55 protein-coding genes and 1 pseudogene (2 of these 56 cut by a window edge) are annotated in these 55589 nt (G+C 61.2%); 24 read left to right on the top strand and 32 right to left on the bottom strand.

Translation table 11 applies throughout. From position 1 onward, the window contains the following. Positions 1 to 651: the 5' portion of a DMT family transporter gene (locus tag C2U40_RS09080; RefSeq protein WP_042006472.1), read on the bottom strand. Its footprint begins 240 nt before the window's first position; 651 of the gene's 891 nt are visible here — the first part of the coding sequence; the start codon lies at positions 649 to 651; the stop codon falls past the left edge of the window. Positions 652 to 876: 225 nt separating this feature from the next. On the opposite strand from C2U40_RS09080, the gene C2U40_RS09085 reads away from it, so the two are divergent. Continuing rightward, positions 877 to 1464, top strand: a complete 588-nt coding sequence (locus C2U40_RS09085; protein ID WP_024945315.1) for an FMN-dependent NADH-azoreductase — start codon at positions 877 to 879, stop codon at positions 1462 to 1464. Between the two features lie 96 nt (positions 1465 to 1560). Here the strand turns inward: C2U40_RS09085 and C2U40_RS09090 are convergent, their stop codons facing one another. The 4 genes from C2U40_RS09090 to C2U40_RS09105 all read right to left on the bottom strand — a co-directional run bounded on the left by C2U40_RS09090 (position 1561) and on the right by C2U40_RS09105 (position 3943). Beyond that, a complete protein-coding gene (locus tag C2U40_RS09090; protein ID WP_017408281.1) occupies positions 1561 to 1740 on the bottom strand; it encodes a hypothetical protein in 180 nt (59 codons plus the stop codon). Positions 1741 to 1903: 163 nt separating this feature from the next. Beyond that, the gene (locus C2U40_RS09095; RefSeq protein WP_016350843.1) at positions 1904 to 2092 is read right to left on the bottom strand and encodes a DUF4250 domain-containing protein; all 189 of its coding nucleotides are present in this window, start codon (positions 2090 to 2092) and stop codon (positions 1904 to 1906) included. Beyond that, complete coding sequence (locus C2U40_RS09100; protein ID WP_016350842.1) at positions 2089 to 2559, bottom strand: MarR family winged helix-turn-helix transcriptional regulator; 471 nt, start codon at positions 2557 to 2559, stop codon at positions 2089 to 2091. The genes C2U40_RS09095 and C2U40_RS09100 overlap by 4 nt, the downstream gene beginning before the upstream one ends. Before the next feature lie 169 nt (positions 2560 to 2728). Continuing rightward, the gene (locus C2U40_RS09105; protein WP_103827508.1) at positions 2729 to 3943 is read right to left on the bottom strand and encodes a UPF0149 family protein; all 1215 of its coding nucleotides are present in this window, start codon (positions 3941 to 3943) and stop codon (positions 2729 to 2731) included. Positions 3944 to 4155: 212 nt separating this feature from the next. Between C2U40_RS09105 and C2U40_RS09110 the strand changes: the two genes are divergently transcribed. Continuing rightward, positions 4156 to 5028, top strand: a complete 873-nt coding sequence (locus C2U40_RS09110) for a CvfB family protein (protein ID WP_039214397.1) — start codon at positions 4156 to 4158, stop codon at positions 5026 to 5028. Next, complete coding sequence (locus C2U40_RS09115; protein ID WP_103827506.1) at positions 5029 to 5340, top strand: DUF1289 domain-containing protein; 312 nt, start codon at positions 5029 to 5031, stop codon at positions 5338 to 5340. 41 nt (positions 5341 to 5381) lie between these two features. Here C2U40_RS09115 and C2U40_RS26500 read toward each other — a convergent pair whose 3' ends face one another. Further along, positions 5382 to 5705, bottom strand: a complete 324-nt coding sequence (locus tag C2U40_RS26500) for an HI1450 family dsDNA-mimic protein (RefSeq protein WP_016350838.1) — start codon at positions 5703 to 5705, stop codon at positions 5382 to 5384. 145 nt (positions 5706 to 5850) lie between these two features. On the opposite strand from C2U40_RS26500, the gene C2U40_RS26505 reads away from it, so the two are divergent. After that, positions 5851 to 5997 carry a hypothetical protein gene (locus tag C2U40_RS26505; protein WP_181014764.1) on the top strand — a complete coding sequence of 49 codons (147 nt, stop codon included), beginning with the start codon at positions 5851 to 5853 and terminating at the stop codon, positions 5995 to 5997. Here C2U40_RS26505 and mtgA read toward each other — a convergent pair. The 5 genes from mtgA to minC form a co-directional block, all read right to left on the bottom strand. Beyond that, entirely contained in the window at positions 5985 to 6692 is a 708-nt protein-coding gene (gene mtgA / locus C2U40_RS09125; RefSeq protein WP_103827505.1) for a monofunctional biosynthetic peptidoglycan transglycosylase, read from the bottom strand. The two genes, C2U40_RS26505 and mtgA, sit on opposite strands and share 13 nt — an antisense overlap. 59 nt (positions 6693 to 6751) lie before the next feature. Further along, the gene (locus C2U40_RS09130) at positions 6752 to 7078 is read right to left on the bottom strand and encodes an HI1450 family dsDNA-mimic protein (RefSeq protein WP_180345345.1); all 327 of its coding nucleotides are present in this window, start codon (positions 7076 to 7078) and stop codon (positions 6752 to 6754) included. Positions 7079 to 7266: 188 nt separating this feature from the next. Beyond that, the gene (gene minE, locus C2U40_RS09135; RefSeq protein ID WP_011705991.1) at positions 7267 to 7533 is read right to left on the bottom strand and encodes a cell division topological specificity factor MinE; all 267 of its coding nucleotides are present in this window, start codon (positions 7531 to 7533) and stop codon (positions 7267 to 7269) included. Positions 7534 to 7535: 2 nt separating this feature from the next. Continuing rightward, positions 7536 to 8348, bottom strand: coding sequence for a septum site-determining protein MinD (gene minD / locus C2U40_RS09140; RefSeq protein ID WP_011705992.1), 813 nt, complete (start codon positions 8346 to 8348; stop codon positions 7536 to 7538). Positions 8349 to 8366: 18 nt separating this feature from the next. Continuing rightward, a complete protein-coding gene (minC, locus tag C2U40_RS09145; RefSeq protein WP_103827504.1) occupies positions 8367 to 9089 on the bottom strand; it encodes a septum site-determining protein MinC in 723 nt (240 codons plus the stop codon). 107 nt (positions 9090 to 9196) lie between these two features. Here minC and C2U40_RS09150 point away from each other — a divergent pair, with 107 nt between their 5' ends. Continuing rightward, entirely contained in the window at positions 9197 to 9478 is a 282-nt protein-coding gene (locus tag C2U40_RS09150; protein ID WP_011705994.1) for a YcgL domain-containing protein, read from the top strand. Continuing rightward, positions 9475 to 10434, top strand: a complete 960-nt coding sequence (locus tag C2U40_RS09155; RefSeq protein ID WP_103827503.1) for a lytic murein transglycosylase — start codon at positions 9475 to 9477, stop codon at positions 10432 to 10434. Before C2U40_RS09150 ends, C2U40_RS09155 begins: the two co-directional genes overlap by 4 nt. A 161-nt stretch (positions 10435 to 10595) precedes the next feature. Here the strand turns inward: C2U40_RS09155 and C2U40_RS09160 are convergent, their stop codons facing one another. The 3 genes from C2U40_RS09160 to ppnP all read right to left on the bottom strand — a co-directional run bounded on the left by C2U40_RS09160 (position 10596) and on the right by ppnP (position 14113). Continuing rightward, positions 10596 to 11966 (bottom strand): L-serine ammonia-lyase, encoded by a 1371-nt coding sequence (locus tag C2U40_RS09160; protein WP_011705996.1) that lies wholly within the window; start codon positions 11964 to 11966, stop codon positions 10596 to 10598. Positions 11967 to 12243: 277 nt separating this feature from the next. After that, positions 12244 to 13626, bottom strand: coding sequence for an L-serine ammonia-lyase (locus tag C2U40_RS09170; RefSeq protein WP_011705997.1), 1383 nt, complete (start codon positions 13624 to 13626; stop codon positions 12244 to 12246). A 202-nt stretch (positions 13627 to 13828) separates the two neighbouring features. Further along, positions 13829 to 14113, bottom strand: coding sequence for a pyrimidine/purine nucleoside phosphorylase (ppnP, locus tag C2U40_RS09175; RefSeq protein ID WP_010633884.1), 285 nt, complete (start codon positions 14111 to 14113; stop codon positions 13829 to 13831). A 269-nt stretch (positions 14114 to 14382) separates the two neighbouring features. Between ppnP and C2U40_RS09180 the strand changes: the two genes are divergently transcribed. Beyond that, positions 14383 to 15621: a dicarboxylate/amino acid:cation symporter gene (locus C2U40_RS09180; protein ID WP_103827502.1), complete on the top strand. Its 1239-nt coding sequence runs from the start codon at positions 14383 to 14385 to the stop codon at positions 15619 to 15621. A gap of 60 nt (positions 15622 to 15681) precedes the next feature. Here C2U40_RS09180 and C2U40_RS09185 read toward each other — a convergent pair whose 3' ends face one another. After that, positions 15682 to 16077: a MerR family transcriptional regulator gene (locus tag C2U40_RS09185; protein WP_016350830.1), complete on the bottom strand. Its 396-nt coding sequence runs from the start codon at positions 16075 to 16077 to the stop codon at positions 15682 to 15684. A 121-nt stretch (positions 16078 to 16198) separates the two neighbouring features. Between C2U40_RS09185 and C2U40_RS09190 the strand changes: the two genes are divergently transcribed. Further along, positions 16199 to 17362, top strand: a complete 1164-nt coding sequence (locus C2U40_RS09190; protein WP_103827501.1) for a thiolase family protein — start codon at positions 16199 to 16201, stop codon at positions 17360 to 17362. Here the strand turns inward: C2U40_RS09190 and C2U40_RS09195 are convergent. The 11 genes from C2U40_RS09195 to C2U40_RS09245 form a co-directional block, all read right to left on the bottom strand. Then, the gene (locus C2U40_RS09195; protein WP_043162471.1) at positions 17359 to 18582 is read right to left on the bottom strand and encodes an EAL and HDOD domain-containing protein; all 1224 of its coding nucleotides are present in this window, start codon (positions 18580 to 18582) and stop codon (positions 17359 to 17361) included. The two genes, C2U40_RS09190 and C2U40_RS09195, sit on opposite strands and share 4 nt — an antisense overlap. Positions 18583 to 18710: 128 nt before the next feature. After that, a complete protein-coding gene (locus C2U40_RS09200) occupies positions 18711 to 19967 on the bottom strand; it encodes an OmpP1/FadL family transporter (RefSeq protein WP_103827500.1) in 1257 nt (418 codons plus the stop codon). A 253-nt stretch (positions 19968 to 20220) separates the two neighbouring features. Beyond that, on the bottom strand, positions 20221 to 21519 hold the full coding sequence (locus tag C2U40_RS09205) for an outer membrane protein transport protein (RefSeq protein ID WP_039214404.1): 1299 nt from the start codon (positions 21517 to 21519) through the stop codon (positions 20221 to 20223). A gap of 410 nt (positions 21520 to 21929) precedes the next feature. Beyond that, a complete protein-coding gene (locus C2U40_RS09210) occupies positions 21930 to 22673 on the bottom strand; it encodes a DUF3379 domain-containing protein (protein WP_103827499.1) in 744 nt (247 codons plus the stop codon). Beyond that, a complete protein-coding gene (locus C2U40_RS09215; protein ID WP_103827498.1) occupies positions 22666 to 23256 on the bottom strand; it encodes a sigma-70 family RNA polymerase sigma factor in 591 nt (196 codons plus the stop codon). Before C2U40_RS09215 ends, C2U40_RS09210 begins: the two co-directional genes overlap by 8 nt. 33 nt (positions 23257 to 23289) lie before the next feature. Then, a complete protein-coding gene (locus C2U40_RS09220; RefSeq protein ID WP_103827533.1) occupies positions 23290 to 24810 on the bottom strand; it encodes a BatD family protein in 1521 nt (506 codons plus the stop codon). Beyond that, on the bottom strand, positions 24807 to 26303 hold the full coding sequence (locus C2U40_RS09225; protein WP_103827497.1) for a tetratricopeptide repeat protein: 1497 nt from the start codon (positions 26301 to 26303) through the stop codon (positions 24807 to 24809). Before C2U40_RS09225 ends, C2U40_RS09220 begins: the two co-directional genes overlap by 4 nt. Beyond that, a complete protein-coding gene (locus C2U40_RS09230) occupies positions 26303 to 27316 on the bottom strand; it encodes a VWA domain-containing protein (RefSeq protein ID WP_103827496.1) in 1014 nt (337 codons plus the stop codon). Before C2U40_RS09230 ends, C2U40_RS09225 begins: the two co-directional genes overlap by 1 nt. Next, on the bottom strand, positions 27313 to 27894 hold the full coding sequence (locus C2U40_RS09235) for a DUF4381 domain-containing protein (RefSeq protein WP_103827495.1): 582 nt from the start codon (positions 27892 to 27894) through the stop codon (positions 27313 to 27315). The genes C2U40_RS09230 and C2U40_RS09235 overlap by 4 nt, the downstream gene beginning before the upstream one ends. Then, positions 27879 to 28769 (bottom strand): DUF58 domain-containing protein, encoded by an 891-nt coding sequence (locus C2U40_RS09240; protein ID WP_181014763.1) that lies wholly within the window; start codon positions 28767 to 28769, stop codon positions 27879 to 27881. The genes C2U40_RS09235 and C2U40_RS09240 overlap by 16 nt, the downstream gene beginning before the upstream one ends. Before the next feature lie 34 nt (positions 28770 to 28803). Further along, the gene (locus tag C2U40_RS09245; protein WP_029302946.1) at positions 28804 to 29754 is read right to left on the bottom strand and encodes an AAA family ATPase; all 951 of its coding nucleotides are present in this window, start codon (positions 29752 to 29754) and stop codon (positions 28804 to 28806) included. Between the two features lie 193 nt (positions 29755 to 29947). Between C2U40_RS09245 and fadI the strand changes: the two genes are divergently transcribed. The 5 genes from fadI (at position 29948) to C2U40_RS09270 (ending at position 35487) form a co-directional block, all read left to right on the top strand. Next, complete coding sequence (fadI, locus tag C2U40_RS09250) at positions 29948 to 31258, top strand: acetyl-CoA C-acyltransferase FadI (protein WP_103827493.1); 1311 nt, start codon at positions 29948 to 29950, stop codon at positions 31256 to 31258. After that, on the top strand, positions 31258 to 33405 hold the full coding sequence (gene fadJ / locus C2U40_RS09255; RefSeq protein ID WP_043162545.1) for a fatty acid oxidation complex subunit alpha FadJ: 2148 nt from the start codon (positions 31258 to 31260) through the stop codon (positions 33403 to 33405). The genes fadI and fadJ overlap by 1 nt, the downstream gene beginning before the upstream one ends. A gap of 295 nt (positions 33406 to 33700) precedes the next feature. Next, a complete protein-coding gene (locus tag C2U40_RS09260; protein WP_005301193.1) occupies positions 33701 to 33841 on the top strand; it encodes a TIGR02808 family protein in 141 nt (46 codons plus the stop codon). A gap of 192 nt (positions 33842 to 34033) precedes the next feature. Continuing rightward, positions 34034 to 34591: a YaeQ family protein gene (locus tag C2U40_RS09265; RefSeq protein WP_016350817.1), complete on the top strand. Its 558-nt coding sequence runs from the start codon at positions 34034 to 34036 to the stop codon at positions 34589 to 34591. An 11-nt stretch (positions 34592 to 34602) separates the two neighbouring features. Then, positions 34603 to 35487 (top strand): AEC family transporter, encoded by an 885-nt coding sequence (locus C2U40_RS09270; RefSeq protein WP_103827492.1) that lies wholly within the window; start codon positions 34603 to 34605, stop codon positions 35485 to 35487. A 560-nt stretch (positions 35488 to 36047) separates the two neighbouring features. Here the strand turns inward: C2U40_RS09270 and C2U40_RS09275 are convergent. Both C2U40_RS09275 and C2U40_RS26510 read right to left on the bottom strand, forming a co-directional pair. After that, entirely contained in the window at positions 36048 to 36710 is a 663-nt protein-coding gene (locus C2U40_RS09275; protein WP_103827491.1) for a hypothetical protein, read from the bottom strand. Between the two features lie 43 nt (positions 36711 to 36753). Beyond that, positions 36754 to 36897: a hypothetical protein gene (locus C2U40_RS26510; protein WP_171280595.1), complete on the bottom strand. Its 144-nt coding sequence runs from the start codon at positions 36895 to 36897 to the stop codon at positions 36754 to 36756. A gap of 173 nt (positions 36898 to 37070) precedes the next feature. Between C2U40_RS26510 and C2U40_RS09280 the strand changes: the two genes are divergently transcribed. Continuing rightward, the gene (locus C2U40_RS09280) at positions 37071 to 37388 is read left to right on the top strand and encodes a phage virion morphogenesis protein (protein WP_103827490.1); all 318 of its coding nucleotides are present in this window, start codon (positions 37071 to 37073) and stop codon (positions 37386 to 37388) included. A 198-nt stretch (positions 37389 to 37586) separates the two neighbouring features. Here C2U40_RS09280 and C2U40_RS09285 read toward each other — a convergent pair whose 3' ends face one another. Both C2U40_RS09285 and C2U40_RS26515 read right to left on the bottom strand, forming a co-directional pair. After that, entirely contained in the window at positions 37587 to 39440 is a 1854-nt protein-coding gene (locus C2U40_RS09285) for an ATP-dependent nuclease (protein ID WP_103827489.1), read from the bottom strand. Between the two features lie 182 nt (positions 39441 to 39622). After that, the gene (locus tag C2U40_RS26515; protein ID WP_181014762.1) at positions 39623 to 39787 is read right to left on the bottom strand and encodes a hypothetical protein; all 165 of its coding nucleotides are present in this window, start codon (positions 39785 to 39787) and stop codon (positions 39623 to 39625) included. 247 nt (positions 39788 to 40034) lie between these two features. Between C2U40_RS26515 and C2U40_RS09295 the strand changes: the two genes are divergently transcribed. The 7 genes from C2U40_RS09295 to C2U40_RS09325 all read left to right on the top strand — a co-directional run bounded on the left by C2U40_RS09295 (position 40035) and on the right by C2U40_RS09325 (position 49927). Continuing rightward, entirely contained in the window at positions 40035 to 41969 is a 1935-nt protein-coding gene (locus tag C2U40_RS09295; RefSeq protein WP_103827488.1) for a sigma 54-interacting transcriptional regulator, read from the top strand. Between the two features lie 428 nt (positions 41970 to 42397). Next, complete coding sequence (gene ygeW / locus C2U40_RS09300; protein ID WP_042067401.1) at positions 42398 to 43585, top strand: knotted carbamoyltransferase YgeW; 1188 nt, start codon at positions 42398 to 42400, stop codon at positions 43583 to 43585. 127 nt (positions 43586 to 43712) lie between these two features. Then, positions 43713 to 44912 (top strand): diaminopropionate ammonia-lyase, encoded by a 1200-nt coding sequence (gene dpaL / locus C2U40_RS09305; RefSeq protein WP_029300813.1) that lies wholly within the window; start codon positions 43713 to 43715, stop codon positions 44910 to 44912. Between the two features lie 123 nt (positions 44913 to 45035). Further along, entirely contained in the window at positions 45036 to 46253 is a 1218-nt protein-coding gene (locus C2U40_RS09310) for a YgeY family selenium metabolism-linked hydrolase (protein ID WP_103827487.1), read from the top strand. A 118-nt stretch (positions 46254 to 46371) separates the two neighbouring features. After that, entirely contained in the window at positions 46372 to 47796 is a 1425-nt protein-coding gene (gene hydA / locus C2U40_RS09315) for a dihydropyrimidinase (RefSeq protein WP_103827486.1), read from the top strand. Positions 47797 to 47891: 95 nt separating this feature from the next. Next, on the top strand, positions 47892 to 48824 hold the full coding sequence (gene arcC / locus C2U40_RS09320; protein WP_103827485.1) for a carbamate kinase: 933 nt from the start codon (positions 47892 to 47894) through the stop codon (positions 48822 to 48824). 179 nt (positions 48825 to 49003) lie between these two features. Then, positions 49004 to 49927 (top strand): DMT family transporter, encoded by a 924-nt coding sequence (locus C2U40_RS09325; protein WP_103827484.1) that lies wholly within the window; start codon positions 49004 to 49006, stop codon positions 49925 to 49927. 68 nt (positions 49928 to 49995) lie between these two features. Here the strand turns inward: C2U40_RS09325 and yqeB are convergent, their stop codons facing one another. Both yqeB and yqeC read right to left on the bottom strand, forming a co-directional pair. Beyond that, entirely contained in the window at positions 49996 to 51588 is a 1593-nt protein-coding gene (gene yqeB, locus C2U40_RS09330) for a selenium-dependent molybdenum cofactor biosynthesis protein YqeB (protein WP_103827483.1), read from the bottom strand. 19 nt (positions 51589 to 51607) lie between these two features. Beyond that, positions 51608 to 52456: a selenium cofactor biosynthesis protein YqeC gene (gene yqeC, locus C2U40_RS09335; RefSeq protein WP_103827482.1), complete on the bottom strand. Its 849-nt coding sequence runs from the start codon at positions 52454 to 52456 to the stop codon at positions 51608 to 51610. 118 nt (positions 52457 to 52574) lie between these two features. Between yqeC and C2U40_RS09340 the strand changes: the two genes are divergently transcribed. The 3 genes and pseudogenes from C2U40_RS09340 to C2U40_RS09350 form a co-directional block, all read left to right on the top strand. Continuing rightward, the gene (locus tag C2U40_RS09340) at positions 52575 to 53090 is read left to right on the top strand and encodes an NTP transferase domain-containing protein (RefSeq protein ID WP_233768833.1); all 516 of its coding nucleotides are present in this window, start codon (positions 52575 to 52577) and stop codon (positions 53088 to 53090) included. 420 nt (positions 53091 to 53510) lie between these two features. Then, positions 53511 to 54809 (top strand): annotated as a pseudogene (locus C2U40_RS09345) (putative selenate reductase subunit YgfK); the annotation flags it as partial. A gap of 264 nt (positions 54810 to 55073) precedes the next feature. After that, positions 55074 to 55589, top strand: partial view of a hypothetical protein gene (locus C2U40_RS09350; RefSeq protein WP_103243984.1) — the 5' portion only. Its footprint extends 57 nt past the window's final position; the window shows 516 of its 573 coding nt (coding positions 1-516); it begins with the start codon at positions 55074 to 55076; its stop codon lies beyond the right edge, outside the window.

Here is a 55589-nt window from a genome sequence, read left to right on the forward strand (position 1 = left end):
TACCAGCAGCCACTGGGTTTCGCTCGGCCACTGCCACTCCGGCAGCGCCAGCATGGCGTTGAACGGGGTGCTGAAGATGAGCAGATAGACGACGATGGTATGGGACGACTCGCTCGCCGCCTGATAGCGCACCAGCAAGGAGTAGCCGGCCCAGAACAGGGCCGCCGCCACCGGCAGCAGGGAGGCCCAGCTGAAATCGTCGGTCCAGGGGGCCAGGATCAGCATGGCGCCGACAAAGCCGGCCAGGGTTGCCAGAATGCGGGCCCGGCTCACCTGCTCTTTGAGAAAGAGGGCGGAGCCCAGGGTGGCAAACAGCGGCGACGTCATCAGCAGCGCGATGCCCTGCCAGATGGGAACGGGCACCGCCAGCGCCCACAGCCAGAACTGGATGCCGACCACCGCCAGGGCGACCCGCAGCAGGTGCAGCCGCAGCTGGTTGGTCATCAGCGACTGGCGCAGACCGTGACGAATGAGCCAGGGCAGCAGGCAGACCAGGGCAATCAGATATTGATGGAAGGCGACCTGGGTCGAAGGGAGGCCGAGCTTGAAGCTGACATACTGGCTCAGGCTGTTGACGGCGGCGAAGCAGAGGCCCGCTACCATCATCCAGACTGCACCGGCAAAGGGAGAGTGCCTGCGCGAGGGTGTCATGGGATCCGGAACGCTGAAAAAAGTGCGGCGGATCATAACGGCAATCGTTTGTTCTGCCAAGCCTTGGCGGGGCGGAGGAGCAGTGGCTGGCGAGAGAGTGAGCTAACATCAAATATTTTGAATAAGTTGAGCATCTATTTTCGCTATCTGTATAGAAGCCCAATGTTTAGAGTGACCTCCATCGACAGCACCGCTGTTCAACCGACAACCAAATGGAGTTTCACCATGGCCAATATCCTCGTACTCAAGTCCAGCATCCTGGGCCAATATTCCCAATCCAACGCCCTGATCGACGGCTTCCTGGCCGACCATGCGTCCGACACCGTCACCGTGCGTGATCTGGCGTCCCTGAACCTGCCGGTGCTGGATGGCGAGCTGGCCATGGGCTTGCGCGGTGGTGAGAACCTCAATGAGCGTCAACTGGCCGTGCTGGCCCAGTCCGACGAGCTGGTTGCCGAATTGAAGGCGAGCGATCTGGTGGTGATTGCCGCCCCCATGTACAACTTCAACATCCCGACCCAGCTGAAGAACTGGATCGATTTGGTGGCCCGCGCCGGCGTCACCTTCCGTTACACCGAAACCGGTCCGGTCGGCCTGGTGGAAAACACCCGCGCCCTGGTGATCAGCCCCCGCGGCGGCATGCACGTCGGCAGCGCCACCGATCTGGTGACTCCCTACATGCGCACCGTGCTGGGTTTCATCGGCATCAAGGACGTGGACTTCATCTACGCCGAAGGCATGGGAATGGGCCCGGATGCCCAGGCCAAGGGCATCGAGCAGGCCAAAGGCCAGCTGGAGACCCTGGCACTCTGATCAAGACGGCACTTTGCCAGACGTCAGAAAGCGACAACGCAGCCCTCGGGCTGCGTTGTCTGTTTTGGGGCCTTGCGGCGAATGGGGCCGGGTAGGTCAATCCCGCAGAAAACGGCGACAGCCGCTGCCGACCATCAGGCAGACCGCCACCAGAGAGCCCAGCAGCAGGGTGGTGAGCCACTGCTCGGCGCTGTCGGGCAGGCGCGGTGAGAAGAGGCTGATCATCAGCAGGGCACAGAGGGTGATCAGGCTGGTCGGGCGGGTCAGGAACATCATGGGTCATCCTTGGCTGCGGCTGGTGAGTAGAAGGCTAACCGCGGTCTGTGACAGCAAGATGTATCCGTACCTCTTGCCGCAGGTCAGTTGACCGGGGTAGCCATCACCATAGCAGCTTTTGCCGCCGGAGCCAGCGGCATGGGCCGGGTTGTGATCCGGATCCCTATCTGAACTGCTTCTGATCTTCCTGATAGTGGAAATCGCCGCTGGCCAGCCTGGCGACCAGCGCCGCCTTGTCGAGATCCTGCGCCTTGCAGAGATCATCGAGATCATCGAAGCGATCACGCAGCTGCATGTTGACCAGGCTCAGCAGCATGTTGACGTCCATGGTGGCAAAGTTGTTCAGGTTCATGAGGGTCGCTCGCTATCCAGCAGGTGAAGTTGTTCGATGGCGTCGCTGACGCTTTGCAGGTGCAGACGAATGGATTGACGCGCCTCGGCCGGCAGGTAGTCGGTGAGGGTGTGCTGCCAGCTGCCAGCTTCGGTCTTGAGCTGCTGGAACAGGGTGAGCCCCGCCTGGGTGAAGGAGACCAGGCTGACCCGCTTGTCGTGTTCGCTGCTCTCGGTGAACAGGATCCCTTTTTCCACCAGCCGGTGAATTTCGCGGGAGATCCGCACCTTGTCCATCCCGCTCGCCTCGACCAGCTCTTTCTGGCTGATGGGGTAGTTGGGGCCGAGCACCATCATCAGGCGCCATTGGGGCACCGTCAGCTGATAGCGCTGCTGGTAAAACTGCTCAAAGGTGTCGCGCACCATCTCGGCGGCGTGAACCAGCTGATAGGGGGGATAGTGGGCAAGCAGCTCTATGATCTTTGACATATGACATCCTGCTGTGACGGCTGCATCGGGTGCAGTTTCTCTTGATACTTTGGCCTTGATGATACGTAACACAAGGCCGTTTGTCTGAACATGCACCAGAGAAATGTGCGGTTGCGCACGTCATCCGCCGCAACCGGGTCTGTTCGAGGCTGGTTTTGTGGCTGCGGGCTCAGCCTTTGCGCAGCCAGATCAAGGCGTTGTGCTTGAGCCAGGCCTCGCGGCTTTGCAGGGTGTAGAGTGCCGCCTCGTCGCGACTGCCCGCCTGCCAGCTGTGGGGCTCCTGTTTGGGCAGCTTGCGCTGGCCCAGCAGACAGGCCGGTACATGGGCGTTGGCCTTGATGGCGGCGCTCAGCAGCGGCTGTGCGGCCTCGGCACCCGCGCAGACGAAGGTCATCAGCGCCTTGTTGTAGAGCAGCCAGCTGGAGGCTTCATCAAAGCGCACCAGCAGGTCCTGCAGCGCCTGCCACTCCCCTTGCAGGGCATAGAGGCTGGAGAGGGGATAGCGGCAACCCAGCTCGTCGGCCACACACAGCTCGAGCAGCGCCAGATATTCGCTGCGCGCCTGTTCCAGCTGGCCGAGACGCAGCAGGCAGTCGGCCCGCCCGGCCCGGGCGGCCAGCAGCGGGCGCGCTTCGTGGGCACTCCAGCCATGGCCGGCAATCTGCTGCCAGAAGGCGGCGTCGAACAGCGGCTCGGCGTCGGCGATCACCTTGTCAAACCAGCCGAGACGGCTGTGCGGATCGCGGCTGGCATCGGCCAGTTCGAACCACTGTTGCCACTGCTCGGCCTGCTCGCTGTCCAGGGTCTGCTCCGTGCTCGGCACGGCCTGATACTCGTCCAGTTGCAGCAGCTGGTTGAGGGCGGTCTTCATGTTCTGGCGCTGGCGCTTGCAAAACTCCATGAAGGGGAGGTCACTGCCGGCTGCCGAGTGCAGCATCTGCGCCATGGGTTTGTCGCGAAACAGGCTCAGCTCGGCGGCCAGGCTGAAACGGTACTGGGTGGTCGGGTCGTTCAGATCCTTGGGCTTGGGCCAGGTGGCAAAGCCCTGGCTGAAGCCGTAGCACCACTGACCGAGCGGGTGACTCTGCTCGAAGACCTGTTCCGGACTCTCGGTGGAGAGGCGGCACTGGCTCGGCAGGGCGAGCTGGGCCTCATCGGCCTGGGCTTCCAGCTCGGCGATCAGATGGTGCAACGCATCGCTGCTCTTCTCATCCAGCTCGGCGTCATGGGGCAACAGACCGGCCAGCGGGGCCTGCCAGTCAGGGGCATCCGGCCCGACCAGGCAGGCGCACAAAAAGCCGTGCAGCGCCGGGTAGGTCATGTCCTGCCCACTGTGGGTCTGGATCCATTGATTGAGATGACGGGTACGAGTGGATGGATTCATCGACAGTTCCTCTGGATTTTGACAGCGGCGAAGTCTACCCAAAAGTGGGGTTATTTGCAGCTAAAGGGCGGCTGACTGGCGATTATATCGCCGTGACGCTGCCAAAAGGCCCTGAAAATCACCCGCGAACAGGGCAAGGGACTAGGCCCTGTTACCGCTCTTGGGGTAACATGCGCGCCCATACGGGCAATGAAAAATTGGCCATCCGGACAATGAAAGAAGAGAACACCATGCTACAGATTGGCAAGATGAACACCCTTACCGTAGTCGAGCTCGAAGAGCGCGGCGCCTGGCTTGCGGCCGACGAATATGGCGAGCTGCTGCTGCCCAAACGCCAACTGCCGGAAGGGGTGGCCGAGGGCAGTGAGGTCAAGGTCTTCCTCTATCTGGATGCCGACTGCGAGCCGGTGATCACCACCGACAAGCCGTTTGCCATGGTGGACGACATCGTTGGCCTCAAGGTGGTCAATGCCAACAAGATTGGCGCCTTCCTCGACTGGGGCATGAAGAAAGATCTGTTCGTGCCGACCCGTGAGCAGAACAAGCCGATGCAGGTGGGCCACGTCTATCTGGTGCGGCTGATGCTCGATCACGAGGGCCGCATGGTAGGCACCAGCCGCCTCGAGCGCTTCCTGCGCACCGACAAGCCCCCCTTCAAGGCGGGTGACGAAGTGACTGCCCTGCCCGGCGAGCGCACGCCGCTCGGCATCAAGGCGATCGTCAACGGCGAATACGCCGGTATGCTGTTCAAGAACGAGGTGTTTGGCCGGGTCACCACGGGCCGGCCGCTGACCGCCTGGGTCAAGCAGGTGCGTGACGACGGCAAGCTGGATCTGACCCTGCAAAAGCCGGGCATGGCGCGGATGGACGATGCCGGCGAGCTGATCCTGGCCCGCCTCAAGAAGCAGGGCGGCAGCCTGGCGGTGGGTGACAAGAGCGAACCCGAGCTCATCTACAAGCTGCTCGGCATGAGCAAGGGCACCTTCAAGAAGGCCATCGGCGGCCTCTACAAGCAAGGCAAGATTGTGCTCGAGGACAACTGCATCACGCTCGTGGCTGCCGATAACGCGCCGGATGGCGAATAAGTGCCGAGCCCCTGCATTGGCCATTGCCAGGCGAAGGACGGCCTCTGCCTCGGCTGTGGCCGTACCCTGACCGAGATAGGTCGCTGGTCCGCCATGGACAGTGAGGCCCAGCTGGCGGTGATGGCGCAGCTGGACGGTTCAACCAGCACCCACCGTTGCCCCGGCTGCGGTGAACCGGCCTTTTGCGCAGTGTCAGCTGGTGCGACCATCGCCGAGTGCTGGTGCAGCCAGTTGCCGGCCCTGCCCATGGGAGAGGCCAGCGCCTGCTGGTGCCGCCGTTGTCTGGTCAAGGCCATTGCGGCCCGCCCCTGAGGGGCTCTGCAGAAAAGAGAAAGGCGCCGAGGGCGCCTTTTTCATGCCTGTTGCTGACGATGCCAGCGCACATGGACATCGTGCTCATTGAGATGGCGGGGCAGCAGGAAGGTGGCAAAAATTACCTCAAACTCCTCCTGATGATCCAGCAAGCCGACCCACACCTCGACCCAGCGCTCCATGTCGACCGGCACACCGAGTTCGGCTGACCAGTCGGCGTTGGGCAGGGTCGCCTCGACGGCGCCACGCTGTTCGAATTCCAGGGTGATGTCGACGATTTGTTCGGGGGCCAGCATGTCTGCGGCCTGCTCAAGAAACTGATCATAGGCCCATTCGACCAGTTGATCCGGGGTACGCTGTTCCATGAAATCACTCCAGATACATCGAGGTTCGCTACTGTAGCAATTATTGGCGGTGGCGGCCAGACCAGTGGCCATGGTGCGCCGGGTCTGGGCAAGGGCGCCGGCAAAGGGGTATGGTTGAAGGGGGCGAGGGCAAGGGAGAGGTGCCATGAAACGACGGACAAGGCGACAGCAGATCAAACGGCGGCGAGAGGCCTGGTGGTGGCACTACCTGCCGCTGCATCGCGGCACCATAGGCGGCCATCTGGGGCCGCCGGCAGTTAAGCCTTGGTGGCCGTCTCGTCAATCGGCCTGATGCACCTTGTTGAGGGTGATCTGACCCAGCTGGCTCATCTGACGGCGGATCCAGGCCGAGCGCTGCTGGACGTAGGGCGAGGGAGGCTTGACCCGATAGCGCCAGGGATTGGGCAGGGCGGCGGCCAGCAGGGAGGCCTCGTAGCGGGTCAGGCGGGCGGCCGGTTTGCCGAAGTAGTGTCTGGCCGCCGCCTCGGCGCCGTAGATGCCGGGCCCGAACTCCACGATATTCAGGTACATCTCGAGGATGCGGGACTTGTCCCAGCCCAGCTCCATCAGCAGGGTGAACCAGGCCTCGATCCCCTTGCGCAGGAAGCTGCGATCGCTCCACATGAAGAGGTTCTTGGCTGTCTGCTGGCTGAGGGTGCTGGCGCCGCGCACCCGCTCGCTGTGCTGATTGTGCTTGAGCGCCGAGCTGATGGCATCCATGTCGAAGCCGTTGTGCTCGGCAAAGCGTTGATCTTCGGCGGCGATCACCGCCAGTTGCAGCTCGCGGGAGATCTGCTCGAGCGGCACCCAGTCGTGTTTGACCTCGGCTACCTTGGCCGGTGGAAACAGCGCCCGCTCGAGGCGCCAGGTCCACATGGGCGGGTCGATGAAGCGCAGCAATGCCACCGAGACGATGGTGCTGAGCAGCGCTGCCAGCAGCAGTTTGCCGAGCCCGCTCAGCAGGCGTCTGGCGAGGGCGGGACGCACGGGGTCGGGCTCCGGTTCTGGCTCCCAGACGTAGTGGCTGGGATCATCGGGATCCGGAATTATTGGGGCAGCCATTCGATGTGGCAGAACTTCTCGTCAACACGGCGGGAGAGCAGCATGCGAGCGAACAGGTGCTCGTACTCTTCCTGTTCGTTGCCCAGCCCGATCCAGACTTCGGCATAGTCGGCGTCGCTGACTTCGAATCCCACGTCCGCTTCCCAGTCATCGGCCGGATCGGTTTCCGCCAGCAGGCCGCGATCGTTGAACTCCTGATTGAAGCGGGCAATCTCCTGCTCCGGCAGGTTGTCGGAGGCCAGCTCCATGAAGAGTTCCAGAGCGGTGTCGAGCAGTTCCTCGACGCTGTGCATTTCGTCATTCGAAGACATAAGCGGTCTGTTCCAGCTGAAAATAAAAGAAAAACCCCGTCGGCAAGGCCGGCCGGTGGCGCGCGGTATTCTAGCTGGCCCCTGCTTGCTTGGCGAGTACGGCTGGCGGCACCGTGGCAATAAAAAACCGGATCCTGGCACAGGATCCGGTCTTCATTGGGGGAAGGGGTCACGCATAGGGTGTCAGCTCATCCCTTCTTGTCATCGGCGAAGGTGATGTTGAGCTCCAGCACGGACAACTCATCACTCTTCTTGTCCAGCTGGACCGTGATCTTGTCAGGGTCGATCTGCACATATTTACGGATCACGTCGAGGATATCCTGCTTGAGCTGGGGCAGGTAATCCGGCCCCCCTCTGGATGAACGCTCGTGAGCCACGATGATCTGCAACCGCTCTTTGGCCAGTTGTGCGGTGCTCTGTTTCTTGTTGGAACGAAAATAATCCAATAATGACATGCTTAACTCCCGAACAGTCGGCTAAAGAAGCCCTTCTTTTCTTCTTCCAGAAAACGAAAATCCTTGGTGTCGCCCAGCAGGCGGGCAACGGCATCCTCATAGGCCTGACCGGCATCGGACTCCTTGTCCAGGATGACGGGTTCCCCCGAGTTGGAGGCACGCAGCACCGCCTGGGACTCCGGGATCACCCCGAGCAGTTTGATGGCCAGGATCTCCTGCACGTCCTGCACGCTCAGCATGTCGCCACGGTTGACGCGAGTCGGGCAGTAGCGGGTGAGCAGCAGGTGTTCCTTTATCGGGTCTTCGCCACGCTCGGCGCGGCGGGACTTGGAGGCCAGGATGCCGAGGATGCGATCCGAGTCGCGCACCGACGAGACTTCCGGGTTGGTGGTGACGATGGCCTCGTCGGCGAAGTAGAGCGCCATCAGGGCACCAGCTTCGATCCCCGCCGGGGAGTCGCAGACGATGTAGTCGAACTTCATCTCGGTCAGCTGATCCAGGATCTTCTCAACCCCTTCACGGGTGAGGGCGTCCTTGTCCCGGGTCTGGGAGGCGGGCAGGATGAACAGGTTTTCGCAGCGCTTGTCCTTGATGAGGGCCTGGTTGAGGTTGGCCTCGCCATTGATGACGTTGACGAAGTCATACACCACGCGCCGTTCGCAGCCCATGATGAGGTCCAGATTTCTCAGACCAATGTCAAAATCGATGACCACGGTCTTGTGGCCACGCTGAGCTAAACCGGTACTCAGGGCCGCGCTGGTTGTGGTCTTGCCAACGCCACCTTTACCCGATGTAACGACTATGATTCGCGCCATTCTCGCTTCCTTGTAACTCTATTTGATACGGTCTATACGGAGTTGTTCGTTATCCAGCCGGACATGAACCGGCTGCTGGATGAGGCCGGCCGGCAATGCATCGCTCAGCTGGAATGTGCCTGCGATGGAGAGCAGCTCGGCCTGCAATTGCTGGCAATAGATCCGTGCCTGGGGGTTGCCCTTGGCACCGGCAATGGCCCTGCCGCGCAGAGTGCCATAAATATGAATACTGTCGTCAGCGATCACTTCGGCGCCCGGACTGACCGAACCCAGCACCACCAGCGAGGTGCCGGCGGCATAGAGCTGCTGACCGGATCGCACCGGGCCCACATGCACCTTGCTCGCTACCTGCGGAGCCGGCACGGCTTTCACCTCGACGATGGGGGCCGGGGCTGGAGCAGGCTCTGGCTGGGGTTGCGGCTCGGCCTTGCGGCTCTTGCCGGAGGCCATCACCGCCAGTCCGGCCGCCTTGGCGGCCGTCTTCATCGCCTCGCTCTGGGCCCCCGTGATCCCGACCAGCACGAAGTCTTCCGATTCCACCAGCTCCTTGAGCTGTTCGAAGTCGGGGATATCGGTGAGCCGTTCCACATTGATGACGAGGGGGGCACAATTAAAAAACTGGGGCGCCTGAGCTACTTTGGCCGCCAGCAACTGGCGGATCCGCTCAGGTTTGCCATCGCTGATATGCAACACAGAAATAGTGAAGGTGGTCCCTTTCAATTCGTTATCGCGCTCAACCATGAATCTTCCCCGAGACAGAGACGGTAATCCGTTATTGTTATTCAATTCCTGATGTTATAGTTTGCCATCCTCAGAGGCAATAAACCGGTTGGATTATATCAATTTCCATGTTGTGTGCAGTCTATAAAAGTCGCAAAAAAGCCGAGACCTATCTTTTTGTTGAAAGAAGAGAGGATTTTTCCCGCGTCCCCGAGGTGCTGATGAGTGCATTCGGCCGTCCCGAACTGGTATTGATGACCAAACTGGACCCAGCCAAGCCCTTGGGGATCGCCTCCACCAGCCGGGTGATGGAGGCGCTGCAGAGCCAGGGCTTCTATCTGCAGGTGCCACCGCCACCGGAAAACCTGCTGGAACAACACAAGGCCCAATTAAAGGCCGAACGGGAATGAAGGGTCGGCTGGCTCTGTTATTGATAAGCGGGATCATCAGTTACCCGCTGCAGGCCAGCCCCGATTTTGAACGTTATGTGACGGGTCTCAAACAAGAGGCCCTGGCCGCCGGGATCTCGCCGGCGACGATCACTGCCGCCTTCGCCGATATTCACCTGATCGAGGTCGCCATTCGGCACGATAAAAATCAGCCGGAATTTAAACAGACCCTCGCCACTTATATTCCTCGGGCCGTGCCGCAATGGAAAGTCAATCAAGCCAAACGGCTATATCGTCAGTATTTGCCGCTGCTCACAAAAATAGGGGCGGAATATGATGTGCAACCTCGTTTTATTGTCGCCCTGTGGGGCATTGAAACCAATTTCGGCAAATTGACCGGCAAATATCCGCTGGTGTCGTCGCTGGCGACCCTGGCCTGGGAGGGGCGCCGTGAAGCCTTCTTCAAGGGGCAGTTGTTTGACGCCCTGCGCATTCTGGAGCAGCAGAAAATGGCGCCAGCCGATCTCAAGGGATCCTGGGCCGGTGCCATGGGGCAGGTGCAGTTCATGCCCTCGTCCTATCTCAAATATGCGGTCGATCAGGACGGGGACGGCAAGCAGGATCTGTGGGGCAATCTGGCGGATGTGTTTGGTTCGGCAGCCAATTATCTGCATCAGAACGGCTGGCACGGGGATGAAACCTGGGGTCGCCTTGTGAGGGTGCCGGCAGGGCTGGATCCTGCGCTGATCGGGCTGGAGGAGACTCGGGCGCTGTCGGCATGGCAGGCCCTCGGAGTGCGCAAAGCGGATGGGGCAGACTTGCCGCGGGCGTCGCTGCAGGCCTCGCTGGTGCAGCCTGATGGGGAGGGCGGGGCAGCCTATCTTGCCTATCCCAATTATCGGGTGCTGCGCGACTGGAATCGCTCCCACTATTTCGTGGTGGCGGTGGGCACCCTGGCCGATCGTATCGTGGAATAATCGATCTCAGTAGCGCCGGATTTGCCACCGAGGGCAAGTTATCAGCGTGGGAATAACGATCGGATGCGGCGGACTCGCCGGGCGAGACGGGGCGGAATATCCAAACGACAGGCAATAAAAACGGCGGGAATTCCCGCCGTTTTTATTGTTGCCACGCCGACTTATTCGCAGGCGACTTGCATCACCTTGATGGCCAGGCCACCGCGGGAAGTTTCACGGTACTTGGAGTCCATGTCCTTGCCGGTGATGTACATGGTCTCGATGACCTTGTCCAGCGAGACGCGCGGCTTGGAGGTGCGACGCAGCGCCATGCGAGAGGCGTTGACCGCCTTCATGGCAGCGATGGCGTTGCGCTCGATGCAGGGTACCTGCACCTGACCGGCGACCGGGTCACAGGTCAGACCCAGGTTGTGTTCCATGCCGATCTCGGCGGCTTCACAGACGTGCTCGGGGCTACCGCCCATCAACTCGGTCAGACCGGCGGCGGCCATGGAGCAGGAGACGCCCACTTCACCCTGACAGCCTACTTCGGCGCCGGAGATGGAGGCATTCATCTTGTAGAGCATGCCAACGGCAGCGGCAGCCAGATAGAAGCGGGTGTAGTCGTCGCGGCCAACCGGCTGGATGAACTTGTCGTAGTAGGCCAGCACGGCCGGGATGATGCCGGCGGCACCGTTGGTCGGCGCGGTCACCACACGGCCACCGGCCGCGTTCTCTTCACTCACCGCCAGGGCGAACATGTTGACCCAGTCCACGATGTTCATCGGATCGTTGGAGAGGTTCTCGTTGGTGGTCAGCTGACGATAGAGCGGCGCGGCGCGGCGCGGTACGCGCAGCGGGCCGGCGAGAACGCCTTCGGTGCGGCAGCCGCGCTCGATCCCTTCACGCATGGTGGTCCAGATCTTGCCAAGCTTCTTGTAGATCTCTTCCGGGGTATTGAAGCACTTCTCGTTTTCCATCATCAGGGCGGAGATGGAGAGGCCGGTCTGGCTGCAGTGGGCGATAAGCTCGGCCGCGCTCTTGAACGGGTAGCTGACGGACATGTCGCCGCTGTCGGCCTTGCCGAAGTTCTCTTCGTCAACGATGAAGCCACCGCCGATGGAGTAGTAGGTCTTGCTGTAGACGGCAGCATCTTCGATGAAGGCGGTCAGCTTCATGCCGTTTTCATGCAGCGGCAGGGCTTCGTCATGGAACACCATGGCATCGCGCGGGAAGCTGACAGTGTGGCAGTGCAGGCCGATGGGCAGACGACCGGTCTGCTCGACGCGGGAGATGAACTCGGGGATGCCGTCGATGTCGACATTTTCCGGCAGGTTGCCCGCCAGACCCATGATGATAGCGGTATCGGTGTGGTGACCTTTGCCGGTCCAGGAGAGTGAGCCGTAGACATCGACCTGGATCCGGGTGATGTCACGGATCTTGCCGCCTGCACGCAGTTCATCCACGAACTGTTTGGCTGCTTTCATCGGGCCGACAGTGTGGGAAGAGGAGGGGCCAACACCGATTTTGAAGATATCAAAAACGCTGATCATGTAACAATTACCTCAGGATAGAAGGGGGCGCCATGCCCACTCGCAGAAACGGGGTGATCCATGGGACGAGGGCGTCGTCGCCGAGGTCAATGAACCAGATAACCACAGTGTAACGGCTCAAAGCCCAAAAAAAGTTGAAATAGATCTATTTTTGTTGAATCAGAGCGGGCGAGTATAAAATTTATTTTGATGCTTATCCATTTTGTTAAGCGTTTGCCCATAAAAATACCCGACAATGTCGGGTATTTAGGAACCAAATGGAGCAAGTTACCGATTTTTAACACTCGGTGATGTTAACCGCCAGGCCGCCGCGGGCGGTTTCCTTGTATTTGGTCTTCATGTCGTTGCCGGTTTCCCACATGGTCTTGATCACCTTGTCCAGCGACACCTTGTGCTCGCCGGTACCGCGCAGGGCCAGGCGCGCTGCGTTGATCGCCTTGACCGCGCCCATGGCGTTGCGCTCGATGCAGGGCACCTGCACCTGGCCACCCACCGGATCGCAGGTGAGCCCAAGGTTGTGCTCCATGCCTATTTCGGCGGCGTTTTCGACAATCGCCGGGCTGCCGCCCAGGATCTCGGTCAGCGCCCCCGCCGCCATGGAGCAGGCGACGCCCACCTCGCCCTGGCAGCCCACCTCGGCGCCGGAGAGCGATGCGTTCTTCTTGTAGAGGATGCCGATGGCGGCGGCGGCGAGGAAGTAGCTCAGCAGCAGCTCGTCATCCACCTTGCGCACGAAGCGATCGTAATAGTGCAGCACGGCGGGAATGATGCCGGCGGCGCCGTTGGTGGGGGCGGTCACCACCCGGCCGCCGGCGGCGTTCTCCTCGTTGACGGCCAGCGCAAACAGATCCACCCACTCCATCACCATCAGCGGATCCTTGTTGAAATTGGTCTCGCAGCTGAGCTGGCGATAGAGCGCCGGGGCCCGCCGTTTCACCTTGAGGCCGCCGGGCAGCACCCCTTCGCTGCGGCAACCACGCTCGACGCAGCCCTGCATGGCCTGCCAGATCTTGCGCAGGCCCGCCTTGATCTCGGCTTCGGTGCGAAACACCTTCTCGTTGGCCAGCATCACCCCGGAGATGGAGAGGCCGCTCTCCTGGCAGTGGGCCAGCAACTGGGCGCCGCTCTCGAACGGGTAGGGAATGGGGTGGGCCGCATCGAAGCGGGCAGCCTCCTCCTTGGCATTGGCGAAGTGGCTCTCCTCGATGATGAAACCGCCGCCGATGGAGTAGTAGGTCTGGCTAAACAGCAGCTGTTCCCCGGCAAAGGCGCGCAGGGTCATGCCGTTGGAGTGGGCGGGCAGGGTCTTGCGCCGGTTGAAGATGATGGCGCCGCTGCGGGCAAACTGGCTCGGTTGTTCACCCGCCAGCAGCAGCGACTGGCTGCGCTCCACCTCGGTCAAAAAGGCGGGGATGGCTTCGATGTCCACCGACTCGGGTTCGAAACCGGCCAGTCCCAGGATGATGGCCTTGCCGGTGCCGTGGCCCTTGCCGGTCTGGCCGAGCGAGCCGTAGCACTCCACTTCTACCCGTTCGGTACTGGGCAGCACTCCCTGCTGCTTGAGCGCGTTGACAAAGGCGTAGGAGGCGCGCATCGGCCCCACGGTATGAGAAGAAGAGGGACCGATCCCGATGGAAAACAGGTCGAAGACACTGATCATGACACCACTCCGATTATGGGTTTCGTCTAAATATTGTAAATTTTTTGTAGTCGATGGAAAGCGGGAAAACCGAGGGGTGTGATGGCGGCACGCAAATGAAAGAGAGGATGGGCTGCAAAGAGGAGGGCGGATTGCGCCAAAAAAGAAGGAGCGGCCCGGGGGCGGCTCCTTTGTGCGTGTTCAGGCAAGGGTTGCCGGCGGTTTAATCGAGAAACTCGCACAGATAGGCGGTGGGGGTTTTCACTTCCAGCTTGAAGGAGGAGTGGCCGGCCACGTCGAAGGATTGACCCTGCTCATAGGTGTGCCATTCGTCTTCGTCGGCCAGCTGGATGGTGAGCGCCCCCTTGACCACCGTCATCCGCTCGGGGGCGGCGGTATTGAACTGGTAGTGACCGGCTTCCATCACACCCACGGTGGCTTTGTCGCCTTTTTGCTCGAAACCGATGGATTTTACATTTCCATCAAAATACTCGTTAACTTTCAGCATGTTTTCATCCCTGTATGCACGTTTGCCCAGCCAAAGTAGCACAATCTTTTGCCAGTTGTCATGAATAAAGCGGGAAAAATCGCCGTGAGCCTTTTGAATCTTTACTTTGTTGCAAACTTATCAATAACTCCCGTTAACGATTTGATGATTTAAAACAGCGAATAAATATGAGATAAAGCGCGCGCTCAGTGGAATGGACAGCTGTTCATCCCCTGTTTGGTTGATTGCACTGGGAAAGTGCGAATATTTGCTACTTAAAGGAACATTCTGTGTTAACAAAAGGACTCATTAAGAACGTTGGCTTCCAGGTCGTGGTCGCCATGGTGCTGGGGGCACTGGTAGGGGCGTTCATGGGTGAACAAGCCACCGTATTTGCGCCGCTCGGTACTCTCTTCATCCAGCTGATCAAGATGCTGGTGATCCCGCTGGTGGCGGTGGCCATCCTGTCGGGGGCGGCCAACCTCGGCGCCAGCCCGGCGGCGGGCAAGATTGGCGTCACCACGCTGGCCTTCTTCCTCGGTACCTCGGCGCTGGCAGTACTGCTGGCCCTGGTGATGGGCCAGATCTTCAAGCCCGGTGTCGGGGTCGAGTTCGGCTCCATGGCCTCCATGTTCTCCGGTGACTATGCCGACAAAGGGGCTCTGCCGGACGCCGTGGCCACCCTGCTCGGGATGATCCCGACCAACGTGTTCAGCGCCCTGAACGAGGCGAACATCCTGCAGATCCTGGTGTTCTGCATGTTCCTCGGCATCGCCCTGGCCAAGCAACCCCGCGAGCGGGCCAAACCGCTGGTGGATGGCCTCAATACCCTGGTGGATGCCTTTGTCTGGATGATCAACAAGGTGATGCTGATCGCGCCGCTCGGCGTGTTCGGCCTGATGGCCGATGCCATCGGCACCTACGGTTTCGACGTGCTGACCCTGGTGCTCAAGCTGTTCGTGGTCTATCTGGCCGCCATCCTGATCTTCGCCTTCGTGGTCTATCCGCTGCTGATCGTGCTGTTCTCCAACACGCCGGTACGCAAATATCTGTCTGCCATGAAGAAGCCGCAGATCGTCGCCTTCTCCACCGCCTCTTCCATGGCGACCCTGCCGGTCAACATGGAGACCTGCGAGGAGGAGCTGAAGGTAACCAATGCCACGGCCTCCTTCGTGCTGCCGCTGGGCGCCACCATCAACATGAGCGGCAACGCCATCTATTACGGTCTGGTCGCCATCTTCTTCGCTCAGGTCTACCAGATCGATCTCTCCATGGGGGCCTGGGCCGCCATCATAGTGACCGCCACCCTGGGGGCCATCGGTCAGGCCGGTGTGCCGGGCCCGAGCTTCCTGGTGGTCGCCGTGCTGCTGGCCGCCGGGATCCCCATCGAAGGGCTGCCGCTGCTGTTCGCGCTGGATCGCCTGTTCGACATGATCCGTACCGCCCTCAACATCACCGGCGATGCGGCCTGCGCCGTCATCGTCGACCGCTACAGCCCGGATTACGATCCGGACCGCTGGAACAAATAATCCAGCTGCAATGAACAAGGGGCCCGCGGGCCCCTTTCTTTATCTTTGTTGCTGTGACCGTCAGCCGAGCTGAGCGAGTGCCTGCTGGCAGCGCTGCTCGGCGGCGTCCAGCTCCAGCAGCACCATCTTGATGTCTTCCAGCTGCTGCTGCAGGGTCTCCCGCTTGTCGGCCACCAGCCCCAGCATGGTCTGCAGCTGGGTACGGCTGCTCTTGTCCGCATCGTAGAGATCGAACAGATCGCGGATGTCCGCCAGGCTGAAGCCCAGTCGCTTGCCGCGCAGGGTCAACTTGAGCCGCACTCTGTCCTGCCGACTGTAGATCCGGGTCTGTCCCTGGCGGGCAGGATTCAAAAGTCCCTGATCTTCATAAAAACGAATACTTCGGGTCGTAACATCAAATTCACGGGCCAGTTCGCTGATGCTGTAGGTCCGCGTGTCATCCTTGGTTCGGTTCATGGCGCTATCTTGACTGTCAATCCTGGCTGGCACCTTACCCAAACGTCAACTGCCCCGCAAGTCTTGTTCCCGCAGCGGTGGCAGCATATGTTATTTCAATGTAACAAGGAGAGTGCAATTGATGGATATCGTGATTGTTGCGGCCAAACGTACCCCCATAGGGGCCTTCCAGGGGGCCCTGGCCAACCTGACGGCACCCGAGCTGGGCGCCTGTGCCATTGCCGCGGCCATGGCAGAAGCGGGGCTCAGGGAAGAGCAGATCGATGAAGCCTATCTGGGCAACGTGCTGAGTGCCGGGGTTGGCCAGGCCCCCGCCCGCCAGGCGGTATTGAAGGCGGGCCTGCCGGACAGCATCCCCTGCACCACGGTCAACAAGGTGTGCGGTTCCGGCATGAAGGCGGTGATGCTGGCGGCCGATGGCTTACGGCTCGGCGACACGAACGTGGTGATCGCCGGCGGGATGGAGAGCATGAGCCGTGCCCCCTATCTGCTCGACAAGGCGCGCAGCGGTTTTCGGATGGGGCACCAGAGCGTGCTCGATCACATGTTCCTCGACGGACTGCAGGATGCCTACGAAGGCCAGCTGATGGGGCATTATGCCCAGCTGAGCGCCGATCGCGCCGGGTTGACCCGTGCCGACATGGATGCCTTTGCCATCGCATCGCTGGAGCGGGCGCTGGCGGCCCAGCGCAGCGGGGCCTTTGCGGCGGAGCTGGCGCCGGTGAGGGCCGCAGATACCCTGCTGCTGGCCGAGGATGAACAGCCTGCCAAGGCCAGGCCCGAGAAGATCCCCCAGCTCAAGCCGGCCTTCAGCAAGACGGGCACCATCACGGCGGCCAATGCCAGCTCCATCTCGGACGGGGCGGCTGCGCTGATCCTGATGCGCTCCGACACTGCCGCGCAGCTGGGGCTGCCGGTGCTGGCGCGACTGGTGGGTTATCAGAGCCATGCGGCCCTGCCCGCCGAGTTTACCAGCGCGCCGATCGGGGCCATCAAGGGCCTGCTGGCCAAGGTGGGTTGGCGGGTGGAGGAGGTGGACTTGTTCGAGGTCAACGAGGCGTTTGCCATGGTCAGCCTGCTGGCGATGGCCGGTTGCCAGCTGCCCCATGACAAGGTCAACGTGAATGGCGGCGCCTGCGCGCTCGGTCATCCGCTGGGGGCGAGTGGTGCCAGGATCCTGGTGACCCTGATCCATGCCTTGCGCGAGCGCGGTCTCACACGCGGGGTGGCCAGTCTGTGCATCGGCGGCGGGGAGGCGACGGCGGTCGCCATCGAGCTGGGTTAATCTGTCTCCGCCATCGCCTGGAGTTGCTGGTTGACCCAGGCGGTGGCGGTCAGATAGAGCTGGCTGACCTTCTCTTCATTGAGCCCGAGCCGGGCCGTTCTGGCCGTGATCCGCTGCCAGTTCGCACTCTCGTAATCCTCGCAAAACGACAGATAGAACCCCAGGTTGCCCTTGCGTTCCAGCAGGGCGACCCGGATCTCCTCGATCAGCGGAATGGTACCGAGCAGCTTGTCCATCGGCTGTTCCATCAACACATCAAGCAGGGAGAAGAGGCCGGTGATGAAGGCCTGCTGGGCTTCCTGGGTTGGCGCATGGGTGTGGGCCAGTAGTTCGCAGAAGCGGGCCCGGATCATCGACATCTGATAGAGCTCGGCACTCTTGCCGTGGCCGGCGCTGGTGGCGGCCACCAGGGTCACGAAGCGTTTGAGCTGGGTGTGACCGAGATAGACCGCCGCCTGGCGAAAGGAGGAGATGGGGTTGGCGTGGCTCTTGAGGTGGTTGACGTAACGCAGCAGCTTGAGGGACAGGGAGATGTCCTGACTCAGCAGTTGCTCGATGCGGTTGAGGTCGGGCTCGGGCTGGTTGACCACGTTGAGCAGTTGCATCACCACTACCTGGGCCGGCTCCATGGTCGCCTGTTTGACCATCTCGGGCCGGCTGAAGAAGAAGCCCTGGAACAGGTCGATGCCGAGGCGCTTGACCCGTTCAAACTCCGCCTTGTCTTCCACCTTCTCCGCCAGATAGGTGAGCTTGAGCTGCTGATGCTGCTGGATGAACACCTTGATCTGCAGCAGCGACGTGGCGCGCAGATCGAACTTGATGATGTGGATGTAGGGGAGGAAGCGCTCCCAGTCCGGCGACAGGGTGAAGTCATCGAGAGCGAGCTGATAGCCCAGCCCGTGCAACTGCTTCACCTTGGCCAGCAGCGCATCGTCGGGATCGGCATCTTCCAGGATCTCGATCACCACCTTCTCCGGCGGCAGGCATTCGGCCAGCCCTTCCAGCAGGAGGGAGTGAGGGAAGTTGATGAAGCAGGGGCGACCGCCGAGCAGCTGATCGATGTTCTGTTGCAGGAACTGTTCGACCACCAGTCTGGCGGTGGCTTGCTGGGAAGAGATGGGAGGAAACACGTTATCCAGACTGTCGCGAAACAGCAGCTCATAGGCGTGGGTCTTCAACTCCCGATCCAGGATGGGCTGCCTTGCTACGTATGAATACATGCATCTCTCCAGCGTGTGTACTGGATTGATTTTATTGTGAAGCCGCCCACTATGCCAGCGCTTGGAGGCCAGAAACGGTCAATAACTGGCATAGTGCTTGAATGGGCGGGCAAGGGTGCCCGCCCGCGTCAGAACAGGTAATTGAGCTGCAGACCGGCCAGCCAGGCGTCCCCTTCCGAGGTGCCCTGGAAGGTGGAGGTGGTTTGCGGTATGCCGGGTTTGAGCTGCATGGTCTCGCTCACGTCCACCTTCTTGCCGTCAATCAGCGTCACCCCCAGATCCAGCGAAAGGTTGCGATCGATCTGATAACCCACCCCGGCGCTGTACCAGACCCGATCCGAGTCGGGGATGGAGATGGTGCGGCGATCCGCCGGGACCGGGCTGCGATCGTAGGCAAGACCGGAGCGCAGCTGCCATTGCGGCGCCAGCTGGTAGGTCAGGCCCAGCGCGTAGCGCCAGCTGTCTTCCCAGTGCTCGTCCTTGATGTGCATGACACCGTGGTGATCGAGCTCGGATTCCAGCTGCACGAACTTGCTCCAGTTGGTCCAGTTGATGCTTGAATGCAGCGCCAGCGCCGGCGTCAGCTGATGGAACAGGGCCAGCTCGGCGGTGGCGGGCAGCGGCAGATCCAGGCTGCCGGTATCGGTGAAGGGCTGCCCGTTCTGGTCGATGCCGATGGCATCGCCGGAGAGCTTCAGGGTGACGTCGTGGCGGTAGGAGAGGCCGATGCGGGTCGCCTCCGACAGCTCCAGCAGGGTACCCAGGTTCCAGCCCATGGCCCAGCCATCCCCTTTCAGGTGCTTGGCGATCTGGTTGTTGGACGGGAAGGTGCCACCCACTTCCCCTTCGCCCTGAATGGCGGAGAGGCCGGCGCCGACGGACCAGACGCGGTTGACGCGGTAGGCCAGCGACGCCCCCAGCTCCACGGTCTTGATGTCGGAGACATTGCCGAAGTGGCCGGCATTGTAGTTGTCCGGCATCTTGACGCCGAGCCCGTAATAGGAGGTGGCAGCCAGCCCCAGGCGCCACTGGTCGTTGAGCGGCACTATGAGGTAGGCATTGGGCACCCAGGCATCATCGGCGATGTCGTGGGCCGCCGCATCCAGGCTGACCGGCCCCTTGGGGGTCGGCACCCGGGTGGTGCCCTCGATGTTGACGTCGGGGCGCACATAGATGAAGCCACCGGAGAAGGCCATGGTATCGAAACGGGTCATGGCGGCGGTGTTGCGGGAGAGCACGCTGGCATTGTCGGCGATGGCGGCTTCGCCGGCGAAGGCGCGGCCCATGCCGGTGGCGGATTGCTCGGCCAGCTGAAAACCTGCCGCCTGGGCCTGGCTCGACAGCACCAGCAGGGCGATGAGAGACGGCTTCATGATGGAGTGCATTGCATTGTCCTTGAAAATGAACCTGGAGTTCGAATGTTCTTATGGTTGGAGGCAGGATTTTATATGGTATGACCAGTAAGGCAACGGGCGCGGGTGCGAGGGGATGAAAACGGGATTAAATGCTGAGGGATGTACTGCTAATAGCTTGATAAAAAAAGAAAAGCGTACAGTTGTTTACTACAGATGTACGCTGAAACATGAATTTGGAATAAAAAAAGAGCGCCCGCAGGCGCTCTGGTCAATTCGCTGATTATCAGAACTTCATGTTGAACTGAGCGGAAGCGAGGAAGGCGTTGCCGTGGGAGGTGCCTTTCCAGCGCAGGGCTTCGTTGCTTTCGACCAGCTTCTCGTTGACGTCCACTTTCTTGCCATCCAGATAGGCCATGCCGAAGTCGACGCTCATGTCCTTGTCGATGTGGTAGGTGGCGCCAGCGCTATACCATACGCGGTCGGAATCCGGGATGCTCAGGCTGCGGTATTCCGGCTCGATCGGGGTGTTGTCGTAGGCAAAGCCGATACGGGCTTCCCAAGACGGGTTGACGTACCAGGTACCGCCCAGAGAGTAACGGGTGGAGTCCTTGAACTTCTCCGGCTTGTAGAGGCAGACGCCGGCACCGTCGGTGCTGTTGCACTGACCGCTGGTGGCTTTGAGCTCCTGGAAGGCGCTCCAGTCGGTCCAGTTGACGGAGTAGTGCACGGCAAACTGCTGGTTCAGACGGTGGTAACCGGCGAACTCGGCCTGGGCCGGCAGATCCAGCGGCAGTTCGCCACCGACGGTCTTGAAGCCGGAAGAGGTGCCTTGATAGTCACCCTTGAACTTCAGGTCTACCTGGGAGCGATAGGTCAGCGCGAAGCGGTTGTTCTCGTTCACTTCATACATGGTGCCCACGTTCCAGCCGTAACCCCAGTCGTCGCCCTTCAGGTGGCTGACGATGGTGTCCTTGCCGATACCCGGCACATCTTTGAGCGGTGGAACGGCGGCCAGTACACCGGCGCGGCGGTTCAGTTCAGCCTTGGCATAGACCAGGTTCAGACCAGCGCCGACGCTGAAGTGCTGGTTGACGCGGTAGGCGATGTTCGGGTTGATGTTGAAGGTGAGCAGTTCGGTGTTGCCGGCAATGGAGCCAGCGTTGAAGTTCTCGGTGTACTCGGTCGACAGACCGTAGTTGGAGAACAGGCCGATACCCCAGGCCCACTGGTCGTTCAGCGGTTGGATGAAGTAGGTGGCAGGCACGAAGGCGCTCGGCGCGATACCGCTCTCACTCGCGCTTCCTTTATTTACTGGGCCTGCATAGATGTCACCATTTACATCCACGTCCGGCTTGATATAGGTACCGGAGACAGAGAACGCCATCTTGTCAAACTGGGTCATGGCTGCCGGGTTGCGGGACAACACGGAGGCATTGTCCGCCACGGCGGCTTCCCCTGCATACGCACGACCCAGGCCGGAGGCTGAGTGTTCGTTCAATTGGAACGCGGCGGCGAAGGTTTGGGTACTGGCCAGGGTGACGGCGGCAGCGATCAGGCTCTTTTTGAAAAAGGCAGTTGTCATAGTGTTCTCTCTTGTAGGCAGATTTTCCGTCGGCATCAGGGCTATTTTGCCTCTGTATGTGACAAGATCTGTTGTTATTTCAGCTTCTTCCCATTCAATTCTGGCGTGATTCTATGGATCTGGTAGGAGGTAAGAAATCAGACCAGTGACAGCAGAATACATAAAAGTTTCCAGAGTGTTAATCATTTGTTTGAATTAGCCGCTTAAATAGTCTCTTTTACCATTAATTGGATAAAAAACACTCACATACAGCGATCTGCATCACAAAAATATTTTTGGGTATTTGCAGGGAATGAGTGGCGAATAGGGGAGAATCGTGACGGGAAAGGAGATAAACGGGCAGCCAACCTGATTGGTCTGCCCGTTGGCTTGACCCGGTTTGAGGCGAGTCAAGATTGGGTTAATGCCTGTTAAATCGACCAGTGCAGCCGGGATTCCAGCTGCTCTGCCACCGGCGCCAGCGGCTCCTCCATCTCACCGATCAGCACCATGTTGGCCCCCTTGAGTTGCAGGATCTCGCCTTTGAGCTGGCCATCTTCAAAGGTGGGCTGCAGGGTGAGTGGCACATGCTTGGGTACCAGGAACAGGGTGACCGGGCCCATCTTGCCCTGCAATACCATGTGCAGCGCCGGCCCTTGATAGAAGGAGCAGTGGTTGACATAGGTGATCTTCAGCCCCTGCATGCCCATCAAGGTCGCGCCATATTTCTCCATCTTGGCGTTGATGGTGCGCAGGCTCACCTGCTCGTCCACATCCTTGATGAAGGGCTCCTCGCCATAGACGTGGGCCATGGCGACCTGGGCCAGCGAGAGCTCGTCGGGAGCGGCCAGCGGCCAGCTCAGCCAGCGGGTGCTCATGCCGAGCAGGAAGGCGACCGAGGCAGCCATCGCCAGCGCACGCCAGTTGCTGCGGGGGCGCTCCGGCAGGGGAACCACCTGCGGCTGATCGGCTTCCAGCGCCTGTCTGAGCAGGATGCGCTCAGCCAGACCGGCCGGCACCTCGACCTCCATGGCTCGCTGCAGGCTGCGATCGAGCTGCTTCATCTCGTCCAGATGCTTGCGGTTGGCAGGGGAGCGCTGGGCCTGCTCGAGAAAGGCGGGATCCTGCTCATGTGGATGGGCTATGGCCCGACGGCGAAATTCCAGCTCATCCATTGGTGTGTCCTCTCTGTTGGGTCGTTGACTCCATGGCCTCTTTTATCTGGTTGCGGGCCCGAAACAGGCGAGTCATGACGGTGTTCTTGTTGAGCCCCAGCTGCGCTGCTATCTCGTCGCCGCTAAAGCCCCCCAGCACCTGCAGCAGCAGGGGTTCCTGATATTCGACCGGCAGGCGGGCGATGTGGCGTCTGAGCCACTCGTTCTCCATCTCCTGCTCGCTGTGCAGTGCCTCCTGATCGCTCTGGGGATGCTCGTCGAGATCGACGAGGTCAAACTGCTTGCGCTCGAACCGGCGTGCATTTTCCCGCCGCAGTATGGTGATGAGCCAGGCCTTGGCGGCCTTGTCGTCGAGCAGGGAGTCGATGCTCTTCCAGGCGCGCAGAAAGGTCTCTTGCACCAGATCTTCCGCCACTTGCGGATCCCGGCACAGCCAGTAGGCGTAGCGGTAGATGTCCCCGTGCAGGGCATGTACCAAGGCTTCGTATTTGGTTTGTTTGTCTGCCATGCCTCCATAGACCGGGGAGGTCGTGGGATCCTTTCCGACCGTGGCACCTTTTTTTCTGAAAAAACCTAAAGCCATCGCTGGGCTTCCTTATTTGAATGAAGGCCGGGATCAACCGATCCTGGCCAGTTGCCTGAGGCCATAGGCTATCGCAAAAGTTTCGTGGCCGCATAGGGCGCTGGCAAAGTCCGCCCAGGTTTGCGGGTGGCTCTCAGCAGGGGATACGGTAGCAAAGCAGGCGCGCTCCAGGGCGGTAAAGTGAGGCTCAAGGGCGGGATCGCGACGACAGGGCAGGATCTCGAGGCGGGGATGGGGCAGTGGCCAGCGCAGGCGGGCCCATGCCAGCAAGCGGGCCCGGATCTGCTCGGCATCGGCCCGACACAGCGCCTGTTGCAGGCGATAAAAGGCGTGCCAGCGCGGCCCGTGGCGCCAGCAGGCCCGCAGCAGCAGGGCCCAGATGACCCACAGCAGGCTCTCGTCGTTCGGCCCATCCTGTGCCGGCTGCGACTGCGTGCCTGCGGCGATGTGCAGGGGCGTGGCGGGCAGCCGAGCATATTCAATGCGCCCGCGCTGGGTGTTGAACCAGGCCAGCTCGATGGCGGGCAGCAGATAGTCGCCGGGTTCGTCAACGGTCAAGGCCTGGCGCCACTCGCGCTCGAAGCGCAGCGTCCCCTTGGCGAGATAGCGCTCCTGCTGCTGCTCCCCATCCGGCCTGGCTCTGATGCCGGCGGGCAGGCCGGATGAGCCGAGCAGGCGTGCCAGATTGAGGCGGCTGCCATCGCCCCCCTCCAGCGTGAGAGTCAGGGTGCGGATCACCGGCTCACCCGCTCTGGCCGCCGTGGGCGGATCCAGCCGCTGGCTCAGGGTGAGCTGGCTTGCCACCGGTTGCAGCGGAGGCTCGTCGATCTGCACGAACAGGGTGGCCGCCCGGGCCGAGAGCGGATCACTGCCACCGTCATCTTGCGGCAGGCGCCCCTGAAAGCGGGGGGATTCCAGCGGATGGCGCCCCGCTTCTTTGGCCTGCAGCAGCCAGCTGCGGGTCAGACGGCCGGGCAGGCCGGGGCTTGCCGGTGGCTGCCACTGATCGTTGCCGAGGCGGCGAATGGTGAAGGCATCGCTGGCCAGCTCGGTGAGGTTGGGGGCCTCCATGTTGGCCGGCAGCCAGAGACTGAGCTGATAGACAAATGGCTGGCTGGGGTAGAGCGGCCCCTGCTGCAGCACCCGGGCTTGCAGTTCGATGGGGGAGATGGCAGGTGCTGGCGCCAGATTGCCGGCTTCACTGCGTGGCGGAAAGGGGATGGACGGAGTCTGCTGCGCCCCCAGTGGCAGGGCCGGCACCTGCTGCGGGCTGGTATCCAGCAGGTGCAGGGGGATCTGCCAGCGAGTCAGGCTCTGCTGCGGGGTACTGACCCGGCTCATGGTCACCTTGCCCACCGCAAACTGACGCAGCAGAGGGGTGATGGCAAGCTCATTGCTCTGGCGCTCGCCGTCCGCTTCGATGATCAGCAACCAGTCGCGGCGATCGGCCCCCGGCAGCAGCTCGGCCCGGGGCGGGGCGGCAAAAACCTGCGCCGTCATCAGCCAGAGCAGCAACAGGCACAGGGTATGGTCAGGGGCGAAGAGGCGGCTCACCAAGGATCCTCTCCCTTCAATGTGCCAGGGGCGAGGCCGCGATCGCTCTCCTGCTGGCGCCTGCGCTGATCTTCCTTGCGCAGCCGCTGCTCCAGCAGCAAGACGGGAGGCGACGGAGGCAGGGGGGCATCCGGGGCGGCGGCCTGCTCGGGGGCATCGATGGGCTTGGGATCCTGCGCCTGTGGGGTTGCCTCGGGCGGCTGGGCGCGCAGCAAGGTCAGGTTGTAGCGCGCATCCTGATGGCTGGGTTCCAGCGTCAGCGCCGCCAGATAGGCCTGCTCGGCCGCCGCCAGCTGACCGAGCTGCACCAGGGCATTGCCCCGGTTGTAATGGGCTGTGGCGGTGCTGGCCCGGCCATAGGCGGCCGCCGCCTTGGCGTAGTCGCCTGCCCGATACCAGGCATTGCCCTGCCAGACGGGATCCGCAAAGGCGCGGGCGGCCTCCTGATAGCGCTTCTGCAAGAAGGCCTGCCAGGCCAGGTTGTCCCCGACCGGGGGCGGGTTGGCAACCGCCGGATTGGCCTGCAGAGAGGGTGGCGTCAGCAGCAGCGCCCCCACCAGCACCAGCCAGAGGGTGCCAATGCGGGCCAGCAGCGCCAGCGGCAGCAGGGGCAGCAGCAGCCAGGGGCCGAGATCCATGGCCTGGTGTGTGCCTGTGCTCTGGCTCATGGGCAGGGGGGCAAAGCGTGGCGCCTCCTGTTGCAGCCACTGCAGTTGACCGCCGAGATCGCCGGCCAACTGTTGCAGGGTGGCCACGTCGGGGGCCGGCAGGGTGCGACCGAAGCCACCGCCCATGGCGGCGGGCAGGCGACTGGCCTGGCCGCTGTTGACCAGCAAGACGTCGAGGCGCGCTTGTACCTGGGCGTGGCAAAAGAGGCTGCCCTGGCAGGGCCACACCGCCTTGATCCGCTCGGCCTGACGGGCGGTCAGGTCGTCGGTGATCAGCAGCAGGCGGGCCTGCTGGCCGGCGGGGATCTGCTTGAGCGCCAGCGCCACCGCACGCTCGGGCGCGCTGCCTTGCCTCGGCATGATGGCCGGGCGCAGGTCGGGCAGCAGCAGGGCGAGGGCCTGGTGATCCCGGGTCGGCGGCATGGCGAGGTAGGCATCCCCGGCAAACAGGATGAGGGCGATGGGATGGGCCGCTTCCTGCTGCGCTCGGTCAGCCAGCAGATCCTGCAGCAACACCCGCACCCGGGTGGCCCGGTCCGGTAGCAGATCGGTGGCCAGCATGGAGCGGGAGAGATTCAGCAGCCAGATGTCGAGGGCCGGGCTCGGAACGCTCTGGCTCTGCTGGCGCAGGGCCGGGCCGCTCAAGGCCAGGATCAGCGGCAGGCAGGCCAGCCAGAGCCAGGGAAAGTGGCGCCGCTGCCCCGGCAGCAGATAGGCCTGCATGGCGGGGGCCAGCAGCGGAGCCTGGCGACGACGGCGCCATCCCTGCCACAGCCAGGGCAGCAGGGCCAGCAACCAGAGCGGGCGCAGCAGGGTGAGCTCCATCATGGGGCGCCTCGGGAAGGGGTGTCAGGCAGTGCGGTTTTGCGGCTCAGCCGCAGCGGCCAGCGCAACCTAGTGGGCCAGCTCAGCAGCAGCCAGGCCAGCGCCAGCGGCCAGGGGTAGAGCTCCTGGTTGGGACGATAGCGGGTCTGCGCGGTGGCGACGGGCTCCAGGGTGTCCAGCGACTGATTGATGGCCTCGAGATCCCCCTGGGTGCGTGCCCGAAAGTAACGGCCATGGCCCACCTCGGCCAGCTGCTGCAAGAGGGATTCGTCCAGCTCGGCACTGGGGTCGCTCTGGGCCGGGGCCTGCGCGGGGGTCATCGCCTCGGCAAAGGTATCCGGATCGGCGCCCACCCCCAGGGTATAGAGGCGAATACCTGCGGCGGCGGCCTGCTTGGCCTCGCGCAGGGGATCGGCGCTGCCAGCGGTGTTGCGCCCGTCGGTGACCAGCAACAGGGCGGTAGAGCGATTGGGGGCCTTGTGCTGGCGCGCAAGCAGGATGGCCTCGCCGAGGGCGGTGGTGCGTCCCACCAGCTCGAAATCTAGCTCGCGGGTCAAACCGAGCAGGGCATTGGTCTCCTGGGTCAGGGGCGAGAGCAGGTAGGCGTGATCGGCGAACACGATGAGGGCGATGCGATCGCCGGGGCGGGCGGCAATGAGCCTGTCTATCTGCTGGCGCACCGCGCTGAGCCGGTCTTTTTGCTCCCCTTCATCCAGCATGTCCTGGGTGCGCATGCTGTCGGAAAGATCCACCGCCAGGATGAGATCCCGGCTGCTCTGGTAGCTCACCTGAGGCGGTTCTTGCCACTGGGGGCGGCAGAGCGCCAGCACCAGGGCGCACCAGCACAGCGCCATTCGCCACAGGGGCTGGCCGGCATGGGGGCGCAGCAAGGGAAAGCCAGCATGGGTCAATACGCCAGGATCATGTGCGCCGCTGGGGCGGGGCGGCAGACCAAAGCGCACCAGCAGCGGCAGCGCCAGCGCCAGGGCAAACCAGGGCCAGGCGAGGATCATGGCTCTCTCCCGACGTGCGTGCCGCTCAGGCGGGTTCGCCCCCGCCGCCAGCGAGTGCGCAGGTCCAGCAACCAGGCTGGCGGGCAGATGCAGTGACGTCCCCAGGCGAGGTAGGCCCGGCGCAGTTCCTGGCGCTGCTGCGCATCCGGGCTCTGACCTCCGTAGAGCCAGGCAGACCAGTGCGGGGCCAGCTCGCGAAAGCGGCTGTCCCCCAGAGCATCGAGCCCCAGAGAATCAAGAAAGACGAGCCAAGGTTCTCCTTGCAGTACGGCCGCCTCGGGCCAGCGGGGCAGCACGGCCTCGCGCAACACGGCTTGCAGCTGGGGCACCAGATCAGGGGTCTGCCAGTCAAGCTGCCGCCGCCAGCGGTGATAACGCAGCAGGCTCTGCACGCCGAGGATGATCATGGCGCCGACCAGCAGCGCGATCAGCAGCCACCACCAGCCCAGCAGGCGGGGATCAGAGGCCAGCTGCAGCGGCGGGCCGGGGTGAATGTCGCGCAGCTGGGCCGCCAGCGGGGAAGTGGGGACGCTGCTGCCCGGCACGGCGCTGGCGAGCCAGTTCAGAATTGGCGGCATGCCCCCTCCTGCCACTGGCGTTGCAGCGGCTGGCCGTTGTCGAGCCGGTAGAGGCGCTGCACCAGCGGCAGCAGTTGCTGATGGCTCTGGCGGGCCAGCTGTTCGGCGGCCTCTTGATAGCGCAAGGCGAACCCCGGTTCGCCGGCCTCGAGCCAGCCGTTCTGCTGGCCGGCGCGCACCGCCAGACGCCCCTGGGCGGGCAGGGCTGCCTCCAGCGGATCCCGAATTTGCCAGCAATGCAGGTCGTGGCGCCGGCCGAGCAGTTGCAACTGGCGGCAGAGTGCCTCGTCGAGGGGGCTGTGATCGGTGATGAGGGTCAATCTGGCACCGTGGGGCAGGTTGAGCCGGGCCAGGGTATGGGCCAGGGCGTGGGGGGGCGGCGTGCGCGCCAACCCCAGCCGGTAGTGGTGGCAGAGAGCCTCCAGCAAGGGCACCAGGGGGCCGCGCTGGTGTTGCAGGTGCGGCTCCACGCCGTGGCAGATCAGGGTGTTGGCCTGCTTTTCCCCTTGCCAGAGCAGGGCGGCGGCCAGCTCGCAACCCAAGCGCGCCTTGAGCTGGTGGCAAGAGCCGAAGTACATGGCCGGAGAGAGATCGAGCAGCAGCCAATGGGCCTGATCCTGCTCTTCGCTGTAGAGCCGGGTATAGGGGCGACCGAGGCGGGCGGTCACCCGCCAGTCGATGTGGCGTACCTCGTCGCCGGCCTGATAGGCGCGCAGCTCGCGAAAGGTGAGCCCCGGCATGCGGCCAAGCCGCCCTTGCGCCACCGGTTGAATGCGCGAACGCGGCCCTTGCCGGGCCCACAGCCTGATCGCCAGCAGCCTGGCAAGCGTCAGGGTGATATCGGGATGGGCGAGGGGATTGACGGCGTGTGTCATGGCAACAGGGCCCGCACAGAGGATACGAACGGGCTCAGGGGCATGGGATCGCATCCAGCAGCAGGGTGATGAGCGCCTCGTTGTCGAGGTTGTCCGCCAGCGCCTGATAACTGGGAATGAGGCGATGGCGCAGCACGGCCGGCGCCAGTTGCTGAATGTCTTCGGGCAGCACGAAATCCCGTCCGGCCAGCCAGGCCCTGGCGCGAGCCGCTCTGGCCAGACCTATGCTGGCCCTGGGGCTGGCGCCCACCGCGACCAGGGGTTCGAGTTCCGGACACAGGCCGCTGCCCGGCCGGGTGGCACAGACCAGCTGCACCAGATAGTGCTCGAGGCGCCCCTGCATCTGCACGGCCTGCACCGCGCTGCGGGCCGCCAGCAGATCGGCCTGGCTCAGGGTGAGCGGTGGCGTCGGCAGGGTGTCGCCGCGGGCGTTGAGCTGGAGGATGGCCAGCTCCATGGCGGGGCTCGGGTAGTCCACCAGCAGCTTGAGCAAGAAGCGATCGAGCTGGGCCTCCGGCAGGGGATAGGTCCCCTCCTGTTCTATGGGGTTTTGCGTGGCGGCCACCATAAAGAGGGGCGGCAGGCGCCAGCTCTTCTTGCCCACGGTGATCTGATGTTCGGCCATCGCCTCCAAGAGGGCGGACTGCACCTTGGCCGGCGCCCGGTTGATCTCGTCCGCCAGCACCAGGTGGTTGAAGAGAGGACCGGGCTGAAACACGAAGCTGGCATCCTGAGGATGAAACACCTCGCTGCCGGTGAGATCGGCGGGCAGCAGGTCGGGGGTGAACTGGATGCGGGCAAAGCGCCCCTCCACCGCGCCGGCCAGCGCCTTGACGGCCCGGGTCTTGGCAAGACCGGGGGCGCCTTCGATCAACACATGTCCTTCACATAACAGGGCGATCAGCAGCCCCTCGATGAGGGGGCCCTGTCCCAGAATTTGACTACCCAGATAGTCCCCAAGCGCTCTGAACTCGGCCGCTGCCATGCAATAAACCCGTTGTTTTCATAGAAGTTGATCTTTTTATACTCCAGTTGGCGCACAAGGGCGAGGGAGGGGGCCTAGATGGCGGCAATTTAGTTTCAATCAGCCGTATGAAATTTGTGAGTGGATTGTTAAGATGTGGCGCAATGAGGTCAGACCTCTCCCTTTAGTCTTCTCGTTTAACCAAGGAGCCAGGATGAAAGAGCCATTGAAACTGACGACTCGCCAGGGCGAACGGATTGCCGTCGTGGCGGGTTTGCGCACTCCCTTTGCCAAGCAGGCCACCGCCTTTCACGGCGTGCCTGCGGTGGATCTGGGCAAGCTGGTGGTGAGCGAGATGCTCGCTCGCACCGATCTCGATCCCAAGCTCATCGACCAGCTGGTGTTCGGCCAGGTGGTACAGATGCCGGAAGCCCCCAACATTGCCCGCGAGATCGTGCTCGGCACCGGCATGAGCGTCAGCACCGATGCCTATAGCGTGTCGCGCGCCTGCGCCACCAGTTTCCAGGCCGTCGCCAACGTCACCGAATCCATCATGGCCGGCACGGTGGACATCGCCATCGCCGGCGGCGCCGACTCCTCCTCCGTGCTGCCCATCGGGGTGAGCAAGAAGCTGGCCCGCGCCCTGGTGGATCTCAACAAGGCGCGCAATCTGCAGCAGCGTTTCAATATCCTGCGCCAGTTGCGGGTCAAGGATCTGCTGCCGGTGCCGCCCGCCGTGGCCGAGTACTCCACCGGTCTCTCCATGGGGCAGACCGCTGAGCAGATGGCCAAGAGCCACCAGATCAGCCGCGAGGCGCAAGATGCGCTGGCGCACCGCTCCCATACCCTGGCGGCCCAAGCCTGGGCCGATGGCAAGTTGAGTTGCGAGGTGTTTACCGCCCACGTGCCTCCCTACAAGGCGCCGCTGGAGCGAGACAACAACATCCGCGAAAGCTCTGATCTGGCGAGCTACGCCAAGCTCAAGCCGGTGTTTGACCGGGTACACGGCTCCGTCACCGCCGCCAACGCCACTCCGCTCACCGACGGCGCTGCCGCCGTGCTGCTGATGCGCGAAGGGCGGGCCAAAGAGCTTGGCCTCGAGCCGCTCGGCTACATCCGCAGTTTCGCGTTTTCTGCCATCGACGTGTGGCAGGACATGCTGATGGGCCCCTCCTACGCCACCCCGCTGGCGCTGGACCGCGCCGGCATCACGCTGGCCGACCTGACTTTGATCGACATGCACGAGGCCTTTGCCGCCCAGACCCTGGCCAACCTCAAGATGTTTGCCAGCAAAGAGTTTGCCCAGAGCAAGCTGGGTCGCGATCAGGCCATCGGCGAGGTGGACATGGACAAATTCAACGTCCTCGGTGGTTCGCTGGCCTTTGGTCACCCCTTTGCCGCGACCGGTGCGCGGATGATCACCCAGACCCTGCACGAGCTGCGGCGCCGGGGTGGGGGATTGGGGCTTAACACCGCCTGTGCGGCGGGTGGTCTCGGCGTGGCCATGGTGTTGGAGGTAGAGTGATGAGCGAGAAGACTTTTTCCCTGGCGGTGCGCCAGGATGGCATCGGCATTCTCACCATGGATGTGCCGGGCGAGAGCATGAATACCCTCAAGGCCGCCTTCGTAGAGGAGATCCGCGCGGTGCTGGCCGAGGTGAAAGCCAATAAAGAGCTGATCGGCCTGGTGGTGGTCTCCGGCAAGAAGGATTCTTTCATCGCCGGCGCCGACATCAGCATGCTGGCGGCCTGTACCAGCGCCAAGGATGCCGAGACGCTGTCGCGGGAAGGGCAGGTGATCTTCGCCGAGATCGAGTCGCTGCCGATCCCGGTGATCGCCGCCATTCACGGCCCCTGCCTCGGCGGCGGGCTGGAGCTGGCACTGGCCTGCCATGGCCGGGTGGTCACCGATCACGGCAAGACGGTGCTCGGCCTGCCCGAGGTGCAACTGGGCTTGCTGCCGGGCTCCGGCGGGACCCAGCGTTTGCCGCGCCTCATCGGGGTGGCCAAGGCGCTCGATCTGATGCTGACCGGCAAGCAGGTGCGGGCCAAGCAGGCCAAGAAACTGGGTCTGGTGGACGACGTGGTGCCGCCCTCCATCCTGCTGGACGCCGCCATCAAGTTGGCCAAGAAGGGCAAGCCCCGTCATGAGCTCAAGCGGGATCTGCAGGGCAAGCTGCTGGAGACCAACAAGCTTGGCCGCAAGGTGCTGTTCGATCAGGCCCGCAAGGGGGTGAAGGCGAAGACCCGCGGCAACTACCCGGCCCCGGATCTGATCCTGGAAGTGGTGCGCATCGGGGTGGAAGAGGGGATGCAGGCCGGCCTTGCCGCCGAATCCCGCCACTTTGGCGAGCTGGTGATGACCAGCGAATCCGCCGCTCTGCGCTCCATCTTCTTTGCCACCACCGAGATGAAGAAGGAGGTCACCTATCAGGGGGCCGAACCGCGCAAGGTGGGTCATGCCGCCGTGCTGGGCGGCGGTCTGATGGGGGGCGGTATCGCCTTCGTCACCGCCACCAAGGCGGGCGTGCCGGTGCGGATCAAGGACGTGGCCAGCAGCGGCATCGGCAATGCCATGCGCTACAGCTACGACATCCTGGCCAAGAAGCTCAAGCGTCGCCAACTGCTGCGCAGCGAGCTTGAGAAGCAGATGAGCCTGCTCACCGGCACCCTCGACTACTCCGGTTTCCACCGGGTCGACATGGTGGTGGAAGCGGTGTTCGAAGATCTTTCCCTCAAGCACCAGATGGTGAAGGACGTGGAGCGTGAGTGTGGCGAGCATACCGTGTTTGCCTCCAACACCTCCTCTCTGCCTATCCACCAGATCGCCTCGGCGGCGGCGCACCCGGAGCGGGTGGTGGGGCTGCACTACTTCAGCCCGGTGGACAAGATGCCACTGGCGGAAATCATCCCCCACGCCGGCACCAGTGCCGAGACGGTCGCCACCACCCTGGCCTTTGCCCGCGCTCAGGGCAAGACCCCCATCGTGGTCAAGGACGAGGCGGGCTTCTACGTCAACCGGATCCTGGCCCCCTACATGAACGAGGCGGCGCGCCTGGTGCTGGAAGGGGAGCCGGTGGAGGTGCTGGACGGCGCCCTGCTCGATTTCGGCTTCCCGGTCGGCCCCATCACCTTGCTGGACGAGGTGGGGATCGACGTGGGTGCCAAGATCTCCCCGATCCTCGAAAAAGAGCTGGGGGGGGAGCAGTTCCAGGCCCCGGCGGCCTTTGACAAGCTGCTGCAAAACGATCGCAAGGGGCGCAAGAACGGCAAGGGCTTCTACCTCTACGGCAAGGCAGCCCCGCGCAGCAAGCTCACCGGCAAAGAGGGCAAGAAGACGGTGGACGAGAGCGTCTACGGTGTGCTCGGCATCTCGCCCCAGGCCAAGCTGGCCAAGGCGGAGCTGGCCGAGCGCTGCGTGCTGATGATGCTCAACGAAGCGGCCATGGCGCTGGACAGCGGCGTGGTGGCCTCGGCTCGCGATGGCGACATCGGCGCCATCTTCGGCATCGGCTTTCCGCCGTTCCTGGGTGGCCCGTTCCGCTACATGGACAGCCTCGGCATCGAGCACCTGGTGGGGCGCCTTGAGCACTACCAGAAGCGCTATGGCGATCGCTTCGCCCCCTGCGATCGCCTCAAGGCGATGGCGGCGGAGCAGCAGCGCTTCTATTGAGGGTGCACCGCTCGCGGCAACAGGCCAACCGACAAGGAGGCGACCCCGGGGTCGCCTCCTTCTTTTTGGCGCCTGGATGGAAAATGTGGGGGCAGCAGGCTGACAACTGGTTGAATCCCGTCCATATTTTTCCTCGGCAAGGGATAAATTGTTGATCCAACTCAAACTAGCCCCCTATTTATTACTTTGGTGGCATAGGACTCAGGCGCTGGTTGGGGTCAAATAGCATCATCAGGAACGGGGGGATAACCCCGTCACGAAAGGGACACCCATTTCACTGGATGAAGGACACATAATGAGTCTGCTTGAACAAACCATCTGGACTGTATTGGGATACGGGGCCATGCCCTTTATCTTCCTGAGCGGGTTTGTGGCGGTGGCAGTGACCTGCTGCCTGCTGCTCAATGCCTTCGGGGTCAAGTCCGCCGAGAAGTGATCCGCTTCTTTCGTTCATACCGCCAAATGCCAGTCTTCGGACTGGCATTTGTTTTTTGAGCCTTGGCAGGCAGTTATCTGCGTTCCAGGGGCCAAATGTGTGCTGCTTGAGGTCGAACCGGCCGCCGATTTTGATTACACTGGCGCGCAGTTTTTCGTTTCGGCCCGCTTCCCAAGGTATTCAAGGTTTTCTATGGCTCTCAAGGCAACCGTATTCAAGGCTCAGCTCAGCCTGTCCGACATGGATCGCAATCTGTATCAGGACTTCTCTCTCACCCTGGCCCGTCACCCCTCCGAGACCGACGAGCGGATGATGATCCGGCTGGCGGCCTTCGCCTGGCACGCCGCCGAGCGACTGGAGTTCACCAAGGGCCTCTCTGCCGATGACGAGCCGGAACTCTGGCGCAAGAACTATTCCGACGAGATTGAACTCTGGATCGAGCTCGGCCAGCCTGACGAACGCCGTCTCAAGAAGGCGTGCAACCGCTCCCGTCATGTGGTGCTCTACCTCTACGGCGGCCGTGGCACCAGCGTCTGGTGGAAGCAGAACCAGGGCAAACTCGGCCTGCACGACAACCTCACCGTGATTGAGCTCTCCGACAGCCAGACCCTGCCGCTGACCGAGATGGTGGAGCGTACCATGCAGCTCACCTGCACCATCTCCGACGGTCAGCTCTGGGTGAGCAATGGCCGCCAGGAAGTAACCCTGGATCCCGTGCTGCTGATGGGAACCCCCGCCCGCGAACTGTAAAGGACTCGCCCATGTTCAGCGCGCTGCTCAATATCGTCATTCCGGTGTTTGCGGTGGTGGGGCTTGGCGCCCTCTACGGCAGGTTGCGTCCGGGCGGCGCGCTGGGTTACGTCAACCGGGCCAATATCGAGTTGTTTACCCCGGCGCTGGTGTTCTCGGCGCTGGTCAAATACCCGCTGGATCTGATGGCCCACCTCTCGCTCATCGCGGCGGGGGCCCTGGTGATCCTGCTGCCGGGGCTGCTGCTCTCCCTGCTCAGGCTTCGCAGCATCAGCCGACCGGCCCTGATCCTGCCCGCCATGTTTCGCAACACCGGCAACCTCGGCATTCCGCTGATGGTGCTGGCTTTTGGCGAGCAGCAGCTGGGCGCCATCATCATACTGTTCGTGCTCTCCAACCTGCTCCACTTCTCGGTGGGCATGTTCATTCTCTCGGCCAACACCTCCCGCTGGCTCTGGCTGAAAAGCCCTGTGCTGTGGGCTGCCCTGGCCGGCCTGCTGGTGGCCAATCTGCACATTCCGCTGCCCGAATACCTGGTGACCAGCGCCTCTTTGCTCGGCCAGATCTCGGTGCCGCTGATGCTGTTTGCCCTCGGCATCCGGCTGATGGAGGGGGAGCTGGATCACCTGGGGCTCGCCCTCAAGTGCAACCTGCTCTATCTGCTGGCCGGCGGCATCTCCCTGGGGCTGGCGGTCTGGCTGCTGCCGCTGCAACCGGCCTGGATCCCGCTGCTGATGCTGTCGGTGGTGCTGCCGCCGGCGGTGCTCAACTACATGCTGTGCGAGCAGTACCAGTGCCAACCCGAGAAGGTGGCCAGCATCGTGCTCGGCGGCAATGCGCTCTCGGTCTTGGTGATCCCGCTGGCAGTCTGGCTGGCCCTGCATCTGGGCAGTTGATCCCTAGAACTCCACAAGTGGTGATTCCGACCCTATTGGTAATGATTGAGTGATATGAGCACTCCATGAGCAAAGCCATTCTGGGGGGCATCTTGATCTCACAGGCCGATGGTAAGAGCTCGGCCAGCTGATAAAGGGGATGGCGGTTGCTGTGGTTAGCGAATGTGCCTCTTAGCCCAATCTCCCGTCGGAGTGAGGGGAAACAGCGCAGACGGTTGTCGAGTTTGCTCCCTCTCTGACTCTTTGTCGCAAAAAAGGGGAGAGTGTTGGGGTAAGGGTGGGCAGGGGGAAAATAAAAATACCCAAGCGGCCAGATACTGACGACTTGGGTATCGCGCCCACCCCTATCCCTGTTGGTATACAGCCATTTCGGCTACTGGGTGACCTGTTCGCCTAGCTCTGTATGAGCCGCCTGCATACCCCTTGTCGATTTGAATCGCGCCGTGAGAGCAAAGGGCTGTTCACAGGGCTTAACTCGCAAGAGTGCTCAAATCTGTGGCGGTATCGCCGCCTTTCAGAGCGTTAAGGTGCTCTGACACCTGTTTGGGTGTCCGGTGAGGCTACCACTGTGCCGGGTATTCCTCAATCCCTTCTACCGGAAAGCCGTGTTGCAGCATGGCTTGGCGGATCAGAAAGGGGAGGGCGTGGCCATCGCTAGGCCATGTGGACGCTATTTCAGTGCCGGCCTTATCAAGGTGGCACACTAGTTGTTTGCCAGTTAGTGGGGGAGAAATGGATGAGAACCAAATCGAATCATCCTGATGGCTATCGAGTAACAGCCCATCGTTAAATTGAATGCGCGCTTGAGAAACTATTCGAAAGGTATCCTGCCCTTGGTGATGCACAATCAGGCGCTCTTCCGGGTTGATCTTGTGCTGTTTCCCGCTGCGGGTATCGCGCCGCAGGTTGTAGAAGATGTGCTGGAAAATAACCTTGCCCTCAACCCGGTAAAATTTCTTCGTGTTGGTTTCATCGTCGATAGACCAATAGAGGCGAAAGGATTGGCGGCGCAGCGTATGGCCATAGCGGGTCAGCAATTCGGTCAGTTGCCCCTCATTGGCCAGTTTCGTCCCTTTTGCCCACGCGCTGACAATAGATTGCTGGGTTCGGCAAAGTGCGGCGATCTCTTTTTGCGTAAGACCCTCGTTGAGGGCGAGCCGGATAAGGGCCCGAGTCTGTTTAAAGGGGCGCTTGGCGCCGGTAGATTGCTCGTTCTGTGTCATAGGGATCCAGATAAGGGGGGACGAGCCCCCCGGTGTCTCTAGCTTACTTTTTGCCGCTGCTTTTCGGGGTCTGCGGATTCAATTGCCAGCCACGGTTCCCCTGATTACGGTCATAGGTAGGGTTGGTACCGTTCGAGCCTTTGTTGGGGTTGCTGATATCGGCATTGTGGTTTGATTGCTTGGTCATAACATTCTCCCTTGTGTGTGTGATGACGAGAGAAATGTTAGCTAATTCATAATCTTATACCATTGATGATTTAATGATAAAAGTTGATAAACCGTGATATTTGACCTGGCTGCCCAATTTTCACTGGGTGCAGGATACGAGCACTGGCACAACAAGCAGCAAGGGGTCATCAGATGGCAAATAACGAGAGTGCGCTCAATGTGGTGGGGTTGGTGGAGGCGAGCGACTATCTGGCCAGCTTGCTGGCACGGCTCGCTGCACTGGAGCAGGGGAACGGCGTGGCTGCGGTCAGCGCTTTGCCAGAACTGCTGGCTGCCCAGCCCGATCCCCGCTCTCTCTACTTCGGCACCCCGCAGGAATACGGTGCCGCCCACCAGTTCGGTCGTCACGAGATCAATCTGCCAGAGCGCCGCGCTCTGGAGTTGTCAGAAGGGGATAAACAGAGCGTGTTGGAGACGCTGGAGGGGTATTTGACGACAAGCATTCCCTAAGCCTATGGGCATGCTTGTATGGAGGGGTTGGTACGATGGCATTGCCTGACAGCTGTTAGTTCAACAGGCTTGCGTTTAAACACTGTTAAACAGCATTGTATACCTTGGTTTTTACCATGAGCTAAGACCTACCGAAAATCCCAAGTGCAGTGAGGTGAGATCAAAAATTCGATATCACCCCACCAAATGTCTTTATTGTTAGGAGTTTATGCCCAATGCTCTATTGATAATTGATGGGACATTATCTGTTCGGCTAAGCCTCACTGGGAAATTAGCAACATTAAGGATGGCACTTTTAATCGAAACCACCAACATGTCATCTTGAACGGTTAGATCGAAAATATCCGCGCGCTCTCTTAAAATTGTTCTAGCAATAGAATTAAAGTTAGTTGAGGTACGATCATATTTGAATTCCTCGTGGGCTGGTGAGACAATAGAAAGAATCAAGGTTCTGAGTGCCTCGGCCTCATTTATCTGTTGTGTCATAGCGGCATGTCGAATACATCTAACAACATCAGAGTATGAAGCTTTCAAATCGGATGGAGAAATGTCACCAAATGCTTCTATTTCCTCAATAGCTGCATTAGGTTTTCCTATGGAGGCACTTTGATCTGATGTTAAATAGTATGATTCTATAGAGCCTTTCTTAAGTATAAATAGGCCGCATTTTTCTAATATATCCAGAAGCGCAATTAATCTATTCTTTATGGGGTGAAATATCGGGTCTAGTCGTGTATTATCATATGTAAATAGTATGCAGAATGTTGATCTGCGTTTGGCTTTAATATCGTTGCTTTCTTCTGTTTGTTCTCTGTTAATCCAATATGGGTGCTGTTCTGCTAAAGATGAAATCCTGTCCCATTCGTTTGTTACAATGTCACAGAAATCACTGTATATAGAAGTCGCCATACTCATTGCTGTTGCAGCACCAGATGTACTTGCAAGGCTGTCAGCATATAAATTTCCAGCCAAGTAGTTGTTGATTAATTCAGTTCCATCGGCAATACCATCAGCATCAACTAAAGCTATTGGAGTCTTTCCCATTAACCTAAACAATTTGGCGACGATAGGCATTCGCCCTTTACCTATGACAGGTAAAAGCTGAGAGCCAGCGGCTTCAAGGTGAATATTAAAGGCATTTGATAGGGCGCTGCATATAAACGTGTCAGATGGGCCTTCAACAAGAAGTGGCCGTTTTGAAAATAGGGAAAGCTTATGCTCTTGCCCAAGGCGAGCAATAAGTTCTTTTACTTTTCTACTGCTTAACTCACCAGCATCAGTTGGGATTTGTACTGGTGATTTTGATATGTCGTGACAAAAAACAATTGATGGCAGATCTGATGGTTTATTTATTTTAAACATTTCTGTAGAGTGGGTCGCAATTACTATGATTTTTTTATATCCGCCTTCATTTGGATGTCCAGATGCATTAATTATTTCTTGCAGGAGGAATGATTGCAATTGTGGATGGAGGGAGACTTCTGGCTCATCAATAAGTAATGCACCAACTTCATCATCATATAATGCAGATAATATCCCAACTAAATGAATTAAACCTGAAGCTTCTTTACCTGATGAATACTGACTGTCAGGACTATCTAAATTAATGAATGATGCCTTGAGACCGCTAGAGTCCCAATCGAGCATGATATCTTTGTTGAATAGTTTGCGTAATCGTTCTTGGATTTTAATTAGTATATCTGCACGTTGGGATAAGGTTTGAAAATCACCTTTTAAAGTTTCAATTGAATGTCTTCTATCTGTTTCAGATGAGCTTCCTAGTCGAGCTCCATCAAAATGTGGACTCCCCCCATATCCATCGTTATCTGAGCGATAGTGTTCAAGCGGGCTCATTCTGCCAGCAGACAAGAAACGGATTTTTTTGTTTTCTACGTGAGGGAAAAGAGAGTTTTTTAATGAACGTAAAAGATGCGTTTTTCCAGAGCCGTTGGGGCCTATTAGTGTTGTGAGTCCCTTATGGAGAGTTATCTCTCTACTATTATTAGATCCTTGGTTATCAATAAAGGTAGTGACAGTGATAGGGAAACTCATTGATATCTCCGTATTTTTTACAAAACCATTTTTAAATGTAACTAGTCTTATGGTAACCGAAGCATAATCGCATTGGAATCATTTGAAATTCATTTACTTATGCAATGACTAACCCACCATAAACCCCATCCTCTTTCATGCCGCCGCACTATGGCGGCATGAACATATCCAAGACCCCATATTCAGCACCCCTCGTGGCCATCCTCCATGCCAACCCCGTCAGCGGGGAGCGGTTGGCGGTGCTCGATGCGCAGCTCACCCCCGAAGGTGATGGCTGGTACCAGCTGCTGCCGGTCGGCCCCTTCAAAGCCCGTGATGGTCGCCCGTTCGATATGGCGAGTGACCACTGTCAGCTAGCTGGATGGGCAAATTGCCGCTGCCCTGATTGCTTGTGCCAAAGCCCTTGGGCAAGACATCCTGCTCGATTACGGCTTCCAGAGCCAGAATGGTCACTCTGCGCTAGCTCTCACTCCCAGTAGCGGGGCGGGTGCAAGTTCCCTTTTCGTGATCCTCGGCGAAGTCGCTGCCATCGAATTGGCATAGTATCTGGCCAGCATGAATCCCACCCGGGGTGGGAGCCAGGGGATTTACAACATGATGTCCGTCAGTAACCAATGTTTGTTGATGCAGATCCAGCCCACCATTTTGCGCTTTGCCAAGATGCTGGCCAGCGTGCTGCAACTGGAAGTGGAAATCGTGGACGCCAACATGGTGCGGGTGGCGGGAACCGGCCCTTACGGCAAGTTCTTCGGTCGCCAGCTGGAGGGGGACTCCCGCCTGTTGCGCTACGTCATCGAGCATCAGCGCGAGAAGATCGTCACCCACACCAGCGAGGATCCGGTCTGCGAGGGGTGCAGTTGCAAGGAGAGCTGCCGGGAGCGGGCCTTTCTCGGGGTGCCCATCATGGTGGAGGAGAACTGCATCGGGGTGATCAGCCTGGTGGCCTTCAACCCGGAGCAGCAGGCCCGTCTCAACAACAACCTGCAGGAGGTGTGCGACTATGTGCAGCACATCTCCAGTATCTTCGTGGCCAAGCTGCTCGACTCGCGCGGCCTGTCGGACGGGGTCAACAAGGTCTTCCTCAGCCTGATGAATCACATGGATCAGGGCTGCCTGCTGCTCGACGAGAAGAGCCAGGTGCTTTACGCCAACGAGGTCGCGATCAAGCAGCTCAACTGCCAGCAGGAGGCGCTGCTGGGCTGCGAGATAGGCCTGCGGCCGCTCACCTTTGCCCAGCAAGGGTTGACCGGCCACCTGCAGCACATCGTCACCCTGGGGGATCGTCAGGAGCTGATCATCGGCCAGTTGCACCACGTACAGGGCCAGCAGCTGTTTCTGATGGCGTTTCACCAGTCCCACGGCACGCCGAACCCGCCGCTGGAGCCCGATGAGGGAGTCAGCATGCTGATCGGGGAGAGCAAGCCGATGCGGGCCCTGAAAAAGCTGCTCCATCGTATCGCCCTGAGCCCCTCCAGCGTGCTGGTGTGCGGCGAGAGCGGCACCGGCAAGGAGGTGGTGGCCCGCGCCATCCACCGGCTCAGCCCGCGCCGCGACAAGCCCTTCATCGCCATCAACTGCGCTGCCATCCCCGAGCAGCTGCTCGAGAGCGAGCTGTTCGGCTACGTGAAGGGGGCCTTCACCGGGGCTTCCAGCACCGGCAAGCAGGGGCTGATCCAGGCCGCCCAGCAGGGCACCCTGTTTCTCGACGAGATAGGGGACATGCCGCTCACCATGCAGGCCAAGCTGCTGCGGGTGCTGGAGCTGCGGGAGGTGACCCCCATCGGCGCCAGCCGGCCGGTGCCGGTGGACATTCGCATCATAGCCGCGACCCATCAGCATCTGGATCAGTACATCGCCGAGGGCAAGTTTCGCGAGGATCTCTTCTATCGCCTCAACGTCATTCCCATCCACCTGCCGCCCCTGCGCGAGCGGGAGGGGGACGTGGCGCTGCTGACCCACTACTTCCTCAACCTGCACACCAGCCGCATCGGCCTGCTGTATCCGGGGCTCAGCCCGGAGGTAATGGCTCTGCTCGAAGGCTACCGCTGGCCCGGCAACGTGCGCGAGCTCAGCAACCTCATCGAGTACCTGGTGAACGTGGTACAGGCGGGGGAGGTGATCGAGAGCATCCTGCTGCCCCCCAATATTCTGCGCAACCAGCGCAGCGGGGCGGACGAGCCGTCACGCAGCACGGCGCAGATCGCGCGCATGCCGCTCTCGCCCGACCCTTACTCCCATGGCGTGCTTGCCGACCCTGCGCTCAGCCCTGCTGCTGGCAACCCCTCATCGACTGCCGGGGTGCCCTGGTCATCGCCAGAGACAAGCCTGCCAGAGCCGGCTGCCGGCCAGGTCGAGCGCGGGTTGGCACTGCCACTTGGCGAAAACGGGCTGGAGAACATGGAAAAGCAGATGATAGAGGAGACCCTGCTACGCCTTGGCAACAAGAAGCTGGCCGCCCAGGCGCTCGGGATCGGTATCGCCACCCTCTATCGCAAGATAAAGAAGTACGAGATAGCCGCGCAGGCCTGAGCCCGCAGCGGGTCGCCTGGCGGCCCCGCTTGACCGCGCCGCGACCGACAATCGCGGCGTTATCATTATGAGAATGTGACCCCGCTTTCTATCAATTGGCAGGTGCTGGTGATAGCCGGACTGATAATTATCAGGGCGGGCTTGGCCTCCTCTCACCCTATTCTCGCGCTATTTCAGTGGCGTTCAGCCATCCGCTTGAAAATAAGCTATCTCACCTGCCTTGGCGGGGCGCCATATAGCCTCAGGCTGTGCGCCGGCTCACATTCAAGACACCTTTTTGGGTTATTTTCCGCTTATTTATGCGTTGGCACGCTTATTGATTGCCCTTATTTGACGCTGACCGATGAACTCACCCAATGGCCCTTGTTTCGGTGACCTGTGAGTGGAAGGGGAGCAATGCATTTCTCATCAACAGATTGGGGCTAACGATGAAAGCAGTGAACCAGTTAATCAAAGAGATCAATGAACTCAAGTCCAACCTGCATGAAAAAGACTTCCTGCTGACCTGGGAGCAGACCCCTCAGGAGCTGGCGCTGGTGCTCAAACTGGCCGAGGCCCTCAAGGGACTGCGCGCCGAAAACATCGCCACCAAGCTGTTCAATACCGGTCTTGGCATCTCGGTGTTTCGTGACAACTCCACCCGTACCCGTTTCTCCTACGCCTCCGCCCTCAACCTGCTCGGCCTGACCCAGCAGGATCTGGACGAGGGCAAGTCCCAGATTGCCCACGGCGAAACCGTCCGTGAAACCGCCAACATGATCTCCTTCTGCGCCGATGCCATCGGCATTCGCGACGACATGTACTTGGGGGCCGGCAACGCCTACATGCGTGAAGTGGGCGCCGCGCTCGACGAAGGGTTCGAGAAGGGCGTGCTGCCCCAGCGCCCGGCGCTGGTCAACCTGCAGTGCGACATTGATCACCCGACCCAGTCCATGGCTGATCTCGCCTGGTTGCAGGAGCACTTCGGCAGCCTCGAGAACCTCAAGGGCAAGAAGATTGCCATGACCTGGGCCTACTCGCCGAGCTACGGCAAGCCGCTCTCCGTGCCGCAAGGCATCATCGGCCTGATGACCCGCTTTGGCATGGACGTGACCTTGGCCCATCCAGAGGGGTATGACCTGATCCCGGACGTGATCGAAGTGGCCAGGGAGAATGCCAAGGCCTCCGGTGGCAGTTTCCGCCAGGTTACCTCCATGGAAGAGGCGTTCAAGGATGCCGACATCGTCTATCCCAAGTCCTGGGCGCCCTATCAGGTGATGGAGCAGCGCACCGAGTTGCTGCGGGCCAACGATCACGCTGGCCTGAAAGAGCTGGAGCAGCATTGTCTGGCACAGAACGCCAAGCACAAGGATTGGCACTGCACCGAAGAGATGATGGCCCTCACCAAGGGTGGCGAAGCGCTCTATATGCACTGCCTGCCGGCGGATATTTCCGGTGTCTCCTGCAAGGAAGGGGAAGTGAGTGAAGGGGTATTCGAGAAATACCGGATCGCCACTTATAAAGAGGCGAGCTGGAAGCCCTATATTATCGCCGCCATGATTGTCGCCCGTAAATTCTCGGCACCGGGCGCCGCCCTCGAAGGCTTGATAAAAGAGGCGCAAAAACGCGTCAAATAATGGCCTGGCCGGGCGGGAAATAAGTCCCGCCCGGCCGTCGTCATCACGCAATTATTGTTACGGGTTCTCTCCCCGGGGCGCTTTTCACTCGATGATCCCCGGCGAGATGACTCTTTGCGAGGTATTCATGTCCCAATTTTCCCTGAAGATGGAGATTGCCGATAACCGTTTCTTTACCGGTGAGTCGCTGCCCCTGTTTTCCCGTATCGAGGCGCAAAAGGCCCGCGCCTTTCATAAAAAACTGGCCGGTTATGAGCCCACCCCCTTGTGCGATCTGAAGGCGCTCGCCGGCTATATCGGGGTGAAGAACATTCTGGTGAAGGATGAATCCAAACGCTTTGGCCTCAATGCCTTCAAGATGCTGGGTGGCGTCTACGCCATCGCCAACCTGCTCTGTGAAAAATACGGGGTGGCGGTGGAGGATTTCACCTTCGATCTCATCAAGCGCACCATCAGGGAGCCGATGACCTTCGCCACCACCACCGACGGCAACCACGGTCGTGGCGTCGCCTGGGCCGCCAAGCAGGTGGGTCAGCATGCGGTGGTCTACATGCCCAAGGGCTCGGCCCAGGAGCGGGTGGACCACATTCTGGCGCTGGGGGCCGAGTGCATCGTCACCGACATGAACTACGACGACACAGTGCGCCTGACCATGAAGATGGCCGAGGAGCGCGGCTGGTACATAGTGCAGGACACCGCCTGGGAGGGTTACACCAAGATCCCGACCTGGATCATGCAGGGTTACGCCACCTTGGCCGACGAAGCGGTCGAGCAGATGCAGGCCATGGGCATCAAGCAGCCCACCCACGTGCTGCTGCAGGCCGGGGTCGGGGCGCTGGCGGGCGGCGTGCTCGGCTATCTGGTGGACTGCTTCGGGGCGAAGAACCTGCACAGCATAGTCGTCGAGCCGGATCAGGCCGACTGCATCTACCGCTCCGGTGTGGCGGGGGAGATGGTCAACGTGGGGGGCGACATGCGCACCATCATGGCCGGTCTCGCCTGCGGTGAACCCAATCCCCTCGGCTGGCCGGTGCTGCGCGGCTGCACTACCCAGTTCATCTCCTGTCACGACAAGGTCTCGGCGCTTGGCATGCGCGTGCTCGGCAACCCCCTTGGCGATGATCCCCGCATCATTTCCGGTGAATCCGGCTCGGTCGGCACCGGCGTGCTGGCGGCGGTGCGCCACCACCCGGATCGCGCGGCGCTGATGGCCCGGTTGGGGCTCGATGAGCAGTCGGTGGTGCTGGTGATCAACACCGAAGGGGACACCGACGTGGCCCATTACCGGGAAGTGGTGTGGGAAGGCAAGCACCCGGCCTGCGACTAATCCCTGCGAGAACAGAGACACGAATTGAAGCATTGATCGCGCCTCACCAACGGGGCGCGGTAACGGGCACAGGGCGCTGCCGACGAACAGGCCGCGCACTCTCAGTTGTTATGGAGAATCACAATGAGCAAGCAAATTCCGTTTGAAATGGTGTTGGAGAAGGCCTACCAGTACAAGGCCGAGATGACTCAGTTCCTGCGCGACATGATCGCCATCCCGAGCGAGAGCTGCGATGAAGAGCGGGTGGTGCTGCGCATCAAGCAGGAGATGGAGAAGGTCGGCTTTGACAAGGTCGAGATCGACCCCATGGGCAACGTGCTGGGCTATATCGGCCACGGCCCGCACCTGATCGCCATGGATGCCCACATCGATACCGTGGGGGTCGGCAACATGGCCAACTGGACCTTCGACCCCTATGAGGGGATGGAAGATCACGAGATCATCGGCGGTCGCGGTGCCTCCGATCAGGAAGGGGGCATGGCCTCCATGGTCTACGCCGGCAAGATCATCAAGGATCTGGGGCTGGAAGACGAGTACACCCTGCTGGTGACCGGTACCGTGCAGGAGGAGGACTGCGATGGCCTCTGCTGGCAGTACATCATCGAGCAGAGCAAGATCCGCCCCGAGTTCGTGGTCAGTACCGAACCCACCGACTGCCAGATCTACCGTGGCCAGCGCGGCCGCATGGAGATCCGCGTCGAGGTGCAAGGGGTCAGCTGCCACGGCTCCGCACCGGAGCGCGGTGACAACGCCATCTTCAAGATGGGCCCGATCCTCGGCGAATTGCAGGAGCTGAGTCACAACCTCGGCAACGACGACTTCCTCGGCAAGGGCACCCTGACCGTCTCCGAGATCTTCTTTACCTCCCCAAGCCGCTGCGCCGTGGCGGACAGCTGCGCCGTCTCCATCGACCGCCGCCTCACCTGGGGCGAGACCTGGCAAGGGGCGCTCGACGAGATCCGCGCCCTGCCTGCGGTAAAAGCCGCCGGCGCCGAGGTCTCCATGTACCAGTACGACCGTCCGGCCTACACCGGCCTGGTCTATCCGACCGAGTGCTACTTCCCGACCTGGAAGGTGGAAGAGGATCACATCACCGTCAAAACCCTCTCCAAGGCGTACGCCCAGCTGTTCAACAAGGCGCCGGTGGTGGACAAGTGGACCTTCTCGACCAATGGGGTCTCCATCATGGGTCGCCATGGCATCCCGGTCATCGGCTTTGGCCCGGGCAAAGAGCCGGAGGCCCACGCGCCGAACGAGAAGACCTGGAAGGAACATCTGGTCAAGTGCGCCGCCATGTACGCCGTGATCCCCATGCTCTATCTGGCCGAGCTGGACAAGTAAGGGGGCTGCCGGGCGGTGATGGCCACCACCGTCCGGCTGTTGCATGTGTGGCAAGCGCCCCGTCTTTAGCAGGCAGGGCCTTGCTGTTTGACGCGATTGGATGTGCGAGGGGGTGGGGATGAAACGGCTGATCAAACACGGTGTGCTGGTCGACTCACAAGGTGAATATCGTCAGGATCTGCTGATCGAGAACGGGGTGATCCTTGAGCGCGCCGCCGATATCCAGCCCGATGGCGAAACCGAGCTGATCGATGCCAGCGGCTGCTACGTGATGCCGGGCGGCATCGACGTCCATACCCACTTCAACATCGATGTCGGGATTGCCCGCAGTTGCGATGATTTTTTCAGCGGTACCCGTGCCGCCGCCTGTGGTGGCACCACCACCATCGTCGATCACATGGGATTTGGCCCGGCGGGGTGCAATCTGCATCACCAGCTGGCCCGCTATCACGATTACGCCGCCGATCAGGCGGTGATTGACTACAGCTTTCACGGCGTCGTACAGCATGTGGATGACGCCATCCTCCACGAGATGGCCGCCATGGTGCAGGAGGAGGGGATCAGCAGCTTCAAGCTCTATCTCACCTACCAGTACAAGCTGGGGGACCACGACGTGCTGCGCGCCCTGGCCCGCCTCAAAGAGGTGGGGGCGCTCGCCACCGTCCATCCCGAGAACGACGCCGCCATTGCGGCGCGCCGGGCGGCCCTGCTGGCCGCCGGCCACTGTGAGCCCTGGTATCACCCGCAAAGCCGCCCGCTGGAGTGCGAAGCGGAGGCGATCGCCCGGATGATCAATCTGGCGGGACTCGCTGGCAATGCGCCGCTCTATATCGTCCACCTCTCCAACGGCTTGGGGCTGGAGTATCTGAAACTGGCGCGCCGTCAGGGGCAGCCGGTCTGGGTGGAGACCTGCCCGCAATATCTGCTGCTCGATGAGCAGTGTTATTACAAGGAGAACGGGGTCGACTATCTGCTGAGCCCGCCGCTGCGCTCGCGCCGCGAGCAGGACAAGCTGTGGGTCGGCATCGCAGCTGGCGACATCGATACGGTGGCGACCGATCACTGCAACTTCTCCCACGCCCAGCGCATGACCCTGTCGGGGGGCGATTTCAGCCGCTGCCCCAACGGCTTGCCCGGGGTCGAAAACCGCATGCTGCTGCTGTTTGCCCACGGGGTGCTGGGGGGGCGCATCTCGCCGTCGCGCTTCGTGGCGCTCACCAGCGCCAACCCGGCGCGCCTGTTTGGCCTCTGGCCGCGCAAGGGCAACCTGCAACTTGGATCTGACGCCGATCTGGTGTTGATGGATCCCCGCGGCGTGACGGTTATTCGCCACGCCACGCTGCATGACAACGGTGACTACAGCCCCTACGAGGGGATGCGCTGCCCCGGCCAGGTCAGGATGACCCTGAGTCGCGGCGAGACAGTGGCCCGCAACGGCGAATTTACGGGGCGGCGGGGCCATGGTCGCTTTCTGGCCAGAGCGCCCTTTGACCCGGCCTTGGCGCCGGATCTGCACTCGCCTTGCTCCGCGGTGGCAGGCTGACAATCCGTTCGAAACAGACTGACCCGCAAGCTTATGTGAACAACGAAAGGTGGGCCGGTATTGCGCCGGCTTGTCCCATCACTGGAGATAACAAGATGAAACAGCGAATCGTACTGGCCCTTGGTGGCAATGCGCTGGGCAACAACCTGCCCGAGCAGATGAAGGCGGTGCAGAGCACGGCGGGCACCATTGCCGACCTGATCGCCCAGGGGCACGAAGTGGTGGTGACCCACGGCAACGGGCCGCAGGTGGGGATGATCCAGCAGGCGTTCGAGGTGGCGGCCCGCCACGATCCCAAGGCGCCCCACCTGCCCATGTCGGTTTGCGTGGCCCTGAGTCAGGGCTACATCGGCTATGACCTGCAAAACGCCCTGCGCGAGGCCCTGCTGGTGCGCGGTATTCACAAGCCGGTCGCCACCCTGGTGACCCAGGTGGAGGTGGATAAAAACGATCCCGCCTTCCTCGATCCCAGCAAGCCCATCGGCGGCTTCTTCAGCAAGGAGGAGGCCGAGGCGCTGATGGCCAAGGGCGAGTGGCTCAAGGAGGATGCCGGCCGCGGTTATCGCCGGGTGGTCGCATCCCCCAAACCCATCGACATCATCGAGAAAGAGACCGTCTCTGCCATGCTGGCCGCCGGTCAGGTGGTGATCACCGTCGGTGGTGGTGGCATTCCGGTGCTGCGGGAGGGCAACCACCTGCGCGGTGCCAGCGCGGTGATCGACAAGGATTGGGCCAGTGCCAGGCTGGCGGAGCTCATCGATGCCGACATGCTGATCATCCTCACCGCGGTGGAGAAAGTGGCCATCAACTTCGGCAAGCCCGATGTGCAGTGGCTCGACACCCTGAGCGTGGCCGATGCCAACAGCTTTATCGCCCAGGGGCAGTTTGCCAAGGGCTCCATGTTGCCCAAGGTGGAGGCGGCGCTCTCGTTCGCCACCTCCATGGCGGGGCGCAAATCCCTGATCACCCTGCTGGAGAAGGCCGCCGACGGCATTGCCGGCAAGACCGGCACCCTGATCAGCCAGTAGGGTCGAGCAAGCTTGTAACCTGGGGGCCGTCGGCCCCCTTTCTGTTGACTGGTGCCAGGGATTGGCAGAGGGAAAGCATGGGCCGGCCAGCTCTTATCCACGGTGGGCAGGGGGACGGCAGAGGAGTAAGATGGCGCCCCGAATGGCGGACACACCGACCGCAGCAACAAGGCAGCACAATGAATAGCAAGTTGAACATGGCGGCGCTGGGGGGATTGGTCCTGCTCACCGCCATCTGGAGTTACAGCTGGATCGTGATGAAGCAGGTGATGCTCTACGCGGGGGCGTTCGAGTTCACCGCCCTGCGCTGCCTGTGCGGATCCCTGGTGTTGCTGCTGGTGCAGTGCCTGCGCGGCCGCCGTTATCTCAAACCCACCCCGTTTCGCTACACCCTCGCCATCGCCCTGTTCCAGACCTGCGGCATGGTGGGGCTGGCCCAGTGGGCGCTCATCAGCGGCGGGGCGGGCAAGGTGGCCATTCTGAGTTACACCATGCCGTTCTGGGTGGTGATCTTCGCGGCGCTCTTTCTCGGTGAGCGGATGCGCAAGCTGCACTATCTGGCGGTCGGGGTGGCCGCTTGCGGCCTGCTGCTGGTGATCGAGCCCTGGCAGTTGCACCTGGATTCCATGAAGAGCGCGCTGCTGGGCATTGCCTCCGGCATCTGCTGGGGGATCAGCGCCATCATCGCCAAGCGGATGTATGCCCGCCACCCCGGGGTGGATCTGATGTCCCTCACCACCTGGCAGATGATCTACGCCACCCTGGTGATGGCGCTGGTGGCGGCTCTGGTGCCGGAGCGACCCATCGACTGGCAGCCCTATGTGTTCGGTGCGCTCGCCTACAGCGCCATTTTCGCCACGGCGCTGGCCTGGAGCCTCTGGTTGTTCGTGCTGAAAAAGCTGCCGGCGGGGATCGCCGGGCTCAGCACCCTGGCGGTGCCGGTGAGCGGCGTGCTGCTCTCCTGGTGGCTGCTCGGCGAAAACCCGGGGCCGGTGGAGGGGAGCGGCATAGCCCTGATCGTGCTGGCGCTCATCGTCATCAGCCGCAAGGGGAAGCGTTCCGTGGTGTCGGTGGCGGGGGAGACCCGGGTCAAGCAGGGCTAAGCCGATTGCCGGCAAAGAGATAAAAAGGGCCCGCCATCATGGCGGGCCCTTTTTGCTTCTGTGCTGGCTTATCTGCGCTGGGCCAGATGCATCATGGCCTCCAGCACGGCGCCACCGATCGCTCGCGCCTTGTCAGAGACGGTAGTGGGGTCGGCCCGCTCGCCCCTGGGGTCGATATCACCGATCTTGAAGCCGATGGTCACCTCGATGCCATCGCTGAGCAGCCCCCGCACCATACCGGAGAGCGGCGCTATGATGGGGGCGTCCCCCACGTGGGCGATCACATCCCCCTCCTGCACCAGATCGCCGAGCCTGATCAGGCTCTTCATCACGCCGGCGACGGGGGCGCGCACCACCCGGCGGGCGGAGTGTCCCTCGATCACCCCGGGAATGCCGGTATTGGGCTGGGCAGGGCCCTGATAGATGACCCGGCCCAGATGGTGGCCACGGTTGGTCTCGATCACAGCATCGCAGTCGCGACCCGCCTCAAACCCCGGGCCGAGGGCCACCGTGATGGGGGCCAGCTCCCTGTGGGTGCCGAGATTCTGCTTGGCGAGGATGGCATCCACCAGATAGCGGGGCTTGAGCTCGGCGAGGGTCGCGCCCTCGGGGTCAACCAGCAGCGGTATGATGCCCAGATCCAGCTGCTCGAACGCCTGCTCGACGCTCTCCACCCGCTTGGCACGTACCCCTTCGACACTGGTTTCACCGTCGAACATCCCCTGGGCGAAGGCGACGGTGCGGCGGATCACTGTGGGTTTGTCGAGATCCAGCATCACCACCTTGAAGCCGGCATGGTAGAGGCGCAGCGCCACCCCGGTGGCGATATCGCCGGAGCCGCGCATCACCACCAGCTGATCCCGCTTGAGGCGCACGTCATCCTGCATCAGGCCACCCGCTTTACCGTTTTTCACTTGAAGCAGCTCGGCGAGGATGCTGATGGCGATCTCCTCGGGGGTCTCGGCTCCGATGTTGTAACCGATGGGGGCGTGCAGCCGCTGCAGTTGCTCTTGACTCACCCCTTGCTGGCGCAGGGCCTGGGTGAAGGTCTGCACCTTGCGCTTGCTGGCGAGCAGCCCCAGGTAGGCGAGGGGACGGCTGATCAGCCGATCCAGCGCCTCCTTGTCCTGGTGGTTGGTGGCGATGATGACGAAGTTGGCGGGCTCGATGGCAAGCTGCTCGATCACCGCGCTGATGGTGTCGGCCTGCTGCAGATGGGTACCGGCCGGGAAGCGATCTGGGCTGAGGCTCCCCTCGAAGCAATCCCCTACATGGATATCAAAGCCGAGCGGTGCCGCAGCATGGGCCAGTGCCCGGTTGACGTGGCCGGCGCCGATCAATACCAGGCGGGGGCGCAGGCCGTAGACGTCGATATAGACCGACATGGCACCGCCGCAATCCGAGCCCACTGCATGCTCACCGTTGCGGGCCATCCGGCCGTGGAAGATGCGCGGCTTGCGCTCGGCAATGGCGGCCACGGCTTCTTCGATCACCAGCCGCTCTATCATGCCGCCGCCGATGGTACCGAGGATCCGGCCATCAGCCATCACCAGCATCTGGGCCTGATGACGCGGGGTGGAGCCGCGACTCTCGATGATCTGGGCCATGGCAAAGGGGGTGTTCTCCTGCTCCAGTCGGGCAGCGTGTGCAAACAGATTCATAAGGTACCTCGTATCATCCTTAACGGGTCAGCGACTGCGCGGCTTCGGGGGCAGGCCGACAGCAAACATGGTGAATGGCGCCGGGTTCACGCACGGCCCCCTGCCAGATGGCGTGGAGCTCGGGGTGGCGTAGCAGCAGGTTTATCAGGGCGGGCAGCCACTGCTGCTCATTTTGATAATCGCCATTGATAAACCAGACTCGGCGCGCCCCGGACGGGGTGCCCTTGAACGCCCCCTCGGGGTGGGCGATGAGCCGATCAAACAGGGCCCAGTCGAGCCGTTCACCGGCCGCAATCCCGCACAGGGCCTGGAACTCGGTCCAGCGATGGATCTGCGCCGGGTCGGCGCTGGCGCCCACCATGGCGCCGCCCACCAGGGCGATCACCCAATCACTGTGCTGAGGAATGCAAGGTTCGTGCAAAGCGGGCGCTTTCAATAACTTGTGATGGGCGCCGTCCGCCTCCACCAGGATGATGTCGAAGCGTTGCTGCCCCTTGAGCAGATCGATCTGCTGGGGGCTCGGCCCCACCGCCTTGCCGCTGGCCCGATCGAGGTGGCTGAACAGCACCAGCTGCATCGGTTCATCGGGCAGCGCCTGACAGCGGGTCAGCTGCCGGATGGGGTCGGCCTCGATCAGCAGGGTGCGCCGAGGGGAGGGGGCGGGCAGAAACATCCGGGTGCTGGTGGTGAGCAGCACCTTCTTGCCCTGTTGATGGAAATAGTCGGCCAGCCAGAAGAGGGTGCTGGTTTTGCCCCCGGCGCCGCAAAGACTAATTAAAGTGGTACGCCCATCAATATTTTCGGTGAGTGGGTTTAATACACTCTCGATATTTGGCGAGGTGAGCAGAATGGGTAATGAAATAGCCATGGAGACGACCGATGAAAATAGAGGCGCGGTCAGTGAGAAGCACTGGCATTCGCGCGAGCGGTGCGACTGCCTAATTACGGCGGCCGGGCTCTCATCACGAATGGGCGCGTGGAAATTGATGCTACCGTATCGCCAGAGCACGATTCTTGATGAGAGTCTCAAAAATGCCCTGGTGCTGTGTGACCGGGTCATTCTGGTGGTGGGGCATCGCGCCGATGAGCTGATCAGCCGCTACGCCAATCACCCCCGTATCCAGCTGGTATACAACCATGATTATGCACAGGGACTCGGCAGCTCCATCCGTGCGGGGCTCGCCACCTGTAGCAGCGATCACCTCTTCGTGAGCCACGGCGATCTGCCCTGCATCCCCCCCGAGGTATTCCGCACGCTCTGGCAGGCGCGGGAGGACGAGACCCTCTTTCCCTCCTATCAGGGGGAGGCGGGCCACCCCGTGCTGTTGCCCAGAGCCCTTGCCATGGCGCTGGTGGCAGCGCCGGTACAGGCTTCGGTGCGCCGCTGGCTGCTGGCGCACCCCCATCGTTTCATCGAGGTGCAGAGCGACGCCATCCTGCAGGATGTGGACACCCCGGAGCGCTATCAGGCGCTGCTGGCAAGGGGCGCATTCGAGCGCTGAACTGGTCGTCTGGCAGGGGCTTGCCCGGCCTTGCTTTGCATATTTATCCCCTTGTCTAACCCGTTATCAGGGGCCGACAGCGGCCGTTATCATCCTGACCGGCCTGATAATGGCGCTGGCCGCGCTCTTTATCAAACTGATAGCGCGCCGCGCCAAAGTGAGATCATTTTCAGCAACGAGGACGGTGTTTCCATTATTTAAATTCGGTGTTGATAGCCACTCTCATTGTCGAAACTGGTATCGGCTTTCGATGTTTTATTAATTGGAGGTGCCTCACGTTTTTATGGCTGAAAAATAAAAAGATCCGGCGCTGGCCTGATTGTTGCTCTTGTCAGTTTCAAGGGGCTTTTTATGCGTGGTTATGGATGGGCCCCATTTATTCACCCTGTCAATGAGCAGTGCCGCTGCAAGGAGATCAACATGGGCGATATTATGCGACCCGTTCCCTTCAAGAACCTTCTGGTCCGTATCTTCTCGGAATATAAAGCGAGTCAATCCATCTTCGGCATTCCCGCCGCGCAATTCTATCGCAAGCAGGACGAGCGCAAGATCAAGGTGTTCGGTGAAACCTGCGAGACCCCCATCGGCCCGGCAGCCGGCCCCCATACCCAGCTGGCCCAGAACATCGTCACCTCCTGGCTGACCGGCGGGCGCTTTATCGAACTCAAGACGGTGCAGATCCTGGACCGTCTCGAACTGGAAAAGCCCTGCATCGATGCCGAAGACGAGTGCTTCAACACCGAGTGGTCCACCGAGTTCACCCTGCCCAAGGCGTTCGACGAGTACCTGAAGGCCTGGTTTGCCCTCTACCTGCTGGAGGAGGTGTTTGACCCGCGCCTTGAGGGAGAGGCCAAGTCCTTCATCTTCAACATGAGCGTGGGGTACAACCTCGATGGCATCAAACAGCCGCCGATGCAGCAGTTCATCCACAGCCTGATGAATGCCGGCAGCAATCCGAAATTTGCCGAGTACCAGCAGGTGGTGCGTGAGCTGGTGGCCGACGAGCAGTTTATCGCCGAGCTGGGGCTGGGGGCGCGCCGCGCTCGCCTGCAACAGCTGGTGGATCGTATCCCGGCCAATCTGGTGCACGGCGTTACCCTCTCTACCATGCACGGCTGCCCGCCGAACGAGATTGAGGCCATCTGCCGCTACATGCTGGAAGAGAAGGGGCTCAACACCTTCGTCAAACTGAACCCGACCCTGCTGGGCTACCCGCGGGTGCGCGAGATCCTCGATACCTGCGGCTTTGATTACATTGGTCTGAGCGAAGCGTCGTTCGATCACGACCTCAAGCTGGATCAGGCCAAAGCGATGCTGACCCGTCTGATGGCGCTGGGGGCCGAGAAGGGGCTCACCTTCGGGGTGAAACTCACCAACACCCTCGGCACCATCAACCGCAAGGGGGCACTGCCCGGCGATGAGATGTACATGTCCGGCCGGGCGCTGTTCCCGCTCTCCATCAACGTGGCTGCCGTGCTGTCTCGCGCCTTCGATGGCAAGCTGCCCATCTCCTACTCGGGCGGTGCCAGCAAGTTCAACATCGCCGAGATCTTCGAGACCGGTATTCGTCCCATCACCATGGCCACCGATCTGCTGAAACCGGGTGGCTATCTGCGCCAGATCGAGTGCCTCAACGAGATCGACGCTTCTGATAGCTGGGCCATGGCTCATGTGGATGTGACCAAGCTGGAGGCCCTTGCCGCCAAGGCGCTCACCATGGGGACGATAGAGAATTCGGAAAAAATCGTACGCTAAGCTTCGCGAGTTCTTGTAACCAATTCATTGTTTTTTCAATGGATGAAAGAAAATGGCGAAAGCTATTTGGGGCGAATAGGGAAAACGGAAAAAATCGGGCGCTAAGGCGATTTGGCCGACCATATCGCCCGCAAACCATTCCGCGCGGCCGACTTGCAAACGCCCTGAGTCCATGCTGTATAGTCGTCATTTATGACCGGGGGCGGTCTTTGCTTGGAAAGATAAAAGATGTCGAACGCGCAGCTGATGGCAGTAGTCGAGGTAGACAAAGAAGATCGGATAATTTGTCAGCGCGACGGCTGTGGCCACAGCGTGTACAAACGCATCCACATCGTGCGGGAGAACGGGCGCTTCACCGTTCTCGGCTCCGAGTGCTTCAAGCTCCTATACGGCTCCGATGACACCGGGGCGGTGCCCCTTTATGGATCAAGCGCTGGCCAGCTTCTTACCGACGCCGAGCGTCAGGTGCTAATCGATAATACTGACCGCTTCATTGCAATGCTTGAAGCGCAGCGGCTTCAACTGGAACATGCCCGAGCCCTGGATTTACGCGCTAGACAAGAAGAACAGCGCGAGCGCGAGGAAGCTGCCCGAATTATCAGAGGCGCGTCGGATGCGCTGCGTGACGAAGAACGCAATGCTCAGTCGCTTGCCCTGGAAAACTGCCGCCGGCAATACCCAGGGCTCAATCTGGCCACACCAGGCTGGCAGGGCTTGGTTTATTTAGAGAAGCTAAGAATCTTG

This window comes from Aeromonas sp. ASNIH4 (assembly GCF_002934425.1).
In the GTDB taxonomy this organism is placed as follows: domain Bacteria; phylum Pseudomonadota; class Gammaproteobacteria; order Enterobacterales; family Aeromonadaceae; genus Aeromonas; species Aeromonas hydrophila.

Excerpts from the sequence above, each read along its gene's own strand:
- C2U40_RS09095 (WP_016350843.1), bottom strand. The coding sequence starts at position 2,092 with ATGAACCTGAACAACTTTGCCACCATGGACGTCAACATGCTGCTGAGC.
- C2U40_RS09230 (WP_103827496.1), bottom strand. The coding sequence starts at position 27,316 with ATGATCCTCGCCTGGCCCTGGTTTGCCCTGGCGCTGGCGCTGCCGCTG.
- yqeC (WP_103827482.1), bottom strand. The coding sequence starts at position 52,456 with ATGGCTATTTCATTACCCATTCTGCTCACCTCGCCAAATATCGAGAGT.
- C2U40_RS09200 (WP_103827500.1), bottom strand. The coding sequence starts at position 19,967 with ATGCACTCCATCATGAAGCCGTCTCTCATCGCCCTGCTGGTGCTGTCG.
- C2U40_RS09085 (WP_024945315.1), top strand. The coding sequence starts at position 877 with ATGGCCAATATCCTCGTACTCAAGTCCAGCATCCTGGGCCAATATTCC.
- C2U40_RS09225 (WP_103827497.1), bottom strand. The coding sequence starts at position 26,303 with ATGGAGCTCACCCTGCTGCGCCCGCTCTGGTTGCTGGCCCTGCTGCCC.
- minE (WP_011705991.1), bottom strand. The coding sequence starts at position 7,533 with ATGTCATTATTGGATTATTTTCGTTCCAACAAGAAACAGAGCACCGCA.
- C2U40_RS09215 (WP_103827498.1), bottom strand. The coding sequence starts at position 23,256 with ATGGCTTTAGGTTTTTTCAGAAAAAAAGGTGCCACGGTCGGAAAGGAT.
- fadI (WP_103827493.1), top strand. The coding sequence starts at position 29,948 with ATGAAAGAGCCATTGAAACTGACGACTCGCCAGGGCGAACGGATTGCC.
- hydA (WP_103827486.1), top strand. The coding sequence starts at position 46,372 with ATGAAACGGCTGATCAAACACGGTGTGCTGGTCGACTCACAAGGTGAA.
- C2U40_RS09240 (WP_181014763.1), bottom strand. The coding sequence starts at position 28,769 with ATGACACACGCCGTCAATCCCCTCGCCCATCCCGATATCACCCTGACG.
- C2U40_RS09280 (WP_103827490.1), top strand. The coding sequence starts at position 37,071 with ATGGCAAATAACGAGAGTGCGCTCAATGTGGTGGGGTTGGTGGAGGCG.
- C2U40_RS09245 (WP_029302946.1), bottom strand. The coding sequence starts at position 29,754 with ATGGCAGCGGCCGAGTTCAGAGCGCTTGGGGACTATCTGGGTAGTCAA.
- C2U40_RS09195 (WP_043162471.1), bottom strand. The coding sequence starts at position 18,582 with ATGTATTCATACGTAGCAAGGCAGCCCATCCTGGATCGGGAGTTGAAG.
- C2U40_RS09130 (WP_180345345.1), bottom strand. The coding sequence starts at position 7,078 with ATGTCTTCGAATGACGAAATGCACAGCGTCGAGGAACTGCTCGACACC.
- C2U40_RS09210 (WP_103827499.1), bottom strand. The coding sequence starts at position 22,673 with ATGGATGAGCTGGAATTTCGCCGTCGGGCCATAGCCCATCCACATGAG.
- C2U40_RS26510 (WP_171280595.1), bottom strand. The coding sequence starts at position 36,897 with ATGACCAAGCAATCAAACCACAATGCCGATATCAGCAACCCCAACAAA.
- C2U40_RS09310 (WP_103827487.1), top strand. The coding sequence starts at position 45,036 with ATGAGCAAGCAAATTCCGTTTGAAATGGTGTTGGAGAAGGCCTACCAG.
- C2U40_RS09265 (WP_016350817.1), top strand. The coding sequence starts at position 34,034 with ATGGCTCTCAAGGCAACCGTATTCAAGGCTCAGCTCAGCCTGTCCGAC.
- C2U40_RS09170 (WP_011705997.1), bottom strand. The coding sequence starts at position 13,626 with ATGATCAGTGTCTTCGACCTGTTTTCCATCGGGATCGGTCCCTCTTCT.
- arcC (WP_103827485.1), top strand. The coding sequence starts at position 47,892 with ATGAAACAGCGAATCGTACTGGCCCTTGGTGGCAATGCGCTGGGCAAC.
- C2U40_RS09150 (WP_011705994.1), top strand. The coding sequence starts at position 9,197 with ATGTTGTGTGCAGTCTATAAAAGTCGCAAAAAAGCCGAGACCTATCTT.
- C2U40_RS09090 (WP_017408281.1), bottom strand. The coding sequence starts at position 1,740 with ATGATGTTCCTGACCCGCCCGACCAGCCTGATCACCCTCTGTGCCCTG.
- C2U40_RS09155 (WP_103827503.1), top strand. The coding sequence starts at position 9,475 with ATGAAGGGTCGGCTGGCTCTGTTATTGATAAGCGGGATCATCAGTTAC.
- yqeB (WP_103827483.1), bottom strand. The coding sequence starts at position 51,588 with ATGAATCTGTTTGCACACGCTGCCCGACTGGAGCAGGAGAACACCCCC.
- C2U40_RS09340 (WP_233768833.1), top strand. The coding sequence starts at position 52,575 with ATGCTACCGTATCGCCAGAGCACGATTCTTGATGAGAGTCTCAAAAAT.
- C2U40_RS09110 (WP_039214397.1), top strand. The coding sequence starts at position 4,156 with ATGAAAGAAGAGAACACCATGCTACAGATTGGCAAGATGAACACCCTT.
- ppnP (WP_010633884.1), bottom strand. The coding sequence starts at position 14,113 with ATGCTGAAAGTTAACGAGTATTTTGATGGAAATGTAAAATCCATCGGT.
- C2U40_RS09260 (WP_005301193.1), top strand. The coding sequence starts at position 33,701 with ATGAGTCTGCTTGAACAAACCATCTGGACTGTATTGGGATACGGGGCC.
- C2U40_RS26500 (WP_016350838.1), bottom strand. The coding sequence starts at position 5,705 with ATGGAACAGCGTACCCCGGATCAACTGGTCGAATGGGCCTATGATCAG.
- C2U40_RS09160 (WP_011705996.1), bottom strand. The coding sequence starts at position 11,966 with ATGATCAGCGTTTTTGATATCTTCAAAATCGGTGTTGGCCCCTCCTCT.
- C2U40_RS09100 (WP_016350842.1), bottom strand. The coding sequence starts at position 2,559 with ATGTCAAAGATCATAGAGCTGCTTGCCCACTATCCCCCCTATCAGCTG.
- C2U40_RS09185 (WP_016350830.1), bottom strand. The coding sequence starts at position 16,077 with ATGAACCGAACCAAGGATGACACGCGGACCTACAGCATCAGCGAACTG.
- C2U40_RS09105 (WP_103827508.1), bottom strand. The coding sequence starts at position 3,943 with ATGAATCCATCCACTCGTACCCGTCATCTCAATCAATGGATCCAGACC.
- ygeW (WP_042067401.1), top strand. The coding sequence starts at position 42,398 with ATGAAAGCAGTGAACCAGTTAATCAAAGAGATCAATGAACTCAAGTCC.
- C2U40_RS09270 (WP_103827492.1), top strand. The coding sequence starts at position 34,603 with ATGTTCAGCGCGCTGCTCAATATCGTCATTCCGGTGTTTGCGGTGGTG.
- minC (WP_103827504.1), bottom strand. The coding sequence starts at position 9,089 with ATGGTTGAGCGCGATAACGAATTGAAAGGGACCACCTTCACTATTTCT.
- C2U40_RS09325 (WP_103827484.1), top strand. The coding sequence starts at position 49,004 with ATGAATAGCAAGTTGAACATGGCGGCGCTGGGGGGATTGGTCCTGCTC.
- C2U40_RS09295 (WP_103827488.1), top strand. The coding sequence starts at position 40,035 with ATGATGTCCGTCAGTAACCAATGTTTGTTGATGCAGATCCAGCCCACC.
- C2U40_RS09235 (WP_103827495.1), bottom strand. The coding sequence starts at position 27,894 with ATGCCGCCAATTCTGAACTGGCTCGCCAGCGCCGTGCCGGGCAGCAGC.
- C2U40_RS09275 (WP_103827491.1), bottom strand. The coding sequence starts at position 36,710 with ATGACACAGAACGAGCAATCTACCGGCGCCAAGCGCCCCTTTAAACAG.
- fadJ (WP_043162545.1), top strand. The coding sequence starts at position 31,258 with ATGAGCGAGAAGACTTTTTCCCTGGCGGTGCGCCAGGATGGCATCGGC.
- dpaL (WP_029300813.1), top strand. The coding sequence starts at position 43,713 with ATGTCCCAATTTTCCCTGAAGATGGAGATTGCCGATAACCGTTTCTTT.
- minD (WP_011705992.1), bottom strand. The coding sequence starts at position 8,348 with ATGGCGCGAATCATAGTCGTTACATCGGGTAAAGGTGGCGTTGGCAAG.
- C2U40_RS26505 (WP_181014764.1), top strand. The coding sequence starts at position 5,851 with ATGAAACGACGGACAAGGCGACAGCAGATCAAACGGCGGCGAGAGGCC.
- C2U40_RS09205 (WP_039214404.1), bottom strand. The coding sequence starts at position 21,519 with ATGACAACTGCCTTTTTCAAAAAGAGCCTGATCGCTGCCGCCGTCACC.
- C2U40_RS09285 (WP_103827489.1), bottom strand. The coding sequence starts at position 39,440 with ATGAGTTTCCCTATCACTGTCACTACCTTTATTGATAACCAAGGATCT.
- C2U40_RS09190 (WP_103827501.1), top strand. The coding sequence starts at position 16,199 with ATGGATATCGTGATTGTTGCGGCCAAACGTACCCCCATAGGGGCCTTC.